A 46,831-nucleotide genomic window follows, 5' to 3' on the forward strand; every position below is an offset into this window, starting at 1 on the left:
ATACGTTGTGTAAGTGTTGGCGGAGTGGACGGGACTCGAACCCGCGACCCCCGGCGTGACAGGCCGGTATTCTAACCAACTGAACTACCACTCCAGCTTAGTACTTACAAGTTTTCGAAAATGGCGGAGTGGACGGGACTCGAACCCGCGACCCCCGGCGTGACAGGCCGGTATTCTAACCAACTGAACTACCACTCCATATTTCCGGTGCCGTTTAGGTCTCCCTTAACAGCGGCGTGAATAATACGAACCAGCCCCTATTTCGTCAAGGGCTTTTTTACTTTTTTATAGGTTTTTTAGTCATCTGACATCGAAAGGTTTAAAATTCCACCTGATTTGTCATTTTTTGACCCGTTTGAACTACTTTGATTATTTTTGGAATCAGTCATTTCACTATTTTCGTCTTTCTTTTTATTTAAGAAAGGCAGCTTAACTTTAAATTTAATTGGTTTTTTCTGAACAAATATACGAACACCAAGCCAACCCATTAATAAAACGAACAAATTACAACCAACGATTAAGCTAATTAATGTCGTTGTTGCCATTTTCTCTTCTTCGGGTTCGCTCTCAATCATAAGGCCGGGGTTAATTATTGTACTAGGATCGATTTCTGGTACGGCTTCGATAGGTCGTGCTATTTCAAATTTGTATGTTGGGAGCGTCGCCATAAATTCACGACCATTAATATTTGTACCAAAAACAGACAACTCAACACTATATCGACCCCAATCATAATTTTTAATTGCAAGCTGACGTGATGCATTAGGTGCGGCATCAATGGTAAACATTTGTTCTTCATTATTGGGATAGTAAATTTTACCCTGAATAAGCACTGTTTCTGCTTTAACTATTTTACTATCAATATTAATAGTAAGCAGATGCTCATCAATATTTTCCTCACCGAGTACAATATCGTAACTAAAAGGAGGCTCATGAACGATAATTGTGTCTTGCACTATACGGCGCTGTAGTAAAGGTGTTGCAACGTACAATTCTGGTATCCACTCTCCTTCTGGAAAATCTAATTTAAACTCACCAGTAAAAATACCGTCGTTTGAGCGCTCATCAAATTCCCGTCCGTCGTCTTTAAATGAGGCGACTTCTTGTGTGCTAGTCCCAAAGTTAGCAAATGCATCATTATTAGTACTAACAAAGTCGACATTGAGGCTCACCACATCTTTAAATAAATTGGCATTAATTGACTCGCCATCATTTAATATTTTTCCAGTGATTTTGAGTGTCTCACCTCTAAATAACATAGGCGGGAGTGGATCTGCCAAAAGAGAAATTTCCCCAAGCACTACAATTCGGCTTTCGGGCAATATACTGCCGATTACTTGCCATGGCCCTGGCATAGGATTTTTAATAGTAACAAGATCGTAGTTTAGCTCGTCAAACCACTCCAAATTAGGGTTTTTAACCGACTCAGTAGCAAAATACTTGCTTCCGTCTGGTCTGACTAAAATAACGGCTGGCGCGCCTGACTTTCTAAAGAAGAGTAAAGTTATTTCATCAACTTGGCTGTCGATACGAAAACGATTTTCTAAAAGAGGGATCTCATTTTGTTGCCCGTCGCGCTTTAGTACCTCAACTTGCTTAACACCATACGCATGGCTTGTAAAAAAACTAGCTGTGCATAGCGCTGTTACAAAATACATCGTTTTCATTTATTAGCCTTATTCAGCGCGCCATAAACATTGACCGCCTTCTTTATTAACGAGATCTAATCGCGCCTCGTGTGCGCTTTGTTCTGCATCATCTGCATGCAATACAATAAGCGGCGCTCTATCGCTACTTAAACGTTTTATTCCACCCTTTTGTTGATCGCTGCCATCATCTTTATTTTGATTCAAATTCAGCTTTGTTTGACCCCCAGTCATAGCAAGGTAAACATCAGCTAATATTTCAGAATCCAGCAATGCGCCATGCAAAGTACGCTTAGCGTTATCTACATCATAACGACGGCATAATGCATCAAGGTTGTTCTTTTGACCTGGATGCAAGTCACGCGCCATTTTAAGCGTGTCGAGAACTTGGCAAAATGTACTTGTTTTAGGATAGCCCTGATTAAGTAATGCAAATTCATTGTCCATATGCCCAACATCGAACGGTGCATTATGGATAACGAGTTCAGCTCCTTCAATATAGTCGAAAAACTCTTGTGCAATTTGATGAAACAACGGCTTGTCACGTAAAAACTCATTAGTAATACCGTGAACGTCTATTGCTTCCTCTTCGCTTGCTCGTTGTGGATTAATATAAACATGAAAGTTATTACCTGTTAAGCGGCGATTTACTAACTCCACACAACCAATTTCTATAATACGGTGCCCTTGTTTAGGGTCGATGCCGGTGGTTTCTGTATCTAAAACTATTTGTCTACGTGCCATATCGAATTTAGCCTGATTCTGGTATCTTTCTATAATCACTTTATTGTACATAAGATCAAGGTAAAACAGTGCAAAAAACCGTAGAGATTTACACCGATGGCTCATGTTTAGGTAATCCAGGCCCCGGCGGTTATGGTATTTTTATGATTTACGATGCCCACGAAAAAGAATTAAGCCAAGGCTATAAACTCACAACTAATAACCGAATGGAAATGCTCGCGGCTATTGTAGCCCTTGAATCACTGACCCGCCCTTGTGTTGTAACTATAACAACCGACAGCCAGTATGTTAAACAAGGTATAGAATCGTGGATTGCTAACTGGAAAAAACGTGGTTGGTTAACATCCGCTAAAAAACCAGTTAAAAATGTAGATTTATGGAAACGTTTAGATAAAGCATGCAGCGAACACACTGTAACTTGGAAATGGGTTAAAGGCCACAGTGGTCATAAGTATAACGAAATAGTTGACGACCTCGCTCGCGACGCAGCCGGTAGTAAAGATTTACTAGAAGATGTAGGCTACCAGCCTTAAAATACCTTTATTCTTAATAAACTTATCTCAGGCAACAGTTTAAAATTTTTGCCTATAGAGCATTTACTTTATTAAAAATTAATGTATCTGCAAGACATTTAATAATCACTTAACTATTATTTTTGTCTTGCTCACATTGCTTAAAGTGTTGTTTAGATGTTTGCCTTAGTCCGGCACCTTTTACTGGTGAAAACTGCGGTCTAGCATGCCACTTAGGTTTAATAGGCGTAAGTGGCGCAACTCTTTTACGTGCCACCAGCATATAAACACTGCCCATCGGTTTTAAATATTGCTTAGCAAAGGTACGCCAAAATTCAAACCTTGATAACCGATTTCCTCTTGCTAATGATGAATAAATAAAACGCTCATCGCCTACAATTTCAAATCCTAATAAATTAAGCCAATCTTTAACTCTTGCCGGAGTAAAAAAGCGCCCTGTCCACGGTAATTTTTGCCCACTAAAGGGCAGCATTTGTGCAAGTCCGCATAAACTAAATGGGTTAAAACCTGTAATAACAATATACCCACCAGGAATTAACGTGCGGTGAGCTTCGCGTAAAATATGATGCGGATCAGAGTGATACTCTAAGCAATGGCTTAAAATGCACGCGTCAACGCTATGCTCATAAAATGGTAACTCATCTATATCAGCAACCACCCCAGTGTAAGGTCCAGGCTCAGCAACACATACTTGGTGCTTAATAGTGCTGATACTTGTATTTAATTCTCCGCTTAAATTACCTAACTTAAGCATATGATAACCAAACATACGGGGTAACCATGGTTCCATTTTACGTTCAATGCCTGCACGTAAATAGTCCCCATGAGGAAACTGCTGCCACGACAGTGGTTTGGGTCCTTCTTGAAAACTAAGGGCTGGTTTCATTTTATGAGCTCGTTATACTATGTGTTAACTGTCACTTTATAGAGCAATTTACCATGGTGCAAGTCAAAGCAATTAAAGCCTTTTCCGATAATTACATTTGGTGCTTAACAAATAGTAATAGTAACCAAGCTTGGGTAGTTGACCCAGGTCAAGCCGAACCAGTAATAGCGCACTTAGCTGAGCATAACTTAATACTTGCTGGCATTTTAATTACACACCATCATTATGATCATACAGATGGTGTAGCAACATTAGTTGCCAGCAATCCAAGCATACCTGTTTATGGTCCGGCTAATAGCCCATTCAAAGGGATTACTCACCCACTAAAAGATGGTCAAAATATTAATGTACTTAATGTTGATTTCAATATTATCGAAACGCCAGGACACACGCTAGACCATATTTGTTATACCAATAACGAACTCGCATTTACCGGCGACACATTATTTAGTGGAGGATGTGGGCGTTTATTTGAAGGTACTGCAGAGCAAATGTGGCATTCATTTAATAAACTACGTAGCTTACCTGAAAGTTGCAATGTGTATTGCACACACGAGTACACGCAAGCAAACCTTGCTTTTGCAAAAGCAGTTGAACCGCGCAATCCTGAACTACTTGCATACAGTAAAAAAGTTGATGAACTGCGTAGTCAAAATAAAATATCTTTACCGACCTCAATTGGGCAAGAGCTGAAAATAAACCCATTTATGCGAAGCGACTTACCTACAATTACAGAACTCGTGCCAACAAAAATGTCCTTAGTTACAAAAAACAATGAACCTTGGGAGAACTTTGCGAGTCTCAGACAGTTCAAAGACAATTTTTAGCACAAGCGTTATTATTCAATAATAATTACTAACTAACTAACTAACTAACTAACTATCAAATAGTTAAAGTTAGTTAGTAATTAAGCGTGATGTATTGAAAAGTCATTAAGTGGCAATGTTTACTCATAACGGGTAGTATTCGCCGAGTTTTTTACTCGATGTATTGGTATTTATGAATAAATCTCCCCTTTTATTAGCCTTAGTATTAGCACTAAGTGGTTGTCAAACGCTGACAACCCAAGATTCAGACTCACAAGTTGCTAATCAGGCAAACGAACAGCTCGAAGGCGCAAGCCCTGACGACATTAACAATGCATTGAAAATAAACGCACAATATCAGCAAGTAGCTGATGATAATGACGACGAAGCAGCCCCTATTTTTGATGATGTATGGGAGCGTATTCGCTACCAGCTTTCTATAAAAGTCCCACAAAATCGCCCAGTCGTAACGCAACGTAATTATTATGCAAAGCATCAAGCTTATTTAGATCGTATTTCTAAACGAGCAGAACCATACCTACACTTTATTGTAGAAGAAGTTGAAAAGCGTGAAATGCCAATCGAAATAGCCCTACTTCCTATTGTAGAAAGTGCATTTGACCCTTTTGGTTACTCTAACCGTAGTGCATCCGGTATTTGGCAATTTATGCCACAAACCGGTGAGCGTTTTGATTTAAAGCAAAATTGGTGGTACGACGGTCGTCGTGACATTGTACAGTCAACACGAGCTGCTCTTGATTATTTGTCGTATTTACATAAAACCCTTGATGGTGATTGGTTAAATGCAATTGCTGCCTATAACTCAGGTGAAGGTCGTTTATTACGAGCAATAAAAAAGAACCGAAAAAAACACCTACCAACCGACTTTTGGTCACTTGATTTACCAAGTGAAACAACGGCATATGTCCCTAAATTACTCGCGCTCGCTGATTTATTAAAGCGTTCTGATGATTTTAACGTTACGTGGCAACCCGTTATTAATGCACAAGTAGTTGAAGTAGTTGATGTGGGATCGCAAATTGACTTAGCACTCGCAGCTGACATGGCTGATATAACACTGACTGAACTATACAGATTAAACCCTGGCTTTAACCGCTGGGCAACTGATCCAAACGGTCCACATTTTTTACTATTGCCAGTGGATAAAGCAGAACAGTTTAGTCAAAAACTAGCTCTTACCGATGCAAAAGATCGACTACGCTGGCAACGTTACACTGTTGTACGTGGTGATAGTTTATCGGTTATTGCGAAAAAATTTACGACTAGCTCTAGTGCAATTAGATCATTAAATAAATTAAGCTCTAATACTATTCGTGTAGGTCAAAAGCTACTAGTACCACTTACTGATGGTGCGATAAATAGTGAGCATTTACCTAAGCAGATGCGCTTAGCTGCAAATAAGAGTACCCGTACAAAGCTTTCGCATACAGTAAAAAGTGGTGATACGTTGTGGGATATTAGCCGTGAATACGACGTAACTATGGATGACTTGGCAAAATGGAATAAGCTAAGAAAAAATTCTGTACTACGCTTAAATCAAAAGCTAACCGTTTATAAATCGGCTAATAAAACCCAAACTGCAAAAAACAGAACCGACCGTACAATTACTTATAAAGTACGCCGGGGAGATTCATTAGCACGTATAGCGTCTAAGTTTAATTTAACTATTAACGATATTATTAAGTGGAACAATTTGGCTGGTGAAAAGTATTTGCAACCAGGTCAAAAGCTAAAACTTAAAGTAGATGTAAGAAGTAGCTAATTTACAAAGCCATAAACATGAAAAAGGAGCGCATGCGCTCCTTTTTGCTCTTTACCTTAGCAACTTTAGCTAAAATAATACGTAAATTAAGATGGCAGCTTTTCCAACCAACTTTTTAACCAAGGCTCTGCAACCGGCCAAGGTTCAAAATCTTCGCATGCATCAATCTCTAAACGATTACCAACAGGCTTTGCTTGTAAATCACGTAATAGCTCATCAAAACTGCGGCCTGCCCCACAAAAGGTATCACCATAACTTCTGTCACCCATCGCAATTACACCAAAAGGCTTATCAGTTAGCATAGGAAAGGTACTATTGAGCGCATAAAACAATCCAGCCAAGTTGCTTGGTACATCACCTTGCCCCGTTGTAGAGGTTACAATTAAAATATGTGATGCGTTTTTAATATCATCAAGTGCCGGCTCACTAAATACAGACACAGTGTGCCCAGCTTGTTCAATTGTTGTTGCGACTTCGTCACTCAAACGCTCAGCACCGCCATTAACGCTGCCTACAAAAACACTAATATGTGCCATTAATAATCCTTTTCATCTTCTGGCCAACCAAGCTGCTTGCAAATTTTCAGCATTTCTTTACCTAGTGGCGCTTTAATTGTTATTGATTCATTACTGTAAGGGTGCACAAAACTAAGCTCAGTTGCAAATAACATTAACCTTCTGAACTCAAAATGCTCCCTAAAAAATTGATTATGCTGATTATCACCATGGTTCACATCACCAATTATAGGATGTGACAAATGCTTTAAATGCCTGCGAATTTGGTGTTTACGTCCTGTTTTTGGAAAACACTCAACTAACGAGTAACGTACCGTTGGATACTTACCTATTGGAATAGGAAGCGCCGCTTGGTGCAAACAATTAAATTGCGTTTGAGCCTCTTGTGGGGCTTTATCTTGATCTGCAAACTTATCGGCTATTTTATCAAGTTCTTCTTTAAGCGGTTTATCTAAAAACACCGACTCAGGCGCAAAACCACGCACTAAGGCTAAATATCGCTTAGCGATAGTGCCTTCAATAAATAGCTGGTTCATATCACGAGCAGCTTCTGAGCTTAATGCAAAAAGCAATACACCGGATGTTGGTCTATCGAGTCTATGAACAGGGAAAACATGTTGCCCTAATTGGTCACGCAACATTTGCATTGCAAATTGGGTTTCGTGTTTATCTAAAAATGAGCGATGAACCAGTAAACCTGAAGGCTTATCTATTGCCACATAATTTTCATCTTGATACAAGATTGTTAGCTCACCGTATTCAATTGGTGCTGGGCGCTCACTCATTTTACCTCCTAAAAATGTATCTAGGGCTGTTAATATTTCAATAATTTCATCGCTGCCATTTTTATTAATAAGTGTCATTTGCGCCATAGGTGCAATCGCAAAATTACGCGGTAAGGGTTGCTTACAGTTAATTAACAGCTCAACTTTTTCAATAAATACAAACTGTAACCACTGCTCAAATACAATAGTATCGTGACAAAATGGTACATTAGATTGTAATAACTCAGGAGCTATTGGCTCACTTTGCCAAAGCTGATGCTTTTTTAAAAGCGACTTTAATTGCTCTAAATAAGCTTGGGTTTGCTGGTACATAACCACCCTCTTTTATATATGTTATACAATTATACCCTGTTCCCTCATAAGCAGCTATGTCGTATAATTAATGTAATTTTGCAGTAAAAACAGTTGAGAATACGATGAGTGAACAAATAGCTACATTAGGGCAGCTTTTAGATAACGCGGGTACTCAATGGCGTGCTTTTGATATTGGCAGGCATATTACTAAGCTTGATAAAAAACAATTTTTAGCTATTGAACAAGCACAAGTTCCTTATCCTTACCCTCTTGCTGGTCATGCTTGGTTAGCTATTCAGTTTTGGGATGTTAAAGCCAGTAAAGAACCGTACGTATGGTTTTTAAAGTTCCCAGTTGATGAGCAAAGCATGCTTGTAAGTGCTAGTCGCGATCACTTTGCCGATATGGTTATTCAAGCATTAGGCACTGAAATTACGGGAGAACAAGCCGATGGTAAGCTCGATAATAACCCATATGTTTTTACACCAAACGCAAATAAGTTAGCTGCATTTAACGCCCAAATAAAAGTCCTACTAAAACAACCAGCATCACAATATTACGAACATGCACAATTGTATTTTAGCGGTAAAATTGGCTTTGATAATTGGCAGAGTGTTGCATTACAAGGTATTGCGGACTTTGCGCTGCGATTAGATAGCGATACAAACTTAAGCAATCTCAAAAAAGCATGGTCGCATTTACCAGTTGAGGTACTACAGCCACTCAGTGCTATGCTTGAGCATGTAGAAATACCAACATCGATAAGTGAATTACTTGTTGATTATGCACAAACAGCTATCGATAATAAAGATACCATAGCTATAACCTCAGCACTTAGAGCTATTTCAAAAGGTCAGGCTCAAGGGTTATGCGCTCAATTAGTAGATAACGTATTAAGCTCACCTGTAGGACAGGATTCAGACGTGTTATTAACAATTGCTGGACGTTGTTTTGCGCAATTAGAAAACTCCGAGCGTTTACACATATTTATGGATAACTGTGCGCATCATCAACAAATTGAAGAGTTATTTCCGAGTGTTTTTGCTGATTTAGTTGCAATACCCACTATTCGCCCACATTTATTAGGTTTATTACGTAAAGAAAATCGTAGCGAAACCCTCGCGCGTGCAATTGGAAGGTTATTTTCTTAAATGGCAAGTTTATGGACGTTCATACTTATTGGTAGTGTAATTTACTTATTTTGGCTTAATCGAAAAATTGCAGAGGCAGCTAACGCTCATGCTAAACGTCAAAGTGAACAATTGCAGGTTCAGTTAATGAGCGTTGCATGTGCTAAACGTCGTTTTGGTTTTTTAAAAGACAGTAAACCTGGGATAAAAAGCGAATTTATATTTGAATTTTCTAGTGATGGTGAAAATGCTTACCAAGGCGTGCTTATTATGGAAAATGAATTATTAAAAAGTGTGGTTGTTCCACCGCATAAAATTTAAATTATAAGTGGATTTAATTTAGGGCTAAATTAAATTTATTCAAACACAAAAAACTAAGGCGTAACTAAAGTTACGCCCCAATTGGACTGCATCCTGCTAGATATCCATTATCTATAAATCCGTATTATCATCCCCTGAACGAGTAAACAACCGTGTTTACCCTCACATTGCATACCGCAATATCCCTTCGCCATCCTGGCTATCAAACGTAAACTAACGCTCGGCTACATCTGCAGCATCATCCGTGGTAATCCTTTAAGTAGCTCCTGCCACTTTATGCATCCTGCATATCCTATTGCCGTCTTGGCTATCGTACGTAAACTAACGCTCGGCTGCATCTGCAGCATCATCCGTGGTAATCCTTTAAGTAGCTCCTGCCACTTTATGCATCCTGCATATCCTATTGCCATCTTGGCTATCAAACGTAAACTAACGCTCGGCTACATCCTGTAACATCATCCATGGTAATCCTTTAAGTAGCTCCTGCCACTTTATGCATCCTGCATATCCTCAACCATCCTTGCCATCCGTGTAAACTTGTCCTTTTTGCTTCTTGCTAGCATCTGCTATGTTGCCTATTCCGTATCCTTGGCAGTAACTTAATCATTAAGCTATGTCGTCTTGACAAAGTGAAGTTTAAAGCAAATGGGCTTCAGTAATAGCACTTAACATTAAATAATTATTTGTCACAAATATGCAAAATTTAAATAGTTAATTAATAACAGTTAGTTAAAGTAAAAAAGACCTCCTAATGGAGGTCTTTTACTGATAATGCTCACGACAATGTGAGATATATCTCACGGTCGAATGTCCGATCCGGCGCATATGCTCACAATGTTTATTTTACTCAATTAACGATACTGTTGATTTAAACAGCAGTTCTCCGTCAACACGGTTAAAAGTAAGCTGTTTAAACGATGTAAAACCTTCTGTTTTGAAAAGTACTTTGTGCTCTTTTCGCGTAACAAAAACGGCAATACCTGTAGACTCTTTGTTAGATTTAACCAAATCATCCAGCCCTCTTAATAAATACCGACCGAACCCCTGTCCATGGAAACGTGGATCAACAGCTATAAAAGCTAAAAAGTAATAATTACCTTGCTCTTTTAACGCATCACGAATAGTTTGCTCTTTTTCTATCAATTGATTTGTTTGCAAATAACCTGCGCTCAGCATTAGCTTTAAACGCCAGTGCCAATAGCGTTGTGCTTGTAGTTGGCTGTTAGATTCAAACACACATGCAACACCTTTTAACTTATCATTACGGTATAGACCAATCAGTGGCTGTTTTTCTTGCCAAAAACTACTGAGTTCTTCTCGAATTAACGAACGTAACTTTTTCTCATATACCGATTTATCATCTTCGCTATAACTAAGCATATTTTGTAATACAGGATCGTCATGATAAGCCTGGTAAATTAGACTTGCAGCCGTACTAATATCCTCTGATGCTAAATATTGTACGCTTAATGTATCGATTGGTGTGATTGCAGTCATTGTATTTCCTTTATCCTTGTATTACTTATTACTACGCCTTACAGTTGTTAAAGGCTTACTTTTTATTCATAAATTAAACTTTACTTAAATTTGGTCTCAAGTTAACTATATACCTAAAATAATTAATATTTAAGGTAATTAACCGTAAATTCAGCGAGAGTTTAACTAGTTAGGAGTACCTTATTTTTAGTATTAGTTTTCATTCACTACAAGGAGCAATATCATGGACACGACAAAACACGACATAAACACACTATTTGCACAGCTTGGTTTACCTAACTCTGAATCGCAAATAGATGAATTTATTGCCTCTCATAAACTTGAAGATACTACATTACTACAAAACGCCCCTTTCTGGGATGAAGCTCAACAACACTTTTTAGCCGAATCGCTTGAACAAGATGGTGATTGGAGTGAAATAATTGATGAGTTAGATGTTCGCATTCGTCAAAACAAATAATCTGCTCTGGAGATATTGAACTGAAAAGACTTTTTAGTTCAATATCTTAATAAACCTCTAAACCCGAGTTTAAATTAAATAAGTTTATTTGGTACGTTAGTTAATGTACCCACCTCTATTTATTGCTAACATAGCACCTACGCTGCTGTTACAAGCTGCGTATTTATTTTATTAAAGAGTTATAAATCTAATGAATTCAGTTGTATTTGATGCAATTAAAGCCCTTCTTGATGAAGGCAAAATCCCGACTGTAGCACTAACAAAAGCTCGTTTGGCACAACCAGTGCCAATGCCAATGATTATTGCTGCAGTGAGCCAATATAAAAATAACCCTGATTCAATTAATAACTTTATGAGAAACCCACAACAGGCAGGCAATACCGGGCCTAAAACAAACCAACTTGATAGAATTGAGCAAAAACTCGATCAGTTACTTGCCCTGCTAGAAAAAAAATAATTTGAGACTATAAATGTTCGTTGTTGATTTAACATTTGATTGCTACCAAGACACCACTTTAGAACAAGCCGAACAAGCAATAAATCGCTTGGTTAATGCATTGCGTTTTAACGGTCAAATAATGGGTGAAGAATTTCCAACTGTATTAAAAGACGGTTACTTTATTACTCGTGTTATGTGCCCTACAGAGGATGCAATGCACCCGCTTAATAACAGCCCTTTTGTTAAACACAGTATAGAGAAGTTACATACCGCAGGGTTACTCGCACCAAAAGTAAAAGTTATTGGTCAAGATATTCACTCAAACGGCGCTGACTGTTGCAAAGAGCCTTCGAGTTATATTTTATATACTACTTATGTTCATACTTGTAGCCCGCTTTACTGTGGAGATGATTTTTTACCGGTGCCGTTATTTCATATTCCGGCTATTGCTAATGGTGATTATAAAACGCTAATAAAATGGCAGGAAGATTGGCAAGCCTGTGACCAAATTCAGATTAATGGTGCTACGCGTTGTGAGTTTCCGGCACTTGAGGAAATTTCGAGTATAAAAAGTGATTTATATCGTCGCGGAAAAGACATTACTAAACGAATTAGTTTTTTAACCAAAAAACCTGTTTACTATTATTTATATCGCGTAGGCGGTGCAGATAAAAAGTCTGAACTTGAACGAAAATGCCCAAGCTGCAATAGTGATTGGAAGTTACCAGAATCATGGTTTGGATTGTTTGACTTTAGATGTGAGCCATGTGGTTTGGTATCAAATATTTCGTGGGATTTTCAATAAACACACAAACCAGTTAGATGCTAAATTTACATTTAACTGGTTTTTAAAAAGCTAAGTTATAAAAATTAAACCACTAACGCTTTCATAAACTCTTCAATATTAGCAGCTAAAACGTGATGCGTTTTTTTACCTACATGTTCTAAACATACTTCGCCTGTTTGTATTAAAACACTAACAAGTAAATCATCTTGGTCTGTTAAACCAATAAATACAGTTTCTGGTTGCTTAAGTTTGCGTTTCATTAATACATGACCAGTAATATTTTGCTGTAATAAATCAAAGTCCTCTTCGTTCCACGCTTGTAATAGCTCTACTTGGTTACCGTCAATAGTGGCTAAAATACTGCCGCCGTACATATGCCCATAAAACGTACTTAGATCAGCTGGGAATGAAAGATCTAATGCGTTAGCTAAATCGCTTAATGATCTTGCTGGCTGCTGCAAAGTACCTTGCCATTGTATAAAGCCTTGCTCGTCCACTTCTCCTAATTCACATGGGCTTGCCCATTGTTCATCGTGCATCATAAGTGGATACTTTGAGGTGTTTTTAAGGCTTTTTTCACTAAATTGTTTATGAAGTTGGGCTAAATGCAATGCTACAGACATACTGTGAAACTCATTAAAATTAGATATAATGTGCCTATTGTAACTATTTAAGAGCAAACATGACAGATTACAGCAATTCTCCAGACCTTAAAGGCAGCGTATTAGGCCAATCTACCGAATATGTTGATCAGTACACACCCAGCTTGCTTTTCCCTATTGCGCGCAAGTTGAATCGTGATGCTTTAAATATTGACGAAGCTGCACTCCCTTTTAAAGGTCAAGATATTTGGACTGGCTACGAACTTTCTTGGTTAAACTCAAAAGGTAAACCACAAGTTGCCGTGGCATTATTTATTTTTGAATGTCAGAGCAGTCATATTATTGAGTCAAAATCGTTTAAGCTCTATTTAAATAGTTTTAATCAAAGTCGCTTTGAAAGTCGTGATGTAGTAAAACAACATCTTATTAATGACTTATCAAACGCAGTAAATAGCCCTGTAAAAGTAACCCTTTATAGCGCTGATGATTTTAATTGTTTACCTTGCACTTCACTACCTGGCGAATGCATTGATGACTTAGACATTGAAATTGATAACTACCATATTGATGCAAACTCGCTTCAGTCACAAAGCGATAAGGTGGTAAGTGAAACACTGCACAGTCATTTACTTAAATCGAACTGCTTAATAACCTCTCAACCTGATTGGGCAAGTATTATTATTAGATATACTGGTGAGCAGGTATGTAGGGAGTCGTTATTACGTTATTTAATTTCATTTAGAACGCACAACGAATTCCATGAGCAGTGCGTAGAGCGTATTTATAGTGATTTAACTACACAGCTCAATATTAAAGAATTAGAGGTCTATGCACGCTACACACGCCGTGGTGGGCTAGATATAAACCCATATCGTTCAACGCATAATAATGACACACCGTTTTCGGTTAAAATTAATCGACAATAAAGTTTTAAGCAGCGTTTAGTCCAAATACAAAAAGGAGCCATGGCTCCTTTTTGTTATGAACATTAAAGCTGTTAACTACTACGCTTAGTTGGAATTGGCATACCGCATACATCAACATAGTTATATTTTTTAATAAACCAAGGCTCACTGCGGTTTTGTCTGGCTGTAATTAAACGTTTAAAAGCAGATGAATCAGTTTTCAGTACTTTAAATGTGCTTCTATCATTTTTAACATCTGCAAGAACGTGTATATCTGCAATAGGGTTAAATACTTCATTGGCTGTTGCAACTCGCTTTAAGCGATTAAAATGCTCCATGCCTTCAAGTACACGACCAAATACTGTAATGTTTTTATCAAGATAACGCGGACCTTGCCCTATTGTTACAAAAAACTCAGTGCTTGCGCTGTTTATATCATTATCACGCGCCATAGCAAAAACGCCATTACAGTGTACTTGCCAAGTTTGTGTATGTACTGCATTTTGCGCAACGGCAAAGCCGTTTAAAAACCCTGTAACCGCAGCATACCCATCGCCCTCAAGCTCTGTAATTAAAAGTGGCTCATTTGTCGTTAAATAAAATTCAGCAGGGAGTGTTTTCTCAGCCGTTTTAATTAACTTTTTCCCTGAACTATCGCCACCTTGCGCAACAAAACCTTCAACAAACCTGTATACGCTGGTATTTTTATAAAATCCTTCACGCGCTAACTTTTTTATATTACTTGTATGTTTAGGTGCTAACTGCGAATTTAGTTCAACATATGCAGCACCTGTTGGTAGGCTTATTTTTAAAATATTTTGCCTATTAACAACTCGCCACTCTTCGTCTGCGGCATTGGCAATTACTTCGTTTGCAGTCAGTGTTGGCAATTTCGGTTCAGTTAAATTGCCAGCACCTTGATAGCTACAACCACTTAAGTACACGCTCAACAACCCTATTAATATGCGTTTATTCATAATTAATTTCCTTATTATTTGTAGTTATTATTTATAGTTATTATGAGTTTTTAATTATTCCCAATCGAACTTATAAAGCACATCAACGTTTTGATAAAGACCGCTAGTTATTTCTATGTATAGCTGTGAAAGTAATTGATAACGAACAGCAACTTCACTAAGCGAATCAAACACACCTACACTGTATTTAACTTGTAAGCTTGGTGCTACGTAGCCTGATATTTCAACCTTAGTGCTATCGCCAGTGCCTGATGAGCTCAAACTTACATCAGATAAGCCAAACGTTTCACCAACCTTTGATACAACCCCCTCACTACGGCTAACGCCCTGAGAGAGTAATAACTGCGTTAACATTGCATCACTTGATGAGTTTTCGCCACCACCTAAAGGTTGACCGTTAAGTAAATATGCAAGCGCTTGCGCTTGATCCATAGCCGGTTCTGAAAACACTTTAAGTACGGGTTGCTCAACATTACCAGTAAGTGTTACCCCAGCAACCACATCGTTTGCTGTGTTGCTTGGATTTCGAATTGCTTTTATATTTAAGTATGGCTGCTCAATAGATCCACTAAAGCCCACTTGACCAGTCCTAATTATTAAATCTTGTCCAAAGGCTAAATAAGTGCCATCAATAAGGTTAAGCTCACCAGTGGCTATGATAGGAGCGCCTTGGCTCATTTTTATCGCCAAGTCACCCACAATTTTTGACTCCAAGCCAAACGATTCAACTTTTACGTCATTTTTAACAATTACCTTTAAATCAACATCGTAATTAAAAGGGACTTTTTCGGTTGCTTCACTTTGCTGATCAATAATAATTTCATCGTCGCTTACTTGTACTGCGCCCTCAGGTAGCTCTTCAATCATTATACGACCATAAGGTACAACCACTTCACCAACTAGCTTTAATGCATTATTAGCCAAGCCAATTTTTAGATCAGGCGATACTTTAAATGTAACGCCCTGCTGCGCACGAACAAAAAACTTATCGCCTAATACCACGACATTTACAGCTGGCTGCTCGCCTTGCCAATCAACATCTCCGGTTAGGTTTATTTTACCGCCTTGGTTGTCATTTAAGTTGCCTTTAATTGTGGCTTTTGTTTTATCAAACAATACGCTTATATTAGATTTTTGTAGCGCGATAGGTAACTGTTCGCCTTCTAAATTAATATCGCTAATATTGAGTTCTCCGTTTAATAACGGATCTTTTAACGTCCCAGCTAATGCTACTTTACCGCTTATATCGCCTTTTAACTGTTCTAAAGTTTCAAGAAAAGGTTGTAGATCTGAGAGTAAAATTTTATCAATGTTAATACTGCCATCAAGTCCTTGGGTATTTTGTATATCATCTATATTAATTTGCGTATTTATTTTACCCAGTACACTCGACTCTAAATTAGCTTCAAGTTTGCCAACCTGCGAGTCTGAAAATGCACTTATATTAAGTGTTTCTATAGGTAATTTAAATTTGTCTTCTTCTGAGGTAAGTACCGCTGTTAACTCATTAGAATTTAGATTAGCTCGGAATGTTTTAAGTGCACCAGATTGCCAATTAACAGCAAAATCACCTTTTAAATTTCCTTGAGTTCGTATGTTCTGCGGCAATAAATGCTTAAGCTCATCTAACGATAAGTTACTAAGTGTCGCGTTAAATTGCCCCAGCGCTTTTGTTTGTGACAACGTATCGATGCACAACTTACTTTGATTTGACTGCCAGCAGTGTGCGCTAACATCAAAGTCTCCACTTTGTGAATCAAACATTACGGCTATTTTTTTTGTATTACTAAAGCTTAGTTTTTTATCTGTAAGCGTTATATTACTTAGCTCGCCGTCCCAAATAGTGTTATTAAGCTTACCATTCACTTCAAGCTCTAGCGCACCTTGTTCAGCATCAACAGAAGCCGTAAGTTGATGGTCCGTTTTATCACCGCTGGCATCAATTTTAATATTATTAATTTGTTGATCAGCAACAAGCGCTGAGTCCACATTAATGCTTAAGTTTGTTTGCCAGTCAGTTGCGGTATCTAGCTGCCCTTTTACCGATAGCTTATTAACTTGTATTTCGTTAAAAATAAAATTATCTAGCATTAACGCTAAATCAACTGACGGAGTAAGCCTTTCACCTCGTACTTTTAAATCAGCCTTACCATTGGCAATAAATGGCATATTGGCTTGCTCATCGCTTTTTAAAGAAACAACACCATCTACTTCCCACTTATTACCAACTTGACCACTAAGCGCTAGTTTATTGGCACCACTACTTAAATAGAGACTATCAATATTTGCTTTTAAAGTGTTGTCTAACTTAAAGTTTGACGCAAACTCTAGCGGTATATCATTAAGTAAACCTGTTAATTTGGTATTGTTCATTTGCAGCTGCCAAGTGTCGGCTTTAGTATTAAATGCACCTTTAAACTGCCCTGAAATATCACTTGTTACAGCATCTGTTAAGTACTGAGCTTTTAAGTGAGATAAAGCGCCTGTAAAGTCAGCTTTAATACCATTTTGCCAATCAACTTTTGCTTGTATGTTTGCACTACTATCGTTAGCTTTTATTGAAAGTGTTTTGAGCGTTGCATTGGTAAGCGAGCCATTGAGTTGAGTATTTAAATCAACTGCTGGATAGGCACCTAATTGACTATTCCCCGTTACACTTAATTGATAGTCGTCGGCATTTCCCTGAGCACTTAAATTTACGTTGCGCACTTTTAATTCATTACTTTGTGCATCAATAAGCCATTGGTTAATTTTACCGTTTAAACTAAAAGGATAATTTTTTTGTTTAAGGTTTGCCGTTGCCGAAAGGCTTAAAGGAAACTGACCAGTAGTATCTAAATCAATATTAAGATTTGATAAATCGCCTTTTAAAAGAAGGTTAGCGCTGTTTTCATCGCTTTTTACAATAATATGCCCTTTAATTGGCATATTGCCAGCAAGCTGGGTATCAAGCTCGGTATTTAAACTCCATTGCTCATACTTAGCAGATAAAGACTGCACGTTAATATTTGCACCCTCTACACTAAGTTGCAGTGCAATATTCTCAATATTGTGTTGCTGCTCACCTTGATTAAGTGTCACTTTAGTAATATCAAATTGTTCAATATATATATTAAGCGGCGAGGTAAATTCTATATTAGGTAATGCCGGTAACTCTGTAATAGGTGCTGAAGCAATTTGCTTTGTTTGTACTTTTTGTGGTGTTGCTTGCTCTTTTAATGCAACAACAACATTTGGAATAGTTAAGCTTTTAATTGTAAAGTCAGAGCCCTCTGCTTTTGCTGATAGCTTAAAGTTATTAACGATTACATCCGCACTAGGGTGGTTTAAAGCAAACTCCCCCACAGAAATATTTTTTAGTGAAATATTGAACGGTAAAGTAATTTTTTCAAGAGGCTCAGTTGGTGCCTCTTCTTCACTTGGTGCTGAAGGAGGTAATGTAAGTTTTATTGATTTAGCACTTAAGTTGTCAATGCATATACCATCACACTGCCACCAAAATAAATCTAGTTTTAGCTGTTGAGCATTAAAATCAAGCCCATTACTATTAAAACGTACATTAAATGCATCGTTATACAAAAAACGTCCATTTTTAATATCAATGCTTAAACCATCGACCGCTTTATTGGCGCTATAAGCAATAAATTGGTTACCAGGTGAGGTGAATAATAAACAAAATAGTGTTACCAAAAGGGTCACTAATAAGGCACTAACAACCGCTGTTATTTTTTTAAATACTGACATTAAATTTCAGGCCCTATAGTAATACTTAAACGAGTACTTTTACTTTCTTTAGTCAAGCCCCAAGCATGATCAATTCTGACAGGGCCAACCGGTGTTAAATAACGAAAACCAAAACCTGCGCCCACTTCAAACTGGTCCGAAAAGTCATTTGTTGCTGTACCACCATCAACAAACAAAGCAGCTCTCCAATTTTGGGAAAACTGGTAGTTATATTCCATTGTGCCTGATAGTAAATACTTACCACCAATCAATTCGCCATCTTCATTTTCAGGTGAAATAGACTGATACGCAAAACCACGTACACTTTGGTCACCACCAGCATAAAAACGCAATGAATATGGTACGTTATCTATATCATCAACAAGCATCGCTCCTACATTAGCTTTCAAAAACACTAAATGGCGGTCTAAATATGTTCTTAACCAAGCATGTTGTAATTGCACTCTTATTAAATTAGTACTGGAGAGCACATCATCTAAACCAAACTCAGCAGATATAAGCCATTGCTCACCCCAATATGGCGTTGTTCCACCTTTTGATTTTTTACGCGCGTAGCTAATGCCGGGCATTAACATCTCAGTACTCTCTTCTTCTTCATCACCTATACGATAGGTTTCTTGGTCTCGGCGTAAAAATGCAGTACGAACCCATTTATTTTCAGTTAACCATTGGCGCTGAACTTGCCCGGTTAATATTTCACTGTAAGTGTCATTTGTAAGTTCATCTTCTAATTTATAACCTACCGAAAAACGCCATAAGTCATCATTAGGATCGTCAACCGGGACGGTATAAGCCATAGAAATATCTTGCTGCTTTTGCGACACATTTAAATTTGTTTCAAGATAATGTCCATCTTCGGTGATCCACGGTTTAGACCACTTAAAACGTATTTTTGGACCTAAATCGGTGCTAAAACCGCCACCAACCTCGTAACTATTTGCAGGCTTGGGTAATACATCGACTTTAATTGGAACCTGCTTATTTTTACGTGCAGCAATGTCGGCATAAACACGCACACTGGCAAAGTAAGGAGTGCTTGATAAATCAAGGTTGTAGTCTGCTATAAATGTTGATTTATAAGGCTGCCCTTGAGTAAAAGGTGCAATAGAGCGAATATACTTTTCGGCAGGTGTATTACTCGCAATTTCAATATTACCAAATTGATAACGAATCCCGGTATCAATAACAAATGTAATAACAGCGCTATTTTTTTGAATCGAAATTTCTAGCTTTCGAGCAGGCCATTTTGCATCAAAATAGCCAAGTTCTAACAACATAGACTCTATTTTTTTGTGAGCCGTATCGTATTTACCATGGTTTAATACATCACCTTGCTTTAAGCTAGTATTTTTTATAAGTGATTGAAGTTGTTCATCCTCTTTACCTTCACCCTTTACGGTAATATTGATTAATTCAATTCGAGTTGCTGGTCCACGCTCTACTTTAACAATTAAATCACTGTCGTCTTTATCAAAATCAACCTCAACTACTGGGCTGTAATAGCCAAGCGCTTTTATGCTGTTTTCAACTTGTGTTTTAGCATAACGACGAAGTGTACGTGTTGGTTTTTCGCCTATGAGTTGCTTTAAATAAAGAGCAACATTATTTTCAAGATCGCCATTTAACCCTTTGATCTCGTAATCTTCAATGACCTTTTCGGATGCAAAGGATTGCGTACTTAAAAAAAGGCTTAAAACACACACGCAACGTAAAAACGAATTGAACAAGTAAATATCCTTACTTTATATTCTTAAATTTTATTGATTATCATTAAGTATAATATCATAGCCATAATGAGCGTGGCATTAACTCAAGTGTTAAAATTAGTACGCGTAAAGCATTTATTTTAGTTACAATGGCAACAACAAGTACAAAATAATTTTAGTGAGTTTTTAAATGCAATTCCCAAATGATGATAATGGTCAACTTTTAGCCGAAATAGCAGCCGAAGGTATTGATTTAAGTAAAATGCATCAAGTAGATTTTTATATTTTATTTGAAAAAGAAGTTGATGCTGAAAAGTTTTCAAAAGAAATAGTATCTGATGCTTTAGTACAAAATGCAAAGCTTGAAAAATGTAAAGATACTGGAGTTTGGGAAGTTATTGCACAAGTACAAATGGTGCCCGATCACACTTTACTTGGTCAAGCAGAGCAATATATTGAAAGCATAGCCAATAGCCTTAATGGTTATGGCGATGGTTGGGGCTTAATGGATGGTGAAGAAGCTTAATCATCCATTGAAGACTCTACCAGTTAAGCTTAGCGGCTTAACTGGTTTGCCTTTCTAAAACTCCCTTTATAGTCAAATAGCTTATCTGCTACTTTCCAGCCATATTTTTTACTTTTACGAGCAATAACAAAATCAGGTGAAACCAAATCAAATTGTGCATCAATAACTTGCTGTGCCGAGTTAAAGTCTTTTGGCGTTTGCCCGTGACCTACCCGCTTACCGAATTGTTTATTAAAAATGTATTGCGCACCTTTATTTCCCATATTATAAACTTCATCACAACTTGTACCATCTTCATCAAAATACGTTATTTTAATCATTTCATCTTTTAGAAGAGTAACACTAAGACCACTGCACCTTAGTACTAACGCATCTTTTAAATTAAGTGCGTTTCTTAGCTTATCATCTGGGTCTGCCATTATAGCGCCACAATCATGACACTTTCGTGCTGCAATATCGTTTTGAGCACCACACTCCTCACACTCTTTAAATCTAAAGCGGTAATCGCACTGCGCTTTAAGTCCATCATCGTCCTCTAATAATCCTTTACAACGCCTACCAAAGTGTTCGATTACTTTACCTGCAGAGTCAGTTTTTCCCCAAAAAATATTAGCAAAGCCACATCCAGGGCAAAGTACTTGTACAGGATCGTTATCACTATCCCCTTTTTTATCACCCACTTCAGGATAGAATAAATCAAAGCCATTACCTGCATAGTCAATTACTAAGCAATCCTTTTTGGATTCAGATAACCTAAGTCCACGCCCAACAATTTGCTGATATAAGCTTACTGATTCTGTCGGTCGTAAAATAGCGATAAAATCGACGTGAGGCGCATCAAAACCAGTCGTTAATACTGATATATTTACTAAATATTTTAGTTGCTTAGCTTTAAACTGATTAATAATTTTGTCACGCTCGTTGTTAGGTGTATCACCTGTAATAAGTGCGCTCTGTGCTTCAGGTAAGTAACTTAATATTTCTCTCGCGTGCATAACTGTTGCAGCAAAAACCATAACACCTTCACGGGTTTCGCTGTATTCAAGTACTTGTTCTAAAATAGCCTTTGTTGCACGAGTACTGCTTTTTAACAGCGCGTTCATATCCTCACTACTATATTGCCCAAAAGCATTAGCGCTCAATGCAGAAAAGTCATAATGGCTAATTGCTGCATCAATTTCATTAGGAGGTGTAAGGTAGTTGTTTTTAATCATGTATCTTAAAGGCAACTCAAAAATACAGCTTTTAAAAGGACTCTCGCTATTTCCACGTACAAAGCCGTGATAATGATGATGGTAAATCCAACCCATACCGAGGCGAAAAGGCGTTGCCGTTAAACCCAACACTTTTAGTTTAGGATTGTGTTCCTTTAAAGCATTTACCACTTTACCGTATTGGCTTTTTTTATCGCCATTAACTCTGTGGCATTCATCAATAATAAGTAAAGAATAGTGCTCATTCAGCTTGTCTAAATTGCGAGACAAAGACTGTACGCTCGCAAACGTTACTTGATGAGAAAGTGACTTTTCTTTCAAGCCTGCCGAAAATATACTCGCCTCTAAATTAAAACTTTTATATTTTTGGGCATTTTGCTCAACTAACTCTTTAACGTGAGCAAGTACTAATATTTTTTGCTTAGCAATTCGCGCAAGTTCGGCAATAACTAAACTCTTTCCAGCACCAGTGGGAAGAACAATAACTGCGGGATCATTCGTTTTTCTAAAATGTAAAACGGTGCGTTCTACCGCTTCTTGCTGGTAAGGTCTTAGTTTATAGCTCATGGGGAAACAATTGGATTTTAATGAGGTGATTTTAGCAAAGAACTGCCATGAAATTTAAACTTTAATTTTTTAAATTGAGAGGTAAACAAAAAAGAGAAACCGAAGTTTCTCTTATCTTTAACTTTAGGCTAAAAACTTTTCAAGTTCGACACCTTCAAACGCTTTAGGACGACGGCCTCGACCAGTCCATTCAATAGTTTCACCATCAAGTTCCATACGGTACTTAGGCTTAACTTTTGTGCGTTTATCAGATGATCCATCTTGTAAATCCTCTAACGTAAGTCCTTTTTCTTTTAAAAGATCCAAAACTTCCTGTTTCGCTTTTTGCTGCTGGGTATATTTTGAAATTGCATCATTGATAAGCTGTTGCGCTTTTTCAAGATCCGTTAATGATGCTGTTTTAATAAAAGATCGGACTTCTTTCATTTATATCTCTCTTGCTTGTTAGTGTTTGCTTTTAAATTTCAAGCTAAGTATAAGCCCAACTATTTATTTTTACCATTATCGGAGCGTTAATGATCATTCAACCCTAAAAACAAGAACTTAAGTATTAGATAAAACTCAGGGGTAGTGCAATATTTAATCAGAAATAAAAGTCGATGATAAAAGTAACTACCATAATAGATTGATTTTTCTACGACATTATATTTTAAATGATTAGCCGAAAAATTATGTTGTATTAAAATAAATCACTATAGTGATACACACATATTAAACTGACTTAATCACCAACTTTACGTCAGGCTTTAGCCTGAGATTTATATGCGTATACGTAAATAAAAAAATTGACTAAAACATAAAGCTTTATTCATTCTCAATCAATTTTTTATCGAACAGTTAAGCGATTGCTCTACAAGTATTTAAGCGCATTCATCCGTTATTTATTTTTTAATATGTCAGCCTGGAACATGTATATATCCTAAGGTTAATTTGTACATGTATTGGTTTTGATGAAGTGTGGCTCTTTCTTACAAATAGACATAAACACGCATAAGTACCAAATGCGCACTGCAAAATTATCCTTCTAGGAATAATTGACTATTTATTGCCTGATAGAAATATAAACAATAGGCATGAGCAGTAAACAAAAACTTGACTCAGTTTTTATCTGACCTATATGGAGGAGAGAGGGTTTAATTAAATAACACACGAGTAATTACAAAATCCATTAGCTTAAAAATCTAGTATCGAAATTAAATCTACTTAGATAAAACAAATTCCCCCCAGAGATCAATATTACTTTATTGCTGTTATATGCTTTTTTATTAAATTATATGCTTTTTTATTAAATTATATGCATTAAAAAGCCCATAAAAATGGGCTTTTAATAGTTCAGCTATTTAAGCAGATTAGAACTTCAGATTGAAGCTTGCATGAACAAAACGACCTAACGAGTCATAAAAACCTGCAATCGTATTTGCATTTGAAGATACTGTACCACCAACTAATGGTGGCTCTTTATCAAAGATATTATTCATACCACCAGTAAAGGTTAAATGCTCGTTATATGAATAGCTACCAGAAACATCAATAAAGCTATATGCTTCAATGCCGCCATCTTCAATTAATAATGAATCTGTAGAACCTTCATAATCTACAGTTCCGTAATAGCGCCATTTAACACCAACACGCCAATCATCACGTAGGTAATTTACATTAGCTGTGTGACGCCATTTTGGAGAAGCAAAACAGTCTGTACTAACTACACCAGCACAGTCGTAAGCTAAATCAGCATCACCTAAAATTGGCTCAACTTCTTTTTGAATACTGTAGAAACCATTAATATCAAAGTTTAATGCACCTTGCTCTAGGTCCATTTTGTAACCCGCTGTAAAGTCAACGCCTTCCCATGTTTGTGCGCCAATGTTGTCACTCAAGTTTGTAACAAAACCAGATTGCCCTAACCATAAACTACCAGATGGGCTACGAGAAACACTGTCACAGAAGAATGCGTCGCCTGTTTTAGCACAGTTATCAACAATACGTTCTGCGCCTATAGTGCCAACTACTTTTTCAATTTCAATTTTAAAATAATCAATTGAGAAATTAAAGTTATCGAAAGGGTTGGCAACTAAACCAATTGTAATTGTATCGCCTTCTTCTGGCTCAAGGTCCGGATTACCACCTGCAAATTGATTATATTGGCTAGCTGGAGATGCACCTATATTCCCATACTGTGAAGCACTTAACCCAGTGTTAGCACACTGACTTTGTGAAAGTACTGGCGAATCACCAGCACAAGAATCAACACCACTCCACAAACTAATACTTTGCGCAGAGAATAATTCACCAACATTTGGTGCTCGCACTACTTTTGCATAACTTGCTCTCAATTTATATGCATCAGCTAACGTGTAATCAGTACCAATTGAGTATGTTGTATCTGAACCAGTTGTTGAATAATCTGACCAACGAGCAGCAGCAGATATATTTAGTTCATCAAGTACAGGAACTTGTAATTCAGCGTAAAGCTCATTTACGTCAATAGACCCTTCTAGACTTGGTGATGGACCACCTTGACCTAACAGTTGACCTTCTTCGTATACAGTATCTGAAATACGTTCGTAATCTTGCTCACGACGCTCAAAACCAAATACAGCAGCTATAGGTGTTGACGCTGTTGGTAAAGTCCAATCAAACTCACCCGATACATAACCACTGTAGATAATTTGAGTTACTAAACCTGTTTGTATACCAACACCAGCCAATTGTGCAGCTTGTTCAGCTGTTACACCGTCTAATTCAAACACGTTATATAATAAACAATCATCTGCTTCGTCACATTCAGTGCCTACAGCACCTACGCGTGGAGCAATTTTTGGGGCTAATAAGTCATTTTTATAAACTGAACTTGACGTTGTTGCAGAGTAGTTATAGCTAACATCATAAGACCAGCTATCGTTAATTTCACCTTCCATACCCGTTAAAATGCGGTATGACGTATGCTCTAGGTTATCTTCTCGTGGACCGCCTTCAACATTACGCTTACCAATGTATGCAACAAATTGATCATCGCCACCTTGGTTAAATAAAGTTTGTAGCTGTTGTTTTTGAAGATCAGATAGTAACGGGTTATCGTAATCAAACAAAATTTCTTCATTGAAGAAAGTACCAGACTCAGCTATTTGACCCGCTGTTCTGTTGTGCATGAATGAAAATTCTAAATATGGTCTAAAGTGCTCATTTATTTCATAATCAATAAATGTACCAAACGTAAAACGCTCATTCGGGCGTAAAAAATGGTTTACTGGAGCAAAGTTATAACGGGTACCATCATCCTCAAGAAAGCCCTGACCATTTGGATTTAAGTTACCAAAGAACCTTTGATCGTAGTCAACTACGCCATCTACAACTGGGTAAATATCAAAATGAGGATTTGGTGATGTAGAAGAGCCACCACATGATTCGCCATCATCAGCTAAGGCACATGATGAATAGTCACGAGTACCTTGCACTAATTCATTTTGACGGTTGTAAGTAACATAACCTACCGCATGGCCTTTTCCGCCATCAAACCCACCACCAATAGTAAAGTCGATGCTATAAGCTTTACCATCAATACCAGTGTTACCAGTATCGTAGTCGTAGCCTCTATCATCCATTAGCCCTTGAATATATTTATTATCATTGTTGTGTTGATAGCCTGAGCTACCCACATTTAATGAAATACCATCAAACTCATCATCCATAACAAAGTTAACTACACCAGCTACGGCATCAGCACCGTAAACAGCTGCTGCACCACCAGTTAATACATCTACACGCTTAATTAGAGATGCTGGAATTTGGTTAATATCTGCAACTTGCGAAGTAATACTACCCGCTTGCATTCTACGACCGTTTATTAATACTAAAGTTCTGTTTGAGCCTAAACCGCGTAAATCAACAGTTGCAGTACCTGTTGCGCCATTTGCTAAGAAAGAGCTTTGTGCAGCTTCAATTTGTGGAAGTTGGTTTAGTACATCTTCAACACGTGTAAAACCACTTAATTTAATTTCTTCTGCAGTCATTACTGTTACTGGGCTAGATGTTTCTAGGTCGGTTCTTTTAATACGAGAACCTGTAACCTGAATTCTTTCTACTTTTTCAAGACCGTCTTCTGCAGCAATTGAACTTGAAGAAAATGCAGCTGTTGATACTGCGCCAAAAGCGATCGCTAAGCGAACTGCCTTCGAAACTTTATTATTTATCATTCGATTTTCCCTTGAGATATATAGTTCTTAATTATAATTATTTAACTAATACAAACCGTGCAAAGGCGTTTTATGTATTAATCGTAAATTATTTTAGTCACTAAGTAGCACAAAGGTCAACATATCATTAACTTGAAGGTGTTTTTATTTACTAAATTAACAATGCAATGGCTGGTAAAATAATTCAGTTTAAATTCAAGCTATTGATTAAAATGAATTAAATGGTAATTTAACAAACGTTATTTAAAAAAATATTTTTTACTTTTATATTGACTTCCAAGTAACAAAAAATATTTTTTGTGACAAAAAGCCGAACAGGAGGGCTGAACGGCTTAAAATATATAGATATATTTACAATACAATAAATAAGCTATTGGAGGTGCTTGGCTAGAAACCTTTCTATTTTAGTATACAGTTCTATCTTATTCTCTTCTTTTTGAAATCCGTGTCCTTCATTCTCTTTCATAATCCACTCATCATCAGATAGTGTGATACCACGTTCTTCTAATGCGTCTCTTAAATTTATTGCATGCTTTTTTACAACTCGTGGATCTTTAGCACCCTGAACTATCATCAAAGGAGCTACTATTTTATCTACATGATAAAGCGGTGACATTTTTTTCATTAGCGCTTTATCATTAGGATCGCCAATCTGCTTTTTCAATGTCTCTCTTTGTGGTTCCCAATGTTTTGGGAGAGAATCAAATAACAAGCTAACATCCGTAATACCAACATAATTAATACCACACTTGTAAAGTTCAGGTGTAAAAGTAAGACCAGCCATCGTTGCATAACCACCGTAGCTTGATCCATAAATACATACTTTTTTAGGGTCTGCAATACCTTCACTTACTAAATACTTAACAGTATCGGTTAAATCGTTTTGCATTTCAGCGCCCCACTTACCACCATATCCTGCTTGCTGAAATTTTCGACCATATCCACCAGACCCCCGAAAGTTTACCTGTACAGTTGCATAACCACGGCTAGCAAAAAACTGTGTTTCAGGGTTATAGCCCCAAGTGTCTCGAATACCATAAGGTCCTCCATGAGGATTAACTATTAAAGGTAACTTTTTACCCTTACTACCTTTTGGAATTGTTAAATAACCACGAAGTGTCAAACCATCGCGACTAGTAAACCTAATTGGTTTCATTGGAGATAGTTGACTCTTATCAAGCCAATCCATTGGTGAAACTAAAGACTTTAATGTATTTTTTACCTTATCAAATAAGTAATAATGCCCAGGGTCAGTGTCACTGCCAACATATACAATATTAAGCACTTCATCTTCTGATCGGCTTACCACACTAACCACTTTATTTTTGAAGGCACTCTCTAATGATGCCATCATCTCTGCAGTTTCTTTATCAAAATAAACTACTTCACGGTATTCATCTAAGTAACTAACCCCTATTAATTTTTTACGCTTAGTCGATAACATTAAATTAGAAACATCTACTTCTGGCATGCCAAATATCAATTCGCCTAATTCATTTTTATCTGGGTAAAAATGATAAATTGCTAAAGTATCTCTATCTATATTTGACGCTACAAATAATGTTTTGTTATCAAAGTCAAAAGCTAAAGGTGAAATACTTTCTTCATCAAGATCGTATTCACGTAGTACACGAAATTCTTTTTCTCCTTTATTTTTATAATGAAGTTTTCCTTTTAAAGCATTAATAGAAACGGCTATTCTTACTTCGCCATCATGATCTAAAAGCCAACCTTGAAAATCACCTGGGTTTTTAGCAAGAATATCCATCTTGAAATTTCTTTCTCGTTTTCGATCCCACTTACTATTTAACGGTAATTTATAAAGATCAGGAGCTTTAATGTTTCTGCCATTATATTGGATAATGATATGCTCTGGATCATTAGGTAGCATATGTACAATACTTGCTGAACGAATACCTGATGACCCAACTTTAGAACCCACTAACTCTATAACTCTTGCCCTTTTAGCATTTACATTTATTTTATAAAGACTAAAAGCTTCATTTCCATCGCTATCAAGTGTAAAAACAATTTCGTCGTCATTAGCCCACGAAAAGCTATTAATATCTTGATCATCAAACTTTGTTATAGGCTTTGCATTTTTTAGCCCGTCAGTTTCAAGTATAACTATATTTTTACGTTCATTAATTGGAGACAAAACTGCCAAGTACTTTCCATTAGGAGAGAGTTGAAGGTTAGAGAATTTAGGGTTTTTGAAAAAGTCCTCAATTGTTGCTTGTGCATTCTGCGCACTAGTTTCAAAAGAAATAATGCACAAAAAGGAAATTACGATTAATTTAAATATTGTTGACATAATATTTTCCAATTAATTTAAATACTTCATAACAGCAAATATATGCTGATGATTTATTAGGTGTTTATTAAATAAAAAAACCCTGCTAAAAATAGCAGGGTTTAATATTTACAACTAAATTACACAGTACTTTGCTTAGAATGTTTGTTCTAAACGTAAGTATAGTGAACGACCTGTTTGATCATATAGTGACCAGTTAGAATCACGGTAATCACGGAATCCGTCATAATAGCTTGGTGCAACTTTATCAAATAAGTTATTAACACCTAATGCAATTTTAGTATTTGTAGGTGCAACATAAGTTACTTGAACATTGTGTTTGAAGTAGCTAGGAACATTAGCTAGGTAGTCAACTTCGTACTCTTCATTACCTGATTCTTGTGTACCAACATAAAACATAGTCCATGAAGCAGAGAAGTCTTCGTAAGCGTAGTTAACCGCTAAGTCAGCTTTCCACTCTGGATAATCTTGTAATCCAGCATAATCAAATGGTTCTGATTCTGAGTCAGCTACTTCTTCAAACGATAGTACTCTTGATACATTTAATGTACTTGAGAAGTTACCAAAAGATGTATCAAAACGATATCTAGCAGTTAAATCTATACCATCTGTAGAAAGTGAACTTTTGTTAATGTAACCAGTGTACATAAAGTCAACTTTATCAGTAACACTGTTACGGTCAATTACACTTGGTAGTGAGTTTAAACCACCTTGTTCTATTTCTAGACGAAGAAGTTCAGAGTTATCTACACTATCAATCTTGTCATCATAATTAATTGAGTAATAAGTCATTTCAAGAGAAAGGTTTTCAACTGCATCCCAAACAAAACCTACTGTTGTAGAATCGCCTGTTTCTGCTGTTAACTCAGTATTACCACCAAACCATGTTGCAACTTGTTCACCAGCATCACTACAGTAACCGTCAAGCTCTTGACTTGGGTTAGCTGAACACCATGCAGTATCACGTATAGTTGGGAAGCTTAATGCATAAGATTGGAACATCTCGCCCATATTTGGAGCACGGAATGACTCACCCCAAGAACCACGTAGTAATAACGTATCCATTGGACGCCAAGTTAAACCAATTTTTGGTACAAACTTATCAAATGTTGTACTTTTTTCACCAAGGTTTGTAGTACCACTTTGCTCATATTTTTCGTAACGACCAGCAACGGTTAAATCAATATCAAATGGGAACGAAGCTTGTACTTCTACATAAGCAGCAGTACGGTCGCGATTAGCGTAAACATCATCACCGCCTGAACCACCTGAGATAAAACCATTTGCAGATTCTGGGTCACTAATCTGAGAAAAATCGATTTGCTCAAATTCACCACCAACTACACCGGCAATCATAAATTCACCGTCGTCTAGTAATGTAGTTGAAACTAAGCCATCAACCTGTTTACTTTCATAACGACCTTCATAAGTACCAGTATGATTTGCTTGTTGATAAAGCTCACTCATACTTGTACTCCAGTCATCATAAGTCATGCCTGAAACATTAAATACGTCGTACTCTCCAGTATCAATAGCTGCTTGGAAAGCAACATCATTTACTAGATTTTTACCAAATGAATTTGTTTTAGAAACACTATTTTGGAAATTAACTTCCCAATCAATACCATTACCAACATCTGTATAACCTTCAAGACCAACTAAAATATCAGTAGTTGTTACTTCAGTCGTTGTATCACGATTACCAATTGGTACTGCACGAGTATATATACGTACATCTTCGTCTGATGGGTTGTACTGATTATCTTCACCCATGTAAATTGGTGTTGTAGATACAGGAGTACCCGCATAACGCGCATCGGTTTCATTAAAGCTAGCCATCGCACGACCAACAAAACGAATGTTATCTGCTAGTTCATATGTGAAGTTAGTTAAGAATGAGTTTTTGTTTGTATCAGGGTAAAATTTAGTAACTTCGCCATAGCTATAAGTACAACGACCATTACCGTCTGCATCAATGCCATTCACGGTATTTGGTTCAGCGTCACAAAGCTCAGAGTTTGAGTGATAACCTGTGCTATCTAAGTAGTTAGATACAGGGCTATACGTGCTATATGCACCGTAAGTTTCATCATCTAGTGCCCAAATATCTCTATCGTAAATAGCATCACTTTCCGAATGTTCAAAAGTAAAAATAATATTACCTTTCTCTGCAGTAAAACCAGACGTTACTGAGAACTTACTATTATTTCCACCTTCTACACTTGGTTTATTAAACTCATATTTAAGATTTAAACCATCAAAATCTTTTTTCGTAATGATGTTAATTACACCTGCAACAGCAGCAGAACCATATACTGCAGATGCACCATCACGTAAAATCTCAATACGTTCAACGATAGACATTGGAATAAGAGATGTATCAGCAGAAGCACCTGAAGAAGTACTTGTACCAGGCATACGACGACCATCTAACAATACTAAAGTAGCATCTGAACCTAAGCCACGTAAGTTAACGCTTGAAGTTGCAGAAGAACCGGCACCATAACCCGAAACACCAGTCCAAGAACCGAAAGAGTTTGAAGATAAGTTGTTTAATACGTCACCTACAGATGGCTCACCTGATAGGTTAATGTCTGCAGCTGTAATAACAGTTACTGGTGAACTATTTTCAAGGTCAACTTGCTTAATACGAGAACCAGTTACTTCAACACGTTCAAATCTGTTTTCACTTTTCTCAGCTGCGAATGAACTTGCCGAAAAAGCAGCAGTAGACACTGCACCGAAAGCGATCGCTAAGCGAACTGCCTTTGAAACTTTATTATTTAACATCCGATTCTCCCTAGAATACTTTGTTATTATTTGTTAATTATTATTTATCAATCGTTTTACGACCCCATTATGGGATGAAACGCAACGACTGTGTGATGAATAGTAATGCTTTAATACCAAAAAGGTCAACACCGAATTAACTTTTTACATGTAAATTTACATATGTAAGTAAGACCCGCATTCTAAGATCAATGAGTTAGGAACAACTTAAAACAATAAGCTATTGATTTAAATTGAATTTTTTATTTATCATTAAACTAAAAAATAATAGAGTTTTTAATCTAAATTATTATGAAAAATCTAAATTATTGTTAAAAATCTCAATATTACATATGAATTATTGATTAATGGCACCCATAAAAGAATTTTAATTCAACCAGATTAAATTTTTATTCATTAAAAAACAAACCGACTCCAACCCGTTACTTTTTAATAACAAAAATTAATTGTTTACAATATTAGGTTTATGCTTATTTTTGGGGTTTATTGTTTTTTAAAATAAGTACTTTATGTAATAGCGGAGCCAACTTATAAAAAACTAAGCTGCTCACCTTGGAGTTCTACTGAGGCTGATTCTAATGAGTCTAAAATCATTTGCGCGATGGGTTCTAGCTGTTTTTGTATATAAAGAGGGTAATTTAGACTGTTTTTATCTTTTGGTATTTGTGGTCCTTCTTTCGTATAAATATATTCAACAATTTGACCGCGTGTAACTTCAAAGTCAGCATTTTTAGCTTGTTGTTTTTTTATAGCTTGTACATGTGGCGGAATATTTTTTAAATATTCATGTAAATGCTGCCCTAACCGTTTTCTATAAATTAATTTGTGATCAAACTCTCCTGCATACAGTCGTTCAGTATAGTCTTTTATAATGGGCGCTATATCACTTGCTTTGAAGTTATCTTTAAATAAAGCACCAAATAGCTCTTTCTGAAACTCTTGAGCAAACTCGGTCCAATCACTTCTTACTGTTTCCATGCCTTTAAATATAAGTTTAGGTTGCTTATTATCTATTATTTGCCCTACATAGCGTTTTTTAGAACCTAATTTTTTTCCTCTTATAGTAGGCATAAAAAATGGACTATAGTGAGTTTCAAACTCAATTTCTAAATAGCTTGGCAAATTAAATTCTTTTTTAATATATTCTAGCCAACGTGTATTAATCTCACTCGCTAGCATTGCCCCAACTTCACTGCATTTTTGTGTTGAGTAATCATCACTTACTTTTACAAATGTTGAATCTGTATCACCATAAATAACTTCATAACCAAGGCTTTCGATCCATTTACGGGTTGTTTGCATAATTTCATGCCCCCGTAATGTTATTGAGCTAGAAAGCCGTGGGTCGTAAAATCGGCAACCTTTAGAACCAAGTACGCCGTATAAGCTGTTCATTATTATTTTTATAGCTTGCGATAGCATTGGCTGATTAGTGTCTTTTGCTTTTTGACGGGTATGAGTTAAATGTTCAATTAATAAAGGTAAATGATGTTCATTTCGTGAGAAAACCGCTTCATTAAACCCTCTAATAGCGTGCTCTGGTGAGCCTAACCCTTTAATTAACCCGAGAGGGTCAATACAAAAAGTTCGCATGATTGAGGGATATAGGCTTTTAAAATCTAAAACGAGTATATTTTTATAAAGCCCAGGTGTCGACTCCATTACATAACCGCCAGGGCTTTCAAAAGATAAACCATGGTCCCCTAAATTAGGCGCAATATAACCACTGCGATGTAATAAAGGTAAATATAAATTAGTAAATGCGGCAACCGAACCACCCATTCGTTCAAGCTCAAGCCCTGTTAGTTGGGTTCTGACTATTGCAAATTCAAAGAGCTTTAACTCTGTAAAAATTCTATTAACGAGTATGCAATCTTGCCGATTATAAGCAGCTAAACTTAATTTATCTTCATTAAATTGGCGGATAATTTCACTCAAACGGTTATTCGCTTGAATTAATTTAGACTCACCTAAAACCTTATGTGAAATATTGGCAAGCGAGTAATTATCAAAGTGATAAGTGGCATTCTTTAAGGTATCAATACCATCAATAACACTTCGACCTGGTAAGGTAAGGCGAGTGTAATGTCCTGTTTTTATGTTTAACGGTTGCTGATCTCTACCAAAATCAAGCGTTAATCCAAGCGCCTCTGCCCTTGAATTAAGAACAGAAAAATCAAATTCAATAACATTCCACCCAACAATAACATCTGGGTCATTATTATTTATATATTGCTGTAATTTTTGTAATAAGCTTATTTCGTCAAAGCACCAATCAATATTAAATGATTGATTATGCTCTTGTAGCTCACCAATCATTAACACCGTATCAAGACCATTTCCTACAAGTCCAACCGAAAATAATACGCCTTCTGCGTTGCACTCTATATCTAGTGAAAGCGATTTTAGCTTTGGGGTATATTCAGGGTTTGCTTTTAACTTTGCATCATCAATTAAAATAAAACCATTTTTTTGAGATACGTCTCCAGTAACCCACACCCCACCTTTTATAAAACGCTCCATTAAAAACCGGTCACTGTGACGTATGTCAGCTTCGTATATATTTATGCGCTCTTGAAGTAACATGCGCGCCTTATAAAGGGTACCTGTGTCATTAAAATAGCAACCTATGCATGCAACTCCACTAAAATGGCGCATTTCTACCATTTTAAAGTTAACACTTATATTTTCTTTATTTAGTATGCTTTGTGCAAAATTATGTTTATCTTGTGGGATAAAAAACACAGCTTGTTGGTTTTCAACAAGCACTTTAATAGGTCCATGCTCTGATACAAGCCAATAGCAAAGCGTGATCCCTCGCCTACTCTTAGATGAGTATTGTTGCCTTGATAAAATAAAGCCCTGATAGATTGCTTGTGTCAATGTACGATCCCACTTAATATATACACTGTAATTATATACATACTTTAGGTAAATCATCCCATGCTTTCTGACTCACTAAAAAAAACAATTAGGCAAGTACACCAGCATGTGGCTAGTAACCTAAATGATTATCGCCCTCGCAGCAGTCAAAACTACCTTGTTGCCGAAATAGCAAAAACCCTTGCAGGCGAATATCACAAAAAACAACGCATATGTGTTATCGAAGCTGGCACCGGTACTGGTAAGTCTCTAGCTTATTGTTTAGGCGCATTGCCTCTTGCCTTAGCTCAAAAAAAGAAGTTGGTTATTTCTACAGCAACCGTTGCGCTTCAAGAACAATTAATAGCAAAAGAGCTTCCATTTTTTAAAAAGCATTCCGGACTCGACTTTAAATTTGACTTAGTAAAAGGTCGCCATCGTTATATTTGTGCCCACAAACTACACAATGCTGTAAATGGCGATAGCCAAACACAAATGGATTTTATGCCCACGCTTACCTCACCATTAAGCCCAATGGAAACCAAATGTTTAAATGAGTTATACAACGCGTATGTAAATAAAAAATGGCAAGGTGATAGAGACAGCTGGGCTGATACCGTACCAGACAAAGTGTGGAACTTAATAGCGTGCGACAAACATTCGTGCCAGCGCCAAATGAAAGCACATCAAACGTGCCCGTTTCAGCTTGCTCGTAATCAATTAATGCAAATGGATGTGCTGGTAATTAATCACTCTTTATTACTTGCCGATTTAGACTTAGGCGGCGGTAAAATTTTACCCGAACCCGACAACACTATTTACGTGATTGATGAAGCGCACCATTTAGCGCATATAACGCGAGATTTTTCTTCTGCCGCAGCAACAATTAAAGGCACGATAGAATGGCTTGATAAGCTCACTAAGTTTAGCGGGAAAATGGCTAAAATTTTAGTGGGTCAAAGGGCTATTGGACAAAACTTTAAACTTTGCGACAGTATTAACGATGCAAATAAAGATTTAAAAGTAGTTCGCGATATTCTCGATAATGCCGATTTTGAATATTCAAAAGATGATACTTATCGCTTTGAGCACGGTGAAATTCCAGAATCGCTGCACAGTAAAGCTAAAGACATAAGCGAAGCCACGCAAGACGCACTTCGTTGTTTAAACAAAATGCACGACACCCTTACCCAAGATGTAAGTGATGGCGACATAAAACCTTACGTTGCCGACCCAATACTAGGCGAAAGCGGACAATATATAAACCGATTAGAGCAATTAAATAAACTGTGGTTTAGTTACGCTAAAAAAGGTGAAGGTGCTCCTCATGCAAGGTGGATAAAACGTCTTGAATATAAAAGCCACCACGATCACTTATTAAGCGACTGTCCTATCGAAGTAGGTTACTACCTGAAAGATAAGTTGTGGAGAGAATGCGCAGGCGCTGTTTTATGCTCAGCTACGTTAAGTGCACTAGGCTCGTTTGATCACTTTGCTTACGAAACAGGACTTGCCAAAGAGGAAGGGGTTAAATTTATTAAAGTGCCTTCTCCTTTTGATTATCCAAAACAAGCTACTTTACGCATTCCTGTATCTAAAATAGAACCAACCGACAAAGAATTTAGCGACCACTTAGCTAAAACATTACCAGAGTACCTAAATGATAAAAAAGCGAACCTTGTATTGTTCGCTTCTTATTGGCAAATGGACCATGTAACAAAGTTTCTTAGAACAAAAGGTTTTAACTTATTAGTACAAGGTGAGATGTCGCGAGAGGCTTTGCTCAAATTACACACTAAAAATGTAGACGAAGGCAAAGGTAGTATTTTATTCGGAACACAAAGCCTTTCAGAAGGTCTTGATTTACCTGGTAAATATTTAGAGAACCTAATTATTACTAAAATCCCCTTTGCGGTTCCTACTTCACCTATAGAAGAAGCGCAAGCAGAATTTGTGCAAAGCAAAGGCGGTAATCCATTTTTAACAATTACAGTGCCCGACGCCGCAAAGAAATTGGTACAAAGCTGTGGTAGACTGCTGCGAAAAGAGAGTGATGAAGGCTGTATTACTATTCTCGATAGACGCTTAATTACTAAGCGATACGGTAAAGCCATGCTCGACACCCTACCACCTTTTAAAAGACAAATAGATTATTAATGTTTGAACTCGCACTCGATCCAACAACCTGGGCTGTTTTATGTGCTGTTGCACTTGCCGCAGGTTTTATAGACGCTATCGCTGGTGGCGGTGGTATGTTAACTGTGCCTGCTTTATTAACTGCTGGCTTACCTCCACATTTAACATTAGGAACAAATAAACTAGCAGCAAGTTTTGGCTCCTTAACAGCAAGTTATACATATTATAAAAAAAACTTATTTAGCCCAAAATTTTGGGTCGCATCCATTATTGCCACAGCAATAGGGGCGTTAATTGGTACTGTTGTCGTTGATCACCTAAGTCTCAATTTTTTAAATAAACTACTGCCTATTATCATCATTTTAGTCGCATGCTACAGCTTGTTTGGCAACTTGAGCACAACTCAAGGCGACAAACTGCCTAAGCTCACTAAGATTATGAAAATTAAACAGTGGTTACAAGGTTTAGTATTAGGCTTTTTTGACGGTTTAGCGGGTCCTGGCACAGGTACCTTTTGGACCGCATCAAATGGCATGATTTATAAAATGAATCTACTTTTGAACTGTGGTTTAGCGCGTTCAATGAACTTTGTCTCTAACTTTATATCGCTCATAACCTTTGTAGCGCTTGGGCATGTAAACTTTTTACTTGGCATTACCATGGGCTTTTTTATTATGCTTGGTGCATGGATTGGCGCCCATTCTGCGATACGGTTTGGCAGTAAATTTATTCGCCCTGTATTTAATACTATGGTTATACTTTTAGCATTAAAGCTAATTTATGAGGCTTACTTTTAATATGCACCCTACAGCTTTAGATAAACTACGCCAACAAGTTGCAACACTAAAACAACAAGCCGAGCAATTTGATAAAGCTAAACTTTTTTCTAAAAATCGCTATATGCAAGCACAGCCTAGCTTGTTTGACCGTGCAGTTTTTAGCACAAAGAGTATGAACCTAGCCGATTACGTAATAGAAATAGAAGACGAAGTATCAAGGTTACCACCAAGCGAGCATCGTCATGCTTATACCTATGCATTAGAACGTATAAGTACTCAGGTACAAGCCGTATTTAACGTTATTAAATCAACGCCTATTTGGGTTAAAGAAAACAAAAGTCACTATAAACCTCGCCCTAAGCAAACCGTTTATAAGCAAGCAGTACAAAAAATCATGCAATCATCCCATGAGCTTTACGACGAATTAAAGCAAAACCATGAGTTTGAACGCCGTTTAGTGCTCATGATTGAAGAGCGTAAAATGCAAATGGATAAAGCCTCGCCAGCTAAAGCACAAAAGCTTAACCTTGAAATATTAAGCACACACGCTCGATTAGGTCGCTGCAGAAAAGCAATTTCTGCCACTGAGGATAAAATACAACAAGTAGAAAAACAGCAGCTGCGTTAAGGCGCACTTTACTATGCAGCTTTATTATCATCCATTGTATTCAGATCTTACTCTACCAGAGCGCCATCGATTCCCTATTCAAAAGTATCAGTTACTTAAAACCGAAATAAAAAGCCTCGGTGTTTTGGCAAGTGCCTTTCAAGAACCTAAAAAAGCAACCGCATCTCAACTTGCGCTATGTCATAACCAGCGTTATATAAATGACTTTTTAAATGGGACTCTAGGTGATAAAGCGATTAAAAAGATGGGATTTCCCTATTCGCAACAACTTGTAGAGCGTACTCTTTTATCAATTGGCGGGAGTATTCAAGCTGCTGAAGCGGCTTTTAGTCACGATCTAACCTTCAATTTAAGCGGTGGTTATCATCATTCTCATAGCGATTTTGGCAGTGGCTTTTGTATTTTTAATGATTTAGCTATTGCAGCAGCACATTTAATAAATACAGAGCAAGCCGACACTGTTTTAATTTTTGATTGCGACGTACACCAAGGCGATGGCACAGCACAAATCACTAAAAACCATGACCAAATTATTACCTGCTCAATTCATTGTGATCAAAACTTCCCTCGTAATAAGCAGCAATCCACCTACGATTTTGCATTGCCCGCTAAAACAACCGACGCTGAGTACCTTGCTACATTAAGGCAAGCACTCGGTTTTTGCGTGCGCATTCATAACCCTGACATTATTTTGTATAATGCAGGCGCTGATATTTACACTAAAGACGAGTTAGGCTTGCTTAATGTATCGCTCAATGGCGTATATAAACGCGACTTGTTTGTTCTCAACTTTTGTAAGCAACATCAAATCCCACTAATGTGCGCTTTAGGTGGCGGTTATCAGTGCAATTTAACCAAACTAATTAATGTTCATAAACAACTATTTAAAGCCGCTATCGATTTATAACAAGCCTTAGTATAGACTCAGTAAAACGGATTATTTTTAAAGCGGTGGAATATGCGACTACATGAAGACATACACAACTATTACGAAAAGATTGTTCTAGAAGAAATTATTAAACGTAAACTTAATGAACAATACAACGAAGATGTAATGGCAGACTTTTGCTGTACTGTGTTAAATCAACTTCCACCTCGCTACATTCGTTACGATGTAGATATGGCATTTTATTTACCACAAACAGAACGTATACACATGGAAGAACGCGTACAAACAGCTATAAATGTTGCCATCAGCCAAATATCAAAAAAGAAAGAATTACATGACAAATCCACTTGATCAAGCACCAAAACATATCAAACTTGCAGTAGATTTAATTATGATACTAGAGCAACACGATGTTGCTCCAGAGGAAGTACTTAAAGCACTTGAAATAGTTAAAAATGACTTTGAAAAGAATCAAACTGAAAGTTAGTTTTACTCAACCAGCTCAATTGGGGAAGTTATTACAACGCCTTCGTATTTCTCACAATCAACTTTCACTTCGTTAAAGCGATGTTTAGCGCTTACTGATTTTTGACAACTTACATTTTGTGATTTTAAACCATATTGCTGTTTGTATAAGGCAACTATTTCATCAAATTGTTGCTGTTGCACTACTGAAGCTGCATTATAAAAAGCACTACACTGCGACGACCACTCATCAATCCCAGCCTCAGCTGCAACCCCTAACCAGCCCATGCCGAGTTTTGTTGACTGAGTTAAATACTGGCCTTTCAAAAACATAAACGCCAACGTGTATTGTGCGCTTTTATAGTCTAGCAGGCTCTTTTAAATAATTGAAAGCGACCTCAAACTGCCCTTTTCGATACGCTTTAATACCATTGTATTCATTCTTTTTCATAGTTGTATCACTGTAAAGGTTGATTGGGCTTGAATTACATCCCCACAACAAAGTGATAAATACCATAGAAGCTACTGAGAACTTTTTCATTCTTATCCTTAATTTATTATTTTTATATGCCAGTTCCGAATATGGCTTACACTTTTTATAAACCCTGTTATTCTAAAAACCAATCAGCATAATTAAAATACTATTATGACCTTAGCAAGCTTACTGCGATTATTTTTTCTGGCCGCTATTTGGGGCCTGCGGTATTAATTGAGCTTAGAGTCGGCTTTGCTGCAGTTACTTTATTTATTGTTGCTTTGTATTTAAAACGCCGCTTAGCGTTTACCCAACATAAAAAACACTTTTTTATTATAGGCGCGTTTAATTCTGCTTTGCCGTTTTTATTTTTTGCTTACGCAGCCCAAACTATTAGTGCATCCACACTCTCAATTTTAAATTCTACAACACCAATATGGGGTGTTGTCGTTGGAATTTTATGGACGAAAACAAAGCCCAATAAAAGTATGGTGCTTGGTTTACTACTTGGCTTAATAGGCGTTGCAATACTTGTTGGGCAAAATAATTTTGTATTAACTAGCCAATCCATCATAGCTATAATAGCAGCATTAAGCGCATCACTTTGCTATGCCATTGCATCGCATTACACTAAAAATGCGCCTAAACTGGCCCCATTCGATAATGCCCATGGCTCAATGTGGGCTTCAAGCTTTATGGTATTGCCGCTTATCTTATTTATGCCAATACGAGAAATACCAAGCACCAACGTTATGCTAGGTGTACTCGTATTAGGAGTAGTGTGTACCGCCCTTGCTTATATTTTATTTTTTAAATTAATCGACGATATAGGCCCAACTTCGGCACTCACTGTTACCTTTTTAATTCCGTTATTTGGTATATTTTGGGGGCATTTAATTTTAGATGAGAAAATAGGGTCCAATACATTACTAGGCGCATTATTTGTAATTGTAGGCACAATGCTTGTAACTGGATTTTTACCACAAAAAAAGAACTTAGCTAAAACAAGCTAAATGCTTTTACCAAACGCTTACTTTTGTGCCTTTTTGCTTAAGTTTTCAATTAAGTCTTGGGCGCTAAAACTGTTGTCGCTAGGTTTTATTCCTTTACCCATTTTAATGTCAATCAGGGTGTACACTTCTTTGCGTTTATCATTGTTGCTCACCTGCACGCCTACGCTACTTGATGGGCGGACGCGTGTTTCGCAGGTTAATAAACCGCAGTTTCGCTCATATTGCTGGCTTTGTGATACACTAATAGATGACGCGGGGGCTTGCGATTTAGACTCAACAAAGGTTTCTTTATTAGTTACAACAAACCAGTCGTAGCCTTGCGCTTGGGTAAGCTCAGCCGCACGTAATAATGCATAGTCACCGGCATCGGCTACGTTGTTTGACACACTTTTAAACTCTACTCGGTATTGGTCGTCGCTAATTTTTTGTTCACTGTAACCTTGCGAGCCATTATTCGCGGCACGGTAATCAGGTTTAGATGCACAACCTGCCATTAATAGAATACTAATTATTAAAATAGACGTTTTCATAATTCACCTCGTTTTATACACACTATTATTTGTTTAACTGCCATTTTGCGCTAATTGCTTGCTGCTCTTGCGCTCTATCTAGTGGAGCGCCACTGATCATGTCATCAATAACAGTATCTAAAGCACTTTTGCTTGATGCTGTTTGATATTGCGCGTTGTTAACAGCTTGCTGTTTAGCGGTTTTCGCTTTGATTTGCCAACCGTTTTGGGTTTTACAGGCAATGCTTATTTGTGTTGTATTTTCTAAGCTTATTGCATACTGCCTACAAAGCTCACCTTGCTGACTTTTAAAGCTAAGCTGTGCATTAAATAGTGAACCATCACTCTGCTCAAACGTATCACCACTTAGCTGTGTATTAAGTGCTGTTGTAATAGTATTGCCAGCTATATTTTGCACGCTACTTGGTTGTAAATAACTGGTCATTGCAATACCAAATACCACTGCAATACTTGCCGCTACGGCTAAGCTTTTATTAGCCGATTGCTTAAGCTGTTGCCAAAGAGAAAACTGTACAACATTATTCTCTGCATTTAGTTTGGCAGCAGTTCTTGCAAGTGCATCACTCATTGGGGTTGAATCAATACTCGTTGAATTCTCTTTTACTAACGCATCCACCTCACTAAGTTCGGCTAATCGCATTACTAATTCGTCGTCGGTTTCAAGCGCTGTTCGCACTTGCTCCATATCATCATCGTTTAGTTCTGAGTCCAAAAAGGCGCTAAGTGTTTCATCGTTAATGCTCATACTTGCTCCTTATTAAAGTCAGGTTTAATTAAATTATAAAGTGTACTGCGTGCTCGTGATAACTTACTCATTACGCTACCTATAGGTATATCTAATGTATGTGCCACCTCTTTGTAAGCCATGCCCTGTAAAGCCACCAGAGATACAATCGCTCGTTGTTCATCTGGTAATTGGCCTAAAGCTACATTTACTTTTTGCATCATTTGCATCATTTCTAATACGTTATGTTCATCATTTGTTATTAGCTCTGGTAAAATATCTGCTTGCGCTGTGTTTTGTCTAACTTTGCGTGAGCGATACTCATCTATCCATACATTACGGCAAATTTTAAAAGCCCATTTTGCGGGCTCAACATCATCTGGAATACCTTTTACTAATAGTTTTTCAATTGTTATTTGCACTACATCGTCTGCATCTGCTTTACTACCTGTTAGTGAGTAGGCAAAACGCCTAAGCATAGGTAATAAGTTTTTTAATGTTTCGTTCATTGATTTACCCCTTTTATAAAGAAGACGATTCAAAAAAACATTTATTCCCAATTAAATGAAATTATTTTATTTGTTAAACGTTATACATCTAACAGTGTAATTTATAAGAGACAACTCAGTATGAATATTAAGAATATCAATGTTAAAGGTATCAACGTTAAACATCTAATTACCGTGTCACTTTGCACTTTTTCAATGTCTAGCTTTGCAAGCATTTTGCAAGTTGACCAAGTTCTGCAACAATTAAATCCGATTGAACAACGAATTGAGTCAGCTCTAGAACGAGCTCAGCGTTTGCCGTTACCCGTGCCTATACCCCAAATATCTATTGATGAATTAAAAGCACAAATAAGCGAACCAATTAGCAACTTGCCTAATGTGCTCAACATAAATATGAATACTCAAAATACGGTATTTGTAGAGGTCGTCGTTGAAGATGGTTTTAGAGCGATAGAACGTCAATGGTTACTTATGGTCAATCTTGAGCAGCTAAATATACTCAAAAATAGAAACATCTCAATTGTGTCTGTAAAAAATTACAGTGCGCTCAATATGAGCTTAGTCCGCTTTAATGTGCCGCAAAACATTGACTCTAAAACAGAGCTTTTAAAAACTCTTAATTTAGACAGCTCAGCATTACTTGATAGAAACCATATTTATCAAGCTCAAACAAATACAAACCAATCAACTAACCATAAACTAAGTATGCCCTCATCTTACTGTATGGATCCTACAAAAATAGGAATAATTGACAGTGCTGTTAATCAAAAACACAGCGCGTTTGCAAACGCAAATATAAAAACCAGCAGCTTTTTACCCCAAGGACTTAGCTCTCCAAATTTACATGGCACAGCTATTGCTGGTTTATTGATCGGAAAAAACAAACAACTCACGCCATTACTTGGTAATGCACAACTATATAGCGCAGAAGTATTTTATCGCCAATCAGAATATGCTCAAGGTGCTACATTATTTGCTATTGTTGAAGCGCTTAATTGGTTAGTAAGCAATAAAGTACCCGTTATAAATATGAGCCTTACAGGACCAAATAACGCAATTTTAAAGGCAAGTATTGAAGCCTCCATTAATGAAAACGTATTAATTGTAGCCGCTGCGGGCAATCAAGGCCCGGCTTCGCAACCGCTTTATCCAGGGGCTTATGACAGTGTTATTGCAGTAAGTGCTATTAACGAAAAAAATGAAATTTACAGATGGTCAAATAAAGGGACCTATATAGATTTTGCAGCCTTAGGGGTAAATGTACTAACAGCTTTGGGGAATGGAAAGTTTGGTAGGGAGTCTGGTACATCTGTTGCAGCACCACATGTAAGTGCTGCATTGAGCTGTTTATTAGTAAAACACAATAATAATAAATCAAAAGCGCTTGATGAGTTGACCTCTCTTGCTCATGACTTAGGTGAGCCTGGTAAAGACACTACTTTTGGTTATGGTGCAATATATCCTCCTAAAAATGCACTTTAATAGAAACCGAAAATACAGACTGAGTGTACGTGTTACTACTTAGCTTTGATTGATAGTCACCATATTCAGCTTCAGTCATTAAGGTAACATGTTCAAATATATCTACATTGTAAAACGTATTTACTACATTTCGATGCTCATCTCGTGACGAAACATCTTCAAAAAAATCATCACTAATTTGTTCTTCATAATTTTTATTTTGATAGCGCCAACCCGCCCCAACTTGATTTACCATATTAAACGCAGTAAATTTATGCGTTATTTTGGTATTAACACTATAACCACTAAAATCGTATTGGTTGTCGTTTGCATCTTCCTTATCAGCACTTAATGACGCCATTACCATTGTTTGACCACTATTTATAAAATGATAAATAGCTAAGTCGGCACCAATACCATCTGCATTTCGTTCTTTTACAGTAGCAAAGCGTTTAGCCTTTGTTTTTATACTCATACGTAAGTAAGTTTGTGGATTTAAAAAACGTCCGTAATAAGCACTCGCTTGGTTAAAGTGTAAAAATGTATCGCCATCAACATTTGCTTTTGCGCCATCGTAACGCACACCTATTTCGTGTCCATTAAAGCTATAGCTGCCATCTAAACCATACTGATGTAAATCCAAATCATATTGATCAAACTCATTATAGTCTTGCTGTTCAAATCGGTAGCTTGATGTAAGTTTAGCTGCTTTAGTTATCTGCCATTTTGCACTTGCCCCTGTCGATAGCTTAATACCGCTATCGCTTTGCGACGAAATGTCATCAAGCTCTTGAATCGAAAGAGCAGAATTACTTAATATTCCAACTGATACATCGCCATTTATATCAAAACTACTTCTTTGTTCACTCGTTGGCGTTTGTGCAAGAGTTGCTTGGGCGCTAAATACACATAATGTAGCTGTAATAACTGCTTTCATATTATTCTCCAACAAGCCGAATAGATAAATCTATCCGACTTTCATGAGCCGTATTAAATGCTTTAAAGACCTAGGTCTAAATTGTTTGTGATACTTGTAACTACTTCACTTGCAGTGGTAAGTGCAACATCATTACTAATTTGATCGGTCACTGCTGAGCTAACCTGTCCGCTTACACTTTGTTGTATTGTGCTTTGCAGTGAGTCAACCGTACTATTTTGCACGCTTGCAATTAAAGATTGCTGAACACCGCTCATTACCTCAGAGTTTGCATTTATAACACTCACGGCTTGCAGTGCTGAATTGGTTGCATCACCCACGTTAATTTGGCTCGTTAGGTCACTTGTATTAACCGTGTTTAGAGCATCCGTTTGAGAAACCGCATCACTTGAATTGCTAATACTCGATAATAACGATGTATCAGTGCTTGCAGTGGCAGATTCGGCGGAATCTAAAGTAGGAATTGGCGTTAAACTTACTAAAGAAGAGTCACTCACAACATCTGCTAAGTTAGTTGTTGAGGTAGTTAGCTGCGTTGTAGCATTTTGTGCTGTATTAACTGCACTACTTAATGAAGAAGCTGAAGAGTTAAGTGATGAAGTATTTAGTGCAGAACGAGTAGATGAAACAAGCGAGTCTGGTAATTGCATTACATCGCCTTGTTCACTCTGTGTTGCAGACTCTGTATTATCAGTGGGTGTTGTTGGTTCCGCTGTTTCTGATTCAGAAGTAGTTACACTCGACTCATTTGATACATTCGTTTCATTATTGCCGCTTGCATTTAAACCATTTTGAGAAATTTGCAACGATGTAGATGTTTGTTGTTCTGCCGACGCTGACTGAGTGATTTCAATATCTGCTGCGTACGCTGCACCTACAAAAGTACAAGCACTGCTTAACATCATTACACTTACAATTTTATTTAATTTAATCATTGTTTTGTCCTCTAGTTTGTCGGATTGACATAAAGAAGACGAACGACTAACTATTTTATTCCAAAATAAAATGAATAAATTAAATTTAAAGGCGTTAAAAACTTAAAACAGCTAGAATTAAAAACAAAAAATTAAACCTCTAATGAGGTATGCCATCTAGGGCCGTTAACCTTTTCGGATTTAAATGGTTCAATTTGGGGGCTATTTAATCGCGACGTAAAGTTTATAAACTAGGGTCTGTTGATCTTTGCGGATTAAAATTTGTTCAAACTAGGGGCTATTTAATCGCGGCGCGAGATTTGTAACCTAGTGGGCTAAGTCAAA

General features: G+C 37.1%; 40 protein-coding genes, 2 tRNA genes and 2 pseudogenes. 18 read left to right on the forward strand and 26 right to left on the reverse strand.

Translation table 11 applies throughout. The annotated features are described in order from the left end of the window. Window positions 1-17: 17 nt before the first annotated feature. The 4 genes from GQR56_RS17215 to dnaQ all read right to left on the reverse strand — a co-directional run bounded on the left by GQR56_RS17215 (window position 18) and on the right by dnaQ (window position 2,390). Window positions 18-94 (reverse strand) — tRNA-Asp (locus GQR56_RS17215). Window positions 95-121: 27 nt separating this feature from the next. Then, a tRNA-Asp gene (locus tag GQR56_RS17220) sits at window positions 122-198 on the reverse strand. Between the two features lie 98 nt (window positions 199-296). After that, on the reverse strand, window positions 297-1,667 hold the full coding sequence (locus GQR56_RS17225; protein ID WP_166113770.1) for a TIGR03503 family protein: 1,371 nt from the start codon (window positions 1,665-1,667) through the stop codon (window positions 297-299). A 9-nt stretch (window positions 1,668-1,676) separates the two neighbouring features. Beyond that, window positions 1,677-2,390, reverse strand: a complete 714-nt coding sequence (gene dnaQ, locus GQR56_RS17230) for a DNA polymerase III subunit epsilon (RefSeq protein ID WP_166113773.1) — start codon at window positions 2,388-2,390, stop codon at window positions 1,677-1,679. Between the two features lie 68 nt (window positions 2,391-2,458). On the opposite strand from dnaQ, the gene rnhA reads away from it, so the two are divergent. Next, window positions 2,459-2,923 carry a ribonuclease HI gene (gene rnhA / locus GQR56_RS17235; RefSeq protein WP_024612061.1) on the forward strand — a complete coding sequence of 155 codons (465 nt, stop codon included), beginning with the start codon at window positions 2,459-2,461 and terminating at the stop codon, window positions 2,921-2,923. A gap of 109 nt (window positions 2,924-3,032) precedes the next feature. Here rnhA and GQR56_RS17240 read toward each other — a convergent pair whose 3' ends face one another. After that, window positions 3,033-3,809, reverse strand: coding sequence for a class I SAM-dependent methyltransferase (locus GQR56_RS17240; protein WP_024612062.1), 777 nt, complete (start codon window positions 3,807-3,809; stop codon window positions 3,033-3,035). A gap of 53 nt (window positions 3,810-3,862) precedes the next feature. Here GQR56_RS17240 and gloB point away from each other — a divergent pair, with 53 nt between their 5' ends. Then, window positions 3,863-4,636, forward strand: coding sequence for a hydroxyacylglutathione hydrolase (gloB, locus tag GQR56_RS17245; protein WP_166113776.1), 774 nt, complete (start codon window positions 3,863-3,865; stop codon window positions 4,634-4,636). A 172-nt stretch (window positions 4,637-4,808) separates the two neighbouring features. Beyond that, on the forward strand, window positions 4,809-6,398 hold the full coding sequence (locus GQR56_RS17250) for a LysM peptidoglycan-binding domain-containing protein (RefSeq protein WP_166113779.1): 1,590 nt from the start codon (window positions 4,809-4,811) through the stop codon (window positions 6,396-6,398). 86 nt (window positions 6,399-6,484) lie between these two features. Here GQR56_RS17250 and GQR56_RS17255 read toward each other — a convergent pair whose 3' ends face one another. From GQR56_RS17255 to GQR56_RS21560, 3 genes and pseudogenes are all read right to left on the reverse strand, one after another. Continuing rightward, window positions 6,485-6,934: a flavodoxin gene (locus GQR56_RS17255; protein ID WP_166113782.1), complete on the reverse strand. Its 450-nt coding sequence runs from the start codon at window positions 6,932-6,934 to the stop codon at window positions 6,485-6,487. Beyond that, window positions 6,934-7,698, reverse strand: coding sequence for a tRNA pseudouridine(65) synthase TruC (gene truC / locus GQR56_RS17260; protein ID WP_240920949.1), 765 nt, complete (start codon window positions 7,696-7,698; stop codon window positions 6,934-6,936). The genes GQR56_RS17255 and truC overlap by 1 nt, the downstream gene beginning before the upstream one ends. 27 nt (window positions 7,699-7,725) lie before the next feature. Next, a pseudogene (locus GQR56_RS21560) lies at window positions 7,726-8,010 on the reverse strand (YqcC family protein); the annotation flags it as partial. Window positions 8,011-8,114: 104 nt separating this feature from the next. On the opposite strand from GQR56_RS21560, the gene GQR56_RS17265 reads away from it, so the two are divergent. Together GQR56_RS17265 and GQR56_RS17270 are read left to right on the forward strand one after the other, a co-directional pair. Continuing rightward, on the forward strand, window positions 8,115-9,143 hold the full coding sequence (locus tag GQR56_RS17265) for a DUF3549 family protein (RefSeq protein WP_166113789.1): 1,029 nt from the start codon (window positions 8,115-8,117) through the stop codon (window positions 9,141-9,143). Beyond that, window positions 9,144-9,443 carry a DUF3301 domain-containing protein gene (locus GQR56_RS17270; protein WP_024612069.1) on the forward strand — a complete coding sequence of 100 codons (300 nt, stop codon included), beginning with the start codon at window positions 9,144-9,146 and terminating at the stop codon, window positions 9,441-9,443. Between the two features lie 843 nt (window positions 9,444-10,286). On the opposite strand, the gene GQR56_RS17275 is transcribed toward GQR56_RS17270, so the two are convergent. Beyond that, entirely contained in the window at window positions 10,287-10,940 is a 654-nt protein-coding gene (locus GQR56_RS17275; RefSeq protein WP_024612584.1) for a GNAT family N-acetyltransferase, read from the reverse strand. A 223-nt stretch (window positions 10,941-11,163) separates the two neighbouring features. On the opposite strand from GQR56_RS17275, the gene GQR56_RS17280 reads away from it, so the two are divergent. The 3 genes from GQR56_RS17280 to GQR56_RS17290 all read left to right on the forward strand — a co-directional run bounded on the left by GQR56_RS17280 (window position 11,164) and on the right by GQR56_RS17290 (window position 12,644). Then, a complete protein-coding gene (locus GQR56_RS17280) occupies window positions 11,164-11,400 on the forward strand; it encodes a DUF2789 domain-containing protein (protein ID WP_024612585.1) in 237 nt (78 codons plus the stop codon). A 190-nt stretch (window positions 11,401-11,590) separates the two neighbouring features. Further along, a complete protein-coding gene (locus GQR56_RS17285; protein ID WP_024612586.1) occupies window positions 11,591-11,857 on the forward strand; it encodes a hypothetical protein in 267 nt (88 codons plus the stop codon). A 13-nt stretch (window positions 11,858-11,870) separates the two neighbouring features. After that, on the forward strand, window positions 11,871-12,644 hold the full coding sequence (locus GQR56_RS17290; protein WP_166113792.1) for a Zn-ribbon-containing protein: 774 nt from the start codon (window positions 11,871-11,873) through the stop codon (window positions 12,642-12,644). Between the two features lie 65 nt (window positions 12,645-12,709). On the opposite strand, the gene syd is transcribed toward GQR56_RS17290, so the two are convergent. After that, the gene (gene syd / locus GQR56_RS17295) at window positions 12,710-13,249 is read right to left on the reverse strand and encodes a SecY-interacting protein (RefSeq protein WP_166113795.1); all 540 of its coding nucleotides are present in this window, start codon (window positions 13,247-13,249) and stop codon (window positions 12,710-12,712) included. Window positions 13,250-13,308: 59 nt separating this feature from the next. On the opposite strand from syd, the gene queF reads away from it, so the two are divergent. Beyond that, a complete protein-coding gene (queF, locus tag GQR56_RS17300; protein WP_166113798.1) occupies window positions 13,309-14,154 on the forward strand; it encodes an NADPH-dependent 7-cyano-7-deazaguanine reductase QueF in 846 nt (281 codons plus the stop codon). A 71-nt stretch (window positions 14,155-14,225) separates the two neighbouring features. Here queF and GQR56_RS17305 read toward each other — a convergent pair whose 3' ends face one another. The 3 genes from GQR56_RS17305 to GQR56_RS17315 are packed head-to-tail and all read right to left on the reverse strand — an operon-like array spanning window position 14,226 to window position 20,581. Continuing rightward, window positions 14,226-15,110, reverse strand: a complete 885-nt coding sequence (locus tag GQR56_RS17305; RefSeq protein ID WP_166113801.1) for a peptidylprolyl isomerase — start codon at window positions 15,108-15,110, stop codon at window positions 14,226-14,228. 54 nt (window positions 15,111-15,164) lie between these two features. Continuing rightward, entirely contained in the window at window positions 15,165-18,854 is a 3,690-nt protein-coding gene (locus GQR56_RS17310) for a translocation/assembly module TamB domain-containing protein (protein ID WP_166113804.1), read from the reverse strand. Further along, a complete protein-coding gene (locus GQR56_RS17315; protein ID WP_024612592.1) occupies window positions 18,854-20,581 on the reverse strand; it encodes an autotransporter assembly complex family protein in 1,728 nt (575 codons plus the stop codon). The genes GQR56_RS17310 and GQR56_RS17315 overlap by 1 nt, the downstream gene beginning before the upstream one ends. Window positions 20,582-20,750: 169 nt before the next feature. Between GQR56_RS17315 and GQR56_RS17320 the strand changes: the two genes are divergently transcribed. Further along, window positions 20,751-21,086, forward strand: a complete 336-nt coding sequence (locus GQR56_RS17320) for a ribonuclease E inhibitor RraB (RefSeq protein ID WP_024612593.1) — start codon at window positions 20,751-20,753, stop codon at window positions 21,084-21,086. Window positions 21,087-21,115: 29 nt separating this feature from the next. On the opposite strand, the gene GQR56_RS17325 is transcribed toward GQR56_RS17320, so the two are convergent. The 6 genes from GQR56_RS17325 to GQR56_RS17350 all read right to left on the reverse strand — a co-directional run bounded on the left by GQR56_RS17325 (window position 21,116) and on the right by GQR56_RS17350 (window position 35,047). Then, window positions 21,116-22,867 (reverse strand): DEAD/DEAH box helicase, encoded by a 1,752-nt coding sequence (locus tag GQR56_RS17325; protein ID WP_166113807.1) that lies wholly within the window; start codon window positions 22,865-22,867, stop codon window positions 21,116-21,118. 123 nt (window positions 22,868-22,990) lie between these two features. Beyond that, on the reverse strand, window positions 22,991-23,293 hold the full coding sequence (locus GQR56_RS17330; protein WP_024612595.1) for an H-NS histone family protein: 303 nt from the start codon (window positions 23,291-23,293) through the stop codon (window positions 22,991-22,993). Between the two features lie 923 nt (window positions 23,294-24,216). After that, window positions 24,217-27,060 (reverse strand): TonB-dependent receptor, encoded by a 2,844-nt coding sequence (locus GQR56_RS17335; protein ID WP_166113810.1) that lies wholly within the window; start codon window positions 27,058-27,060, stop codon window positions 24,217-24,219. 370 nt (window positions 27,061-27,430) lie between these two features. After that, on the reverse strand, window positions 27,431-29,374 hold the full coding sequence (locus tag GQR56_RS17340) for a S9 family peptidase (RefSeq protein WP_166113813.1): 1,944 nt from the start codon (window positions 29,372-29,374) through the stop codon (window positions 27,431-27,433). A 135-nt stretch (window positions 29,375-29,509) separates the two neighbouring features. Next, complete coding sequence (locus GQR56_RS17345) at window positions 29,510-32,164, reverse strand: TonB-dependent receptor (protein WP_024611743.1); 2,655 nt, start codon at window positions 32,162-32,164, stop codon at window positions 29,510-29,512. Between the two features lie 528 nt (window positions 32,165-32,692). After that, window positions 32,693-35,047 (reverse strand): DNA polymerase II, encoded by a 2,355-nt coding sequence (locus tag GQR56_RS17350; RefSeq protein WP_166113816.1) that lies wholly within the window; start codon window positions 35,045-35,047, stop codon window positions 32,693-32,695. Window positions 35,048-35,107: 60 nt separating this feature from the next. Here GQR56_RS17350 and dinG point away from each other — a divergent pair, with 60 nt between their 5' ends. The 6 genes from dinG to GQR56_RS17380 are packed head-to-tail and all read left to right on the forward strand — an operon-like array spanning window position 35,108 to window position 39,945. Further along, window positions 35,108-37,183 (forward strand): ATP-dependent DNA helicase DinG, encoded by a 2,076-nt coding sequence (dinG, locus tag GQR56_RS17355; RefSeq protein WP_024611741.1) that lies wholly within the window; start codon window positions 35,108-35,110, stop codon window positions 37,181-37,183. After that, window positions 37,183-37,959 carry a TSUP family transporter gene (locus GQR56_RS17360; RefSeq protein WP_166113819.1) on the forward strand — a complete coding sequence of 259 codons (777 nt, stop codon included), beginning with the start codon at window positions 37,183-37,185 and terminating at the stop codon, window positions 37,957-37,959. Before dinG ends, GQR56_RS17360 begins: the two co-directional genes overlap by 1 nt. A 1-nt stretch (window position 37,960) precedes the next feature. Next, the gene (locus GQR56_RS17365; RefSeq protein WP_166113822.1) at window positions 37,961-38,569 is read left to right on the forward strand and encodes a primosomal replication protein; all 609 of its coding nucleotides are present in this window, start codon (window positions 37,961-37,963) and stop codon (window positions 38,567-38,569) included. Window positions 38,570-38,582: 13 nt separating this feature from the next. Further along, window positions 38,583-39,476 carry a histone deacetylase gene (locus GQR56_RS17370; protein WP_166113825.1) on the forward strand — a complete coding sequence of 298 codons (894 nt, stop codon included), beginning with the start codon at window positions 38,583-38,585 and terminating at the stop codon, window positions 39,474-39,476. 51 nt (window positions 39,477-39,527) lie between these two features. Further along, window positions 39,528-39,809: a late competence development ComFB family protein gene (locus GQR56_RS17375; protein WP_024611737.1), complete on the forward strand. Its 282-nt coding sequence runs from the start codon at window positions 39,528-39,530 to the stop codon at window positions 39,807-39,809. Continuing rightward, a complete protein-coding gene (locus GQR56_RS17380; protein ID WP_076917059.1) occupies window positions 39,793-39,945 on the forward strand; it encodes a YbaM family protein in 153 nt (50 codons plus the stop codon). The genes GQR56_RS17375 and GQR56_RS17380 overlap by 17 nt, the downstream gene beginning before the upstream one ends. Before the next feature lie 2 nt (window positions 39,946-39,947). On the opposite strand, the gene GQR56_RS21565 is transcribed toward GQR56_RS17380, so the two are convergent. Further along, window positions 39,948-40,256 carry a hypothetical protein gene (locus GQR56_RS21565; RefSeq protein ID WP_231613072.1) on the reverse strand — a complete coding sequence of 103 codons (309 nt, stop codon included), beginning with the start codon at window positions 40,254-40,256 and terminating at the stop codon, window positions 39,948-39,950. Window positions 40,257-40,281: 25 nt separating this feature from the next. Then, window positions 40,282-40,464 (reverse strand): hypothetical protein, encoded by a 183-nt coding sequence (locus tag GQR56_RS21570; RefSeq protein ID WP_231613071.1) that lies wholly within the window; start codon window positions 40,462-40,464, stop codon window positions 40,282-40,284. A gap of 105 nt (window positions 40,465-40,569) precedes the next feature. Here GQR56_RS21570 and GQR56_RS17390 point away from each other — a divergent pair. Further along, a pseudogene (locus GQR56_RS17390) lies at window positions 40,570-41,411 on the forward strand (DMT family transporter). Window positions 41,412-41,428: 17 nt separating this feature from the next. On the opposite strand, the gene GQR56_RS17395 reads toward GQR56_RS17390, so the two are convergent. From GQR56_RS17395 to GQR56_RS17405, 3 genes are read right to left on the reverse strand one after another with little or no spacing between them, the layout of a single operon-like run. Then, window positions 41,429-41,941 (reverse strand): hypothetical protein, encoded by a 513-nt coding sequence (locus GQR56_RS17395; RefSeq protein WP_166113828.1) that lies wholly within the window; start codon window positions 41,939-41,941, stop codon window positions 41,429-41,431. A 25-nt stretch (window positions 41,942-41,966) separates the two neighbouring features. Further along, entirely contained in the window at window positions 41,967-42,686 is a 720-nt protein-coding gene (locus tag GQR56_RS17400) for a hypothetical protein (RefSeq protein WP_166113831.1), read from the reverse strand. Beyond that, window positions 42,683-43,174, reverse strand: a complete 492-nt coding sequence (locus GQR56_RS17405; protein WP_166113834.1) for an RNA polymerase sigma factor — start codon at window positions 43,172-43,174, stop codon at window positions 42,683-42,685. The genes GQR56_RS17400 and GQR56_RS17405 overlap by 4 nt, the downstream gene beginning before the upstream one ends. Before the next feature lie 120 nt (window positions 43,175-43,294). On the opposite strand from GQR56_RS17405, the gene GQR56_RS17410 reads away from it, so the two are divergent. Next, window positions 43,295-44,656 (forward strand): S8 family serine peptidase, encoded by a 1,362-nt coding sequence (locus tag GQR56_RS17410; RefSeq protein WP_206018199.1) that lies wholly within the window; start codon window positions 43,295-43,297, stop codon window positions 44,654-44,656. Here GQR56_RS17410 and GQR56_RS17415 read toward each other — a convergent pair. Together GQR56_RS17415 and GQR56_RS17420 are read right to left on the reverse strand one after the other, a co-directional pair. After that, window positions 44,640-45,572 carry a hypothetical protein gene (locus GQR56_RS17415; RefSeq protein ID WP_166113837.1) on the reverse strand — a complete coding sequence of 311 codons (933 nt, stop codon included), beginning with the start codon at window positions 45,570-45,572 and terminating at the stop codon, window positions 44,640-44,642. The genes GQR56_RS17410 and GQR56_RS17415 overlap by 17 nt on opposite strands. Window positions 45,573-45,634: 62 nt before the next feature. Next, on the reverse strand, window positions 45,635-46,507 hold the full coding sequence (locus GQR56_RS17420; protein ID WP_166113840.1) for a hypothetical protein: 873 nt from the start codon (window positions 46,505-46,507) through the stop codon (window positions 45,635-45,637). Window positions 46,508-46,831: the final 324 nt, after the last annotated feature.

The sequence above is a fragment of the Pseudoalteromonas sp. Z9A5 genome (assembly GCF_011378875.1).
GTDB lineage: Bacteria > Pseudomonadota > Gammaproteobacteria > Enterobacterales > Alteromonadaceae > Pseudoalteromonas.

Excerpts from the sequence above, each read along its gene's own strand:
- GQR56_RS17410 (WP_206018199.1), top strand. The coding sequence starts at position 43,295 with ATGAATATTAAGAATATCAATGTTAAAGGTATCAACGTTAAACATCTA.
- GQR56_RS17250 (WP_166113779.1), top strand. The coding sequence starts at position 4,809 with ATGAATAAATCTCCCCTTTTATTAGCCTTAGTATTAGCACTAAGTGGT.
- GQR56_RS17330 (WP_024612595.1), bottom strand. The coding sequence starts at position 23,293 with ATGAAAGAAGTCCGATCTTTTATTAAAACAGCATCATTAACGGATCTT.
- GQR56_RS17225 (WP_166113770.1), bottom strand. The coding sequence starts at position 1,667 with ATGAAAACGATGTATTTTGTAACAGCGCTATGCACAGCTAGTTTTTTT.
- GQR56_RS17345 (WP_024611743.1), bottom strand. The coding sequence starts at position 32,164 with ATGTTAAATAATAAAGTTTCAAAGGCAGTTCGCTTAGCGATCGCTTTC.
- GQR56_RS17340 (WP_166113813.1), bottom strand. The coding sequence starts at position 29,374 with ATGTCAACAATATTTAAATTAATCGTAATTTCCTTTTTGTGCATTATT.
- GQR56_RS17360 (WP_166113819.1), top strand. The coding sequence starts at position 37,183 with ATGTTTGAACTCGCACTCGATCCAACAACCTGGGCTGTTTTATGTGCT.
- GQR56_RS17415 (WP_166113837.1), bottom strand. The coding sequence starts at position 45,572 with ATGAAAGCAGTTATTACAGCTACATTATGTGTATTTAGCGCCCAAGCA.
- truC (WP_240920949.1), bottom strand. The coding sequence starts at position 7,698 with ATGAGTGAGCGCCCAGCACCAATTGAATACGGTGAGCTAACAATCTTG.
- syd (WP_166113795.1), bottom strand. The coding sequence starts at position 13,249 with ATGTCTGTAGCATTGCATTTAGCCCAACTTCATAAACAATTTAGTGAA.
- GQR56_RS17405 (WP_166113834.1), bottom strand. The coding sequence starts at position 43,174 with ATGAACGAAACATTAAAAAACTTATTACCTATGCTTAGGCGTTTTGCC.
- GQR56_RS17275 (WP_024612584.1), bottom strand. The coding sequence starts at position 10,940 with ATGACTGCAATCACACCAATCGATACATTAAGCGTACAATATTTAGCA.
- dnaQ (WP_166113773.1), bottom strand. The coding sequence starts at position 2,390 with ATGGCACGTAGACAAATAGTTTTAGATACAGAAACCACCGGCATCGAC.
- GQR56_RS17270 (WP_024612069.1), top strand. The coding sequence starts at position 9,144 with ATGGCAAGTTTATGGACGTTCATACTTATTGGTAGTGTAATTTACTTA.
- GQR56_RS17255 (WP_166113782.1), bottom strand. The coding sequence starts at position 6,934 with ATGGCACATATTAGTGTTTTTGTAGGCAGCGTTAATGGCGGTGCTGAG.
- GQR56_RS17290 (WP_166113792.1), top strand. The coding sequence starts at position 11,871 with ATGTTCGTTGTTGATTTAACATTTGATTGCTACCAAGACACCACTTTA.
- GQR56_RS17280 (WP_024612585.1), top strand. The coding sequence starts at position 11,164 with ATGGACACGACAAAACACGACATAAACACACTATTTGCACAGCTTGGT.
- GQR56_RS17325 (WP_166113807.1), bottom strand. The coding sequence starts at position 22,867 with ATGAGCTATAAACTAAGACCTTACCAGCAAGAAGCGGTAGAACGCACC.
- GQR56_RS17305 (WP_166113801.1), bottom strand. The coding sequence starts at position 15,110 with ATGAATAAACGCATATTAATAGGGTTGTTGAGCGTGTACTTAAGTGGT.
- GQR56_RS17400 (WP_166113831.1), bottom strand. The coding sequence starts at position 42,686 with ATGAGCATTAACGATGAAACACTTAGCGCCTTTTTGGACTCAGAACTA.
- GQR56_RS17420 (WP_166113840.1), bottom strand. The coding sequence starts at position 46,507 with ATGATTAAATTAAATAAAATTGTAAGTGTAATGATGTTAAGCAGTGCT.
- GQR56_RS21565 (WP_231613072.1), bottom strand. The coding sequence starts at position 40,256 with ATGTTTTTGAAAGGCCAGTATTTAACTCAGTCAACAAAACTCGGCATG.
- dinG (WP_024611741.1), top strand. The coding sequence starts at position 35,108 with ATGCTTTCTGACTCACTAAAAAAAACAATTAGGCAAGTACACCAGCAT.
- GQR56_RS17285 (WP_024612586.1), top strand. The coding sequence starts at position 11,591 with ATGAATTCAGTTGTATTTGATGCAATTAAAGCCCTTCTTGATGAAGGC.
- GQR56_RS17395 (WP_166113828.1), bottom strand. The coding sequence starts at position 41,941 with ATGAAAACGTCTATTTTAATAATTAGTATTCTATTAATGGCAGGTTGT.
- GQR56_RS17365 (WP_166113822.1), top strand. The coding sequence starts at position 37,961 with ATGCACCCTACAGCTTTAGATAAACTACGCCAACAAGTTGCAACACTA.
- GQR56_RS17310 (WP_166113804.1), bottom strand. The coding sequence starts at position 18,854 with ATGTCAGTATTTAAAAAAATAACAGCGGTTGTTAGTGCCTTATTAGTG.
- GQR56_RS21570 (WP_231613071.1), bottom strand. The coding sequence starts at position 40,464 with ATGAAAAAGTTCTCAGTAGCTTCTATGGTATTTATCACTTTGTTGTGG.
- GQR56_RS17335 (WP_166113810.1), bottom strand. The coding sequence starts at position 27,060 with ATGATAAATAATAAAGTTTCGAAGGCAGTTCGCTTAGCGATCGCTTTT.
- GQR56_RS17265 (WP_166113789.1), top strand. The coding sequence starts at position 8,115 with ATGAGTGAACAAATAGCTACATTAGGGCAGCTTTTAGATAACGCGGGT.
- GQR56_RS17240 (WP_024612062.1), bottom strand. The coding sequence starts at position 3,809 with ATGAAACCAGCCCTTAGTTTTCAAGAAGGACCCAAACCACTGTCGTGG.
- gloB (WP_166113776.1), top strand. The coding sequence starts at position 3,863 with ATGGTGCAAGTCAAAGCAATTAAAGCCTTTTCCGATAATTACATTTGG.
- GQR56_RS17375 (WP_024611737.1), top strand. The coding sequence starts at position 39,528 with ATGCGACTACATGAAGACATACACAACTATTACGAAAAGATTGTTCTA.
- queF (WP_166113798.1), top strand. The coding sequence starts at position 13,309 with ATGACAGATTACAGCAATTCTCCAGACCTTAAAGGCAGCGTATTAGGC.
- GQR56_RS17380 (WP_076917059.1), top strand. The coding sequence starts at position 39,793 with ATGACAAATCCACTTGATCAAGCACCAAAACATATCAAACTTGCAGTA.
- GQR56_RS17320 (WP_024612593.1), top strand. The coding sequence starts at position 20,751 with ATGCAATTCCCAAATGATGATAATGGTCAACTTTTAGCCGAAATAGCA.
- GQR56_RS17370 (WP_166113825.1), top strand. The coding sequence starts at position 38,583 with ATGCAGCTTTATTATCATCCATTGTATTCAGATCTTACTCTACCAGAG.